General features: G+C 71.7%; 52 protein-coding genes, 1 tRNA gene and 1 riboswitch. Of the genes, 29 read left to right on the top strand and 24 right to left on the bottom strand.

The genetic code is table 11. The features are described 5' to 3' along the window. Nucleotides 1-148: 148 nt before the first annotated feature. From rsmA to AB0M93_RS35720, 6 genes are all read left to right on the top strand, one after another. Nucleotides 149-985, top strand: coding sequence for a 16S rRNA (adenine(1518)-N(6)/adenine(1519)-N(6))-dimethyltransferase RsmA (gene rsmA, locus AB0M93_RS35745; RefSeq protein WP_364282200.1), 837 nt, complete (start codon nucleotides 149-151; stop codon nucleotides 983-985). Between the two features lie 125 nt (nucleotides 986-1,110). Next, a riboswitch (SAM riboswitch) is annotated at nucleotides 1,111-1,201 on the top strand. A gap of 206 nt (nucleotides 1,202-1,407) precedes the next feature. Next, nucleotides 1,408-2,421, top strand: a complete 1,014-nt coding sequence (locus AB0M93_RS35740) for an ATP-binding cassette domain-containing protein (protein ID WP_364282197.1) — start codon at nucleotides 1,408-1,410, stop codon at nucleotides 2,419-2,421. A gap of 70 nt (nucleotides 2,422-2,491) precedes the next feature. Further along, the gene (locus AB0M93_RS35735; RefSeq protein WP_364282194.1) at nucleotides 2,492-3,454 is read left to right on the top strand and encodes a 4-(cytidine 5'-diphospho)-2-C-methyl-D-erythritol kinase; all 963 of its coding nucleotides are present in this window, start codon (nucleotides 2,492-2,494) and stop codon (nucleotides 3,452-3,454) included. Then, nucleotides 3,451-3,858 carry an ASCH domain-containing protein gene (locus AB0M93_RS35730; protein ID WP_364282191.1) on the top strand — a complete coding sequence of 136 codons (408 nt, stop codon included), beginning with the start codon at nucleotides 3,451-3,453 and terminating at the stop codon, nucleotides 3,856-3,858. Before AB0M93_RS35735 ends, AB0M93_RS35730 begins: the two co-directional genes overlap by 4 nt. 4 nt (nucleotides 3,859-3,862) lie before the next feature. Continuing rightward, nucleotides 3,863-5,629, top strand: coding sequence for an ABC-F family ATP-binding cassette domain-containing protein (locus AB0M93_RS35725; RefSeq protein ID WP_364282188.1), 1,767 nt, complete (start codon nucleotides 3,863-3,865; stop codon nucleotides 5,627-5,629). Between the two features lie 56 nt (nucleotides 5,630-5,685). Beyond that, nucleotides 5,686-7,374: a fatty acyl-AMP ligase gene (locus AB0M93_RS35720; protein ID WP_364282185.1), complete on the top strand. Its 1,689-nt coding sequence runs from the start codon at nucleotides 5,686-5,688 to the stop codon at nucleotides 7,372-7,374. A 97-nt stretch (nucleotides 7,375-7,471) separates the two neighbouring features. On the opposite strand, the gene AB0M93_RS35715 is transcribed toward AB0M93_RS35720, so the two are convergent. From AB0M93_RS35715 to AB0M93_RS35700, 4 genes are all read right to left on the bottom strand, one after another. After that, entirely contained in the window at nucleotides 7,472-7,828 is a 357-nt protein-coding gene (locus AB0M93_RS35715; RefSeq protein ID WP_364282182.1) for a DivIVA domain-containing protein, read from the bottom strand. Between the two features lie 204 nt (nucleotides 7,829-8,032). Continuing rightward, on the bottom strand, nucleotides 8,033-8,353 hold the full coding sequence (locus tag AB0M93_RS35710) for a DivIVA domain-containing protein (protein ID WP_364282179.1): 321 nt from the start codon (nucleotides 8,351-8,353) through the stop codon (nucleotides 8,033-8,035). A 19-nt stretch (nucleotides 8,354-8,372) separates the two neighbouring features. Next, nucleotides 8,373-8,966, bottom strand: coding sequence for an aminoacyl-tRNA hydrolase (gene pth, locus AB0M93_RS35705; protein WP_364282175.1), 594 nt, complete (start codon nucleotides 8,964-8,966; stop codon nucleotides 8,373-8,375). A 9-nt stretch (nucleotides 8,967-8,975) separates the two neighbouring features. After that, entirely contained in the window at nucleotides 8,976-9,575 is a 600-nt protein-coding gene (locus AB0M93_RS35700; protein WP_043789454.1) for a 50S ribosomal protein L25/general stress protein Ctc, read from the bottom strand. Between the two features lie 330 nt (nucleotides 9,576-9,905). On the opposite strand from AB0M93_RS35700, the gene AB0M93_RS35695 reads away from it, so the two are divergent. Together AB0M93_RS35695 and AB0M93_RS35690 are read left to right on the top strand one after the other, a co-directional pair. After that, complete coding sequence (locus AB0M93_RS35695; protein ID WP_364282172.1) at nucleotides 9,906-11,024, top strand: hypothetical protein; 1,119 nt, start codon at nucleotides 9,906-9,908, stop codon at nucleotides 11,022-11,024. Nucleotides 11,025-11,122: 98 nt separating this feature from the next. Beyond that, entirely contained in the window at nucleotides 11,123-11,764 is a 642-nt protein-coding gene (locus AB0M93_RS35690) for an NAD(P)H-binding protein (RefSeq protein WP_364282169.1), read from the top strand. Here the strand turns inward: AB0M93_RS35690 and AB0M93_RS35685 are convergent. The 5 genes from AB0M93_RS35685 to AB0M93_RS35665 all read right to left on the bottom strand — a co-directional run bounded on the left by AB0M93_RS35685 (nucleotide 11,758) and on the right by AB0M93_RS35665 (nucleotide 17,125). After that, entirely contained in the window at nucleotides 11,758-12,690 is a 933-nt protein-coding gene (locus AB0M93_RS35685; RefSeq protein ID WP_364282167.1) for a TIGR03621 family F420-dependent LLM class oxidoreductase, read from the bottom strand. The two genes, AB0M93_RS35690 and AB0M93_RS35685, sit on opposite strands and share 7 nt — an antisense overlap. Nucleotides 12,691-12,766: 76 nt before the next feature. After that, a complete protein-coding gene (locus tag AB0M93_RS35680; RefSeq protein ID WP_364282164.1) occupies nucleotides 12,767-13,747 on the bottom strand; it encodes a ribose-phosphate diphosphokinase in 981 nt (326 codons plus the stop codon). Further along, nucleotides 13,744-15,216, bottom strand: a complete 1,473-nt coding sequence (gene glmU, locus AB0M93_RS35675; RefSeq protein WP_364282162.1) for a bifunctional UDP-N-acetylglucosamine diphosphorylase/glucosamine-1-phosphate N-acetyltransferase GlmU — start codon at nucleotides 15,214-15,216, stop codon at nucleotides 13,744-13,746. Before glmU ends, AB0M93_RS35680 begins: the two co-directional genes overlap by 4 nt. A 48-nt stretch (nucleotides 15,217-15,264) precedes the next feature. Beyond that, a complete protein-coding gene (locus AB0M93_RS35670) occupies nucleotides 15,265-17,019 on the bottom strand; it encodes a GGDEF domain-containing protein (protein ID WP_364282159.1) in 1,755 nt (584 codons plus the stop codon). A 34-nt stretch (nucleotides 17,020-17,053) separates the two neighbouring features. Then, a tRNA-Gln gene (locus tag AB0M93_RS35665) sits at nucleotides 17,054-17,125 on the bottom strand. 206 nt (nucleotides 17,126-17,331) lie between these two features. Between AB0M93_RS35665 and AB0M93_RS35660 the strand changes: the two genes are divergently transcribed. Together AB0M93_RS35660 and AB0M93_RS35655 are read left to right on the top strand one after the other, a co-directional pair. Beyond that, nucleotides 17,332-18,297, top strand: coding sequence for an acyl-CoA desaturase (locus AB0M93_RS35660; RefSeq protein WP_364282156.1), 966 nt, complete (start codon nucleotides 17,332-17,334; stop codon nucleotides 18,295-18,297). Between the two features lie 95 nt (nucleotides 18,298-18,392). After that, nucleotides 18,393-18,986 (top strand): TetR/AcrR family transcriptional regulator, encoded by a 594-nt coding sequence (locus AB0M93_RS35655; RefSeq protein WP_364282527.1) that lies wholly within the window; start codon nucleotides 18,393-18,395, stop codon nucleotides 18,984-18,986. A gap of 137 nt (nucleotides 18,987-19,123) precedes the next feature. Here the strand turns inward: AB0M93_RS35655 and AB0M93_RS35650 are convergent, their stop codons facing one another. The 3 genes from AB0M93_RS35650 to AB0M93_RS35640 all read right to left on the bottom strand — a co-directional run bounded on the left by AB0M93_RS35650 (nucleotide 19,124) and on the right by AB0M93_RS35640 (nucleotide 20,397). Continuing rightward, entirely contained in the window at nucleotides 19,124-19,390 is a 267-nt protein-coding gene (locus tag AB0M93_RS35650) for a hypothetical protein (protein ID WP_364282524.1), read from the bottom strand. Nucleotides 19,391-19,504: 114 nt separating this feature from the next. Next, nucleotides 19,505-19,897: an NUDIX domain-containing protein gene (locus AB0M93_RS35645; RefSeq protein ID WP_364282153.1), complete on the bottom strand. Its 393-nt coding sequence runs from the start codon at nucleotides 19,895-19,897 to the stop codon at nucleotides 19,505-19,507. Continuing rightward, entirely contained in the window at nucleotides 19,894-20,397 is a 504-nt protein-coding gene (locus tag AB0M93_RS35640) for an isochorismatase family protein (protein WP_364282150.1), read from the bottom strand. The genes AB0M93_RS35645 and AB0M93_RS35640 overlap by 4 nt, the downstream gene beginning before the upstream one ends. A 31-nt stretch (nucleotides 20,398-20,428) precedes the next feature. Here AB0M93_RS35640 and AB0M93_RS35635 point away from each other — a divergent pair, with 31 nt between their 5' ends. Continuing rightward, nucleotides 20,429-21,157, top strand: coding sequence for an SDR family oxidoreductase (locus AB0M93_RS35635; protein WP_364282147.1), 729 nt, complete (start codon nucleotides 20,429-20,431; stop codon nucleotides 21,155-21,157). A gap of 215 nt (nucleotides 21,158-21,372) precedes the next feature. Here AB0M93_RS35635 and AB0M93_RS35630 read toward each other — a convergent pair whose 3' ends face one another. From AB0M93_RS35630 to AB0M93_RS35620, 3 genes are read right to left on the bottom strand one after another with little or no spacing between them, the layout of a single operon-like run. Continuing rightward, the gene (locus tag AB0M93_RS35630) at nucleotides 21,373-22,554 is read right to left on the bottom strand and encodes a PQQ-dependent sugar dehydrogenase (protein WP_364282144.1); all 1,182 of its coding nucleotides are present in this window, start codon (nucleotides 22,552-22,554) and stop codon (nucleotides 21,373-21,375) included. Nucleotides 22,555-22,612: 58 nt separating this feature from the next. Then, nucleotides 22,613-23,269 carry a response regulator transcription factor gene (locus AB0M93_RS35625; protein ID WP_364282142.1) on the bottom strand — a complete coding sequence of 219 codons (657 nt, stop codon included), beginning with the start codon at nucleotides 23,267-23,269 and terminating at the stop codon, nucleotides 22,613-22,615. Beyond that, nucleotides 23,266-24,384 (bottom strand): histidine kinase, encoded by a 1,119-nt coding sequence (locus AB0M93_RS35620; protein ID WP_364282139.1) that lies wholly within the window; start codon nucleotides 24,382-24,384, stop codon nucleotides 23,266-23,268. The genes AB0M93_RS35625 and AB0M93_RS35620 overlap by 4 nt, the downstream gene beginning before the upstream one ends. Before the next feature lie 132 nt (nucleotides 24,385-24,516). Here AB0M93_RS35620 and AB0M93_RS35615 point away from each other — a divergent pair, with 132 nt between their 5' ends. Next, nucleotides 24,517-25,113 (top strand): methyltransferase domain-containing protein, encoded by a 597-nt coding sequence (locus tag AB0M93_RS35615; RefSeq protein WP_364282137.1) that lies wholly within the window; start codon nucleotides 24,517-24,519, stop codon nucleotides 25,111-25,113. Continuing rightward, nucleotides 25,085-25,594, top strand: coding sequence for a DedA family protein (locus AB0M93_RS35610; protein ID WP_364282134.1), 510 nt, complete (start codon nucleotides 25,085-25,087; stop codon nucleotides 25,592-25,594). The genes AB0M93_RS35615 and AB0M93_RS35610 overlap by 29 nt, the downstream gene beginning before the upstream one ends. Before the next feature lie 15 nt (nucleotides 25,595-25,609). Here AB0M93_RS35610 and AB0M93_RS35605 read toward each other — a convergent pair whose 3' ends face one another. Further along, a complete protein-coding gene (locus tag AB0M93_RS35605) occupies nucleotides 25,610-26,380 on the bottom strand; it encodes a helix-turn-helix transcriptional regulator (protein ID WP_364282132.1) in 771 nt (256 codons plus the stop codon). A 74-nt stretch (nucleotides 26,381-26,454) separates the two neighbouring features. Between AB0M93_RS35605 and AB0M93_RS35600 the strand changes: the two genes are divergently transcribed. Together AB0M93_RS35600 and mfd are read left to right on the top strand one after the other, a co-directional pair. After that, a complete protein-coding gene (locus tag AB0M93_RS35600; RefSeq protein WP_364282129.1) occupies nucleotides 26,455-27,378 on the top strand; it encodes an LLM class flavin-dependent oxidoreductase in 924 nt (307 codons plus the stop codon). A gap of 224 nt (nucleotides 27,379-27,602) precedes the next feature. Continuing rightward, nucleotides 27,603-31,157 (top strand): transcription-repair coupling factor, encoded by a 3,555-nt coding sequence (gene mfd, locus AB0M93_RS35595; RefSeq protein ID WP_364282522.1) that lies wholly within the window; start codon nucleotides 27,603-27,605, stop codon nucleotides 31,155-31,157. A gap of 137 nt (nucleotides 31,158-31,294) precedes the next feature. Here the strand turns inward: mfd and AB0M93_RS35590 are convergent, their stop codons facing one another. Continuing rightward, nucleotides 31,295-31,702, bottom strand: coding sequence for a hypothetical protein (locus AB0M93_RS35590; RefSeq protein WP_364282127.1), 408 nt, complete (start codon nucleotides 31,700-31,702; stop codon nucleotides 31,295-31,297). Between the two features lie 76 nt (nucleotides 31,703-31,778). Between AB0M93_RS35590 and AB0M93_RS35585 the strand changes: the two genes are divergently transcribed. From AB0M93_RS35585 to AB0M93_RS35555, 7 genes are read left to right on the top strand one after another with little or no spacing between them, the layout of a single operon-like run. Continuing rightward, the gene (locus AB0M93_RS35585) at nucleotides 31,779-32,840 is read left to right on the top strand and encodes a SurA N-terminal domain-containing protein (RefSeq protein ID WP_364282124.1); all 1,062 of its coding nucleotides are present in this window, start codon (nucleotides 31,779-31,781) and stop codon (nucleotides 32,838-32,840) included. After that, nucleotides 32,837-33,769, top strand: a complete 933-nt coding sequence (locus tag AB0M93_RS35580; protein ID WP_364282121.1) for a MazG family protein — start codon at nucleotides 32,837-32,839, stop codon at nucleotides 33,767-33,769. Before AB0M93_RS35585 ends, AB0M93_RS35580 begins: the two co-directional genes overlap by 4 nt. Before the next feature lie 54 nt (nucleotides 33,770-33,823). Next, a complete protein-coding gene (locus AB0M93_RS35575) occupies nucleotides 33,824-34,381 on the top strand; it encodes a sigma-70 family RNA polymerase sigma factor (RefSeq protein ID WP_364282118.1) in 558 nt (185 codons plus the stop codon). Then, nucleotides 34,378-35,172, top strand: a complete 795-nt coding sequence (locus AB0M93_RS35570; RefSeq protein ID WP_364282115.1) for a zf-HC2 domain-containing protein — start codon at nucleotides 34,378-34,380, stop codon at nucleotides 35,170-35,172. Before AB0M93_RS35575 ends, AB0M93_RS35570 begins: the two co-directional genes overlap by 4 nt. Nucleotides 35,173-35,191: 19 nt before the next feature. After that, the gene (locus AB0M93_RS35565) at nucleotides 35,192-35,995 is read left to right on the top strand and encodes an ABC transporter ATP-binding protein (protein WP_364282113.1); all 804 of its coding nucleotides are present in this window, start codon (nucleotides 35,192-35,194) and stop codon (nucleotides 35,993-35,995) included. Then, nucleotides 35,992-37,350, top strand: coding sequence for a hypothetical protein (locus AB0M93_RS35560; protein WP_364282110.1), 1,359 nt, complete (start codon nucleotides 35,992-35,994; stop codon nucleotides 37,348-37,350). The genes AB0M93_RS35565 and AB0M93_RS35560 overlap by 4 nt, the downstream gene beginning before the upstream one ends. Then, the gene (locus tag AB0M93_RS35555) at nucleotides 37,347-37,913 is read left to right on the top strand and encodes a hypothetical protein (protein ID WP_364282107.1); all 567 of its coding nucleotides are present in this window, start codon (nucleotides 37,347-37,349) and stop codon (nucleotides 37,911-37,913) included. Before AB0M93_RS35560 ends, AB0M93_RS35555 begins: the two co-directional genes overlap by 4 nt. Nucleotides 37,914-37,924: 11 nt before the next feature. Here AB0M93_RS35555 and AB0M93_RS35550 read toward each other — a convergent pair whose 3' ends face one another. The 6 genes from AB0M93_RS35550 to efeU form a co-directional block, all read right to left on the bottom strand. After that, entirely contained in the window at nucleotides 37,925-38,359 is a 435-nt protein-coding gene (locus tag AB0M93_RS35550; RefSeq protein ID WP_364282105.1) for a PPOX class F420-dependent oxidoreductase, read from the bottom strand. 17 nt (nucleotides 38,360-38,376) lie between these two features. Continuing rightward, complete coding sequence (locus AB0M93_RS35545; RefSeq protein ID WP_364282102.1) at nucleotides 38,377-39,519, bottom strand: GDSL-type esterase/lipase family protein; 1,143 nt, start codon at nucleotides 39,517-39,519, stop codon at nucleotides 38,377-38,379. Further along, nucleotides 39,516-40,085, bottom strand: coding sequence for a WHG domain-containing protein (locus AB0M93_RS35540; protein WP_364282099.1), 570 nt, complete (start codon nucleotides 40,083-40,085; stop codon nucleotides 39,516-39,518). Before AB0M93_RS35540 ends, AB0M93_RS35545 begins: the two co-directional genes overlap by 4 nt. Before the next feature lie 62 nt (nucleotides 40,086-40,147). Beyond that, a complete protein-coding gene (gene efeB / locus AB0M93_RS35535) occupies nucleotides 40,148-41,422 on the bottom strand; it encodes an iron uptake transporter deferrochelatase/peroxidase subunit (RefSeq protein ID WP_364282096.1) in 1,275 nt (424 codons plus the stop codon). After that, nucleotides 41,419-42,564, bottom strand: coding sequence for an iron uptake system protein EfeO (efeO, locus tag AB0M93_RS35530; protein ID WP_364282093.1), 1,146 nt, complete (start codon nucleotides 42,562-42,564; stop codon nucleotides 41,419-41,421). The genes efeB and efeO overlap by 4 nt, the downstream gene beginning before the upstream one ends. Further along, entirely contained in the window at nucleotides 42,561-43,406 is an 846-nt protein-coding gene (gene efeU, locus AB0M93_RS35525) for an iron uptake transporter permease EfeU (RefSeq protein ID WP_364282090.1), read from the bottom strand. The genes efeO and efeU overlap by 4 nt, the downstream gene beginning before the upstream one ends. Nucleotides 43,407-43,773: 367 nt before the next feature. Between efeU and AB0M93_RS35520 the strand changes: the two genes are divergently transcribed. After that, the gene (locus tag AB0M93_RS35520; protein ID WP_364282520.1) at nucleotides 43,774-44,520 is read left to right on the top strand and encodes a murein transglycosylase; all 747 of its coding nucleotides are present in this window, start codon (nucleotides 43,774-43,776) and stop codon (nucleotides 44,518-44,520) included. Nucleotides 44,521-44,746: 226 nt separating this feature from the next. Here the strand turns inward: AB0M93_RS35520 and AB0M93_RS35515 are convergent, their stop codons facing one another. Then, on the bottom strand, nucleotides 44,747-45,151 hold the full coding sequence (locus tag AB0M93_RS35515; RefSeq protein WP_364282087.1) for a tetratricopeptide repeat protein: 405 nt from the start codon (nucleotides 45,149-45,151) through the stop codon (nucleotides 44,747-44,749). A 72-nt stretch (nucleotides 45,152-45,223) separates the two neighbouring features. On the opposite strand from AB0M93_RS35515, the gene AB0M93_RS35510 reads away from it, so the two are divergent. From AB0M93_RS35510 to AB0M93_RS35485, 6 genes are all read left to right on the top strand, one after another. Next, nucleotides 45,224-45,685, top strand: coding sequence for a VOC family protein (locus AB0M93_RS35510; RefSeq protein WP_364282085.1), 462 nt, complete (start codon nucleotides 45,224-45,226; stop codon nucleotides 45,683-45,685). Between the two features lie 99 nt (nucleotides 45,686-45,784). Then, nucleotides 45,785-47,071, top strand: coding sequence for a phosphopyruvate hydratase (gene eno, locus AB0M93_RS35505; protein ID WP_364282082.1), 1,287 nt, complete (start codon nucleotides 45,785-45,787; stop codon nucleotides 47,069-47,071). Between the two features lie 251 nt (nucleotides 47,072-47,322). Further along, the gene (locus AB0M93_RS35500) at nucleotides 47,323-47,685 is read left to right on the top strand and encodes a septum formation initiator family protein (protein WP_364282517.1); all 363 of its coding nucleotides are present in this window, start codon (nucleotides 47,323-47,325) and stop codon (nucleotides 47,683-47,685) included. 28 nt (nucleotides 47,686-47,713) lie between these two features. After that, the gene (locus AB0M93_RS35495; protein ID WP_364282079.1) at nucleotides 47,714-48,223 is read left to right on the top strand and encodes a DUF501 domain-containing protein; all 510 of its coding nucleotides are present in this window, start codon (nucleotides 47,714-47,716) and stop codon (nucleotides 48,221-48,223) included. 142 nt (nucleotides 48,224-48,365) lie between these two features. Further along, complete coding sequence (locus AB0M93_RS35490) at nucleotides 48,366-49,538, top strand: lytic murein transglycosylase (RefSeq protein WP_364282076.1); 1,173 nt, start codon at nucleotides 48,366-48,368, stop codon at nucleotides 49,536-49,538. A gap of 27 nt (nucleotides 49,539-49,565) precedes the next feature. Beyond that, on the top strand, nucleotides 49,566-50,519 hold the full coding sequence (locus AB0M93_RS35485; protein ID WP_364282073.1) for a Ppx/GppA phosphatase family protein: 954 nt from the start codon (nucleotides 49,566-49,568) through the stop codon (nucleotides 50,517-50,519). Nucleotides 50,520-50,663 lie beyond the last annotated feature (144 nt).

The following is a 50,663-nucleotide window of genomic DNA, read 5'->3' as shown; positions in this document are numbered from 1 at the left end:
CCCGCCACCCGGGGGGGGGGGGGCCGTTCGTGGATGGTTGTTCTCGCGCGGCTTTTTTGTTTTTTTTGGCGTTTTATCCCGCGCTTAACAACCCACGACTCCTTGCACCGAGCGGACCGGGGCTGAGCACGATGGGTAGGCTTCTCCGGTGGTTGAACTGCTGGGACCTGCCGAGATCCGCGGGCTGGCGGCCGAACTCGACGTGCGGCCGACGAAGAAGCTCGGGCAGAACTTCGTGCACGATCCCAACACCGTCCGCCGGATCGTCGAGCTCGCCGGTGTCACGGCGGACGACGTCGTGCTCGAGGTCGGGCCCGGGCTCGGGTCGCTGACGCTCGGGCTGCTCGCCACCGGCGCCCGCGTCGTCGCGGTCGAGATCGATCCCAAGCTCGCCGAACGGCTGCCGAAGACCGTCGCCGAACGCGGGCCCGAGGCCGCCGGAAACCTCACCGTCGTCGGGGCCGACGCCATGCGCGTCACCCGGGAAGAGCTGGGCGAGCCGACCGCGCTCGTCGCCAACCTGCCCTACAACGTCGCCGTGCCGGTCGTACTGCACCTGCTCGCCGAAGTCCCGTCGCTGAAGAGCGGGCTCGTCATGGTGCAGACCGAGGTCGCCGACCGGATGGCCGCCGGCCCCGGCAGCCGGATCTACGGCGTGCCGAGCGTCAAGCTCGCCTGGTACGGCTCCGCGCGCAAGGTCGCCGCCGTGCCACGCTCGGTGTTCTGGCCCGTGCCCAACGTCGATTCCGCGCTCGTCGCGTTCGAACGCGGCGACACGACGGCGTCCGCGGACCGGGACCGGCTCTTCGGCCTGGTGGACGCCGCCTTCTCACAACGCAGGAAGACCCTCCGCGCCGCGCTCGCGGGCTGGGCGGGCTCGGCCGAGCGGGCCGGCGAGCTGCTCACGGCCGCCGGGATCGACCCGAAGACCCGTGGTGAACAGCTCGACGTGCACGACTTCGCCCGGATCGCCGCCGCGCGTTAGCAATCCACAGTGGAAGCGTGAAAATACGCCCGCGCCGCCCGTGATCCCGTCATTCGGACACCGCCACTCGTGTGATCTGGGCCAACAGGCTTGCGTTCGCTCCTCGGGATCGGTTTTACTCAGTACGTCCATCCCGAGCGACTGAGAGACCTGGCTCGCCGAAGTCGCAGCAACCACCCTCCACAGGGCAGGTGCTACCGCCAGGACCGATGGAGGCCGTTTTCGATGAAGAGGGTAGCTCGCCCCCTGCTCCTGACCAGGCGTCGCGTAGTCGACGAAGGCCGCCGCTCCGTGACCGCATGTCGACGCTCCCGCTGAGCTAGTCACCACCGGTCCACCTCTTCACGCACCGTCCGAACAGGACGGACTTCGCTTGCGGCCGGGCGCACCCGCGCGGGTGTGCCCCGTTTTCTGGAGCCTTCGTGATCACCGTCGAAAATCTGTCCAAATCCTTTGCCACCAACGGAAACTCGGTCGTCGCCCTGCGGGACGTGAGCGTCGACGTCCAGGCCGGCTCGCTGTTCGGCGTGGTCGGTCCCGCCGGGTCCGGCAAGTCCGTCCTCGCCCGGTGCATCGCGCTGCAGGAGCGGCCGGACCGCGGGGTCGTGCGCCTCGACGGCCTCAACACCGGCACCCTCGACGGCCGCCGGCTCCGCGAAATCCGCCGTCAGCTCGGGATCGTCTCGACGAAGCCGGAGCTGATCGCCGAGCGCACCATCGCCGGCAACATCGCGTCCCCGCTCGAGCAGCTCGGCGTCGACGGCCCGCAGCGCCGCAGCCGGGTCGGCTCGCTGCTCGACCTCGTCGGCCTGACCCCGCGCGCGGCACAGCGCCCCGGCGAGCTGTCCGCCGGTCAGCTTCGCCGCGTCGCGGTCGCGAAGGCCCTCGCGGCGGCCCCCGCCGTGCTGCTCGCCGACGACCCGACCGCGGGCGTCGACCCGGAAGAGGCGGGGGCTGTGCTCACGGTCCTCGACCGGGCCCGGTCCGAACTGGGTGTCACGGTCGTCGTCACGACGCCGGACGCGGGTGTGGTCCGCCGGGTCTGCGACGACGTCGCGGTGCTGGAGGACGGCACGGTCATCGAGCGCGGCTCGGTGCTCGACCTGATCTCCGACCCCACCAGCCGCACCGCGCAGGCGCTGCTGCCGGCCATCGAGACGACCCGCTCGCAGTCGGCGCGCTACGACCGCTCGGCCGACGTCGTGCTGGTCGGCTTCGCCTCGGTCGGCGCGCTGCTGCCCGAGGCCGCGGGCCGGTTCGACGTCGAGTTCGCCACCATCGGCGGCGGCCTGACCCGCATCGGCGACACGCCGGTCGGCCGGTTCCGCCTCGGTGTCCGCGGCGAGCGGGCCGACGCGGCGCTGGCGTGGGTCGCCGAGCGCGGCGGCCACGTGACGCACACCGCGCGCGGTCCGCAGGGTGTCGCGGCCGCCTGACCCCGGGCACTGCAACGCCCCGATGCGCACGTCGCATCGGGGCGTTTCCGCGGGCACGTAGGCTGGTCGGGTGCTCGCCGTAGTTCCGCCCCCAGTCACCGTCCGGGTCCCGGCCAAGGTCAACCTGCACCTTTCGGTCGACGACCTGCGCGAAGACGGTTACCACGAGCTGGTCACCGTGTTCCAGGCGCTGTCGCTGACCGACGAGGTGACCGTCGCGGTCACCGAAGAGCCCGGCATCGAGGTCTACGGCGAGGGGGAGGGTTCGGTCCCGACCGGCCCCGAGAACCTGGCCTGGCGGGCCGTCGAAGCGCTGGCCGCGCACGTCGGCCGCACCGGCGACCCGAAGGTCCGGGTGGTGCTGCGCAAGGGCATCCCGGTCGCCGGCGGCATGGCGGGCGGCAGCGCCGACGCGGCGGCGACGCTCGTCGGGCTGGCGAGCCTGTGGAACCTCGACGTCACCCGCGACGAGCTGGCCGAGATCGCCGCCGGGCTGGGCAGCGACGTCCCGTTCGCGCTCTACGGCGGCACGGCGCTGGGCACCGGCCGCGGCGAGCAGCTGGTCCCGGTGCTCTCGCGGCACACGTTCCACTGGGTGCTCGCCTTCGCCTCCGAAGGGCTGTCGACGCCGAAGGTGTTCGGCGAACTGGATCGCCTGCGCGCGGCGGGCAACCCGCCCCGGATCGGGTCGCACACGCCGGTCGTCGAGGCGCTGGCCTCCGGCGATCCGCGCCAGCTGGCCCTGCTGCTGGGCAACGACCTGCAGGCGGCGGCGGTCTCGCTGCGGCCCGACCTGCGCCGCACGCTCCGGGCGGGCGTGAACGCGGGCGCCCTCGCGGGCACGGTGTCCGGTTCCGGCCCGACGTGCGCGTTCCTCTGCGAAGACGCGCGGTCCGCGGTGGAGGTGGCGGCCGAGCTGTCGGGTGCCGGCGTGTGCCGGACGGTCCGCGTGGCCCACGGCCCGGTCCCCGGCGCGCGTGTGGTCGGCGGCGACGACGCGAACCGGCCGACGCCGCCGCGGGTGCACGCATGAAGCACGCCGAGTTCGCCTTCCCCGGCCCGCTGCGCGACAAGCTGGTCGCGGCGATCCTGCGCGGGGAGAAGACGTCGACCACCGGCCTGGTCGCCGAATACGAGAAGTACGGCGAAGAGCTGCCCGTCGTCGGCGAGCGCGAGCTGATGATCGACTCGGCCGGCGTGGGGGTCGCGGTGCTCGAGACCACCGAGGTGCGCGTGATTCCTCTGTCCGAAGTGGACTTGCAGCACGCGCTCGACGAGGGCGAAGGATTCACCAGCGTCGCCGAATGGCGCGCCGACCACACGGACTACTGGCAGAGCGCGGAAATGCGTGCGGCCATGGAAGATCCGGAGTTCACCGTGGACGACACGACCATGGTCGTGGCGACGCGGTTCATCATTGCGGAAAGGATCGGCTGAACGGATGGCCAACCTGGTCAATCTCGAGTCGGTGAGCAAGTCCTACGGGGTGCGCCCGCTCCTGGATGGCGTGTCGCTGGGTGTCGCTGCCGGGCAGCGCATCGGCGTCGTCGGCCTCAACGGCGGTGGCAAGACCACTCTGCTGGAAGTCCTTTCCGGACTCGCCGAGCCGGATTCCGGGCGGGTGAGCCATGTCGGCGGCCTGCGGATGGCCGTCGTCACCCAGCGGACGGAGCTGCCGGACGGCAGCAGTGTCGGCGAGGTCGTGCTCGAACGCTACGGCGCCGAGCACGAATGGGCGGCGGACGCGCGCGTACGGTCCATTGTGGACGGTCTGGGCATCACCGCGATCGGGCTCGACACGCCGACCGCGAACCTCTCCGGTGGCGAGCGGCGCCGGGTTTCGCTGGCGGCCGCGCTGACCGGTGAGCTCGACCTCATCGTGCTCGACGAACCGACCAACCACTTGGACGTCGAAGGTGTCCAGTGGCTCGCCGACCACCTGCTGACCCGGCGGATCGCGGTCGTGGTCGTCACGCACGACCGGTGGTTCCTCGACACCGTCGCGACCCTGACGTGGGAGGTCGCGAACGGCCGCGTCGAGCAGTACGAAGGTGGTTACGCCGACTGGATCTTCGCGCGCGCCGAGCGGGCGCGCCTGGCGGCGACGGCCGAGGAGAAGCGGCAGAACCTGGCCCGCAAGGAGCTGGCGTGGCTGCGCCGCGGCCCGCAGGCGCGTTCGTCGAAGCCGCGCTACCGGATCGAGGCGGCCGAAGCGCTGATCGCCGACGTCCCGCCGCCGCGTGACTCCGTCGAGCTGCAGGCGTTCGCGAAGCGGCGGCTCGGCAAGACCGTGCTGGAGCTGGAAGACACGACCTACCAGGTCGGCGAGCGGACGCTGCTCGACCACGTCACCTGGCGGATCGGCCCGGGCGACCGGATCGGCCTGGTCGGGGTGAACGGTTCGGGCAAGACGTCGCTGCTCAAGCTTCTCGGCGGCGACGTCGAGGGTTCGACCGGCCGCCGGATCGAGGGCAAGACGGTCGCGCTCGCGCACCTGCGCCAGGAGCTCGACGACCTGCCCGGCGACCTGCGCGTGCTGCAGGCGATCGAGCAGGTGGCCGGGCGCGTGGTGTTCGGCAAGCAGGAGATGACGGCGTCGCAGCTGGGCGAGAAGCTCGGCTTCCCGCAGGCCCGGCAGTGGACGCCGGTCGCGGACCTCTCCGGCGGCGAGCGGCGCCGGCTCCAGCTGTGCCGGCTGCTGATGGCCGAGCCGAACGTGCTGCTGCTCGACGAGCCGACGAACGACCTGGACATCGACACGCTGCAGCAGCTGGAGGACCTCCTCGACGGCTGGCCGGGCACGATGGTCGTGGTGTCCCACGACCGCTACCTGGTGGAGCGCGTGTGCGACACGATCGTCGCCCTGTTCGGCGACGGCCGGATCACCCACCTCCCGGGCGGCATCGAGGAGTACCTGAACCGCCGCGCGCTGGCCAAGGAACCCGCGGCCGCGACGGCCCCGACGGCGGCGAAGGCCGAAGCCAAGAAGTCGGCGGCGGACCTGCGCGCGGCCCAGAAGGACCTCGGCCGCCTGGAGCGCAAGCTCGACCAGCTGCACGCCAAGGAGGAGAAGCTCCACGGGGCCCTGCTGGCGGCGGCGACGGACCCGGCGAAGCTGATGGAGCTGAACGCGGAGCTCAAGGGCGTCCAGGGCGAGATCGAGGACGTCGAGAGCCGCTGGCTGGAGACCTCCGAACTGCTGGAGTGACCCGGTTTCCGCTTTTGCGCGGCGGACGTTGACACCGAGACAGTAATGTTCCCGCCATGAGCAGGTTCGTGGACACGCTCGTCGCCACCGCGACGCAGCGGGGGCAGCAGCGCGGCATGGTCACCGGGGAGCCGAAGGAGCCGATGCGGCGGACCTGGGCCGAGGTGCACACCGAAGCCCGGCGGATCGCCGGTGGCCTGGTGGCCGGCGGGTTCGAACGCGGGGGTGCCGTGGCCGTGCTGGCCGCCGCGCCGGTGCTGATCGCGCCCACCGTGCAGGCCGTCTGGCTGGCCGGTGGCAGCGTCACCATGCTGCACCAGCCGACCCCGCGCACCGATCTCGCCGAATGGGCCGAAGACACTGTGCGGGTGCTCGGGATGATCGGCTCCGACCTCGTGCTGCTGGGCGAACCCTTCGACCAGCTGGCGCCCGTCCTGGAGCAGAAGGGCATCGGGTTCAAGCTCATCACCGAGCTGGCCGCGGCCGAGCCGCTCGCCGACGTCGTCGTCACCGACGAGGGCGACACCGCGCTGCTGCAGCTCACCAGCGGGTCGACCGCCGACCCGAAGGCCGTGCGGATCACCTACGGGAACCTGTACTCCAACGTCAAGGCCATGGTCGAGCGCGCCGAGTTCGACTTCGACACCGACGTGATGGTGTCGTGGCTGCCGACGTTCCACGACATGGGCATGGTCGGCTTCCTGACCGTGCCGATGACCTTCGGCGTCGAGCTGGTCAAGATCACGCCGGTCGAGTTCCTCTCCGGGCCGTTGATCTGGCCGGAGCTCATCACGAAGTACCACGGCACCACGACGGCGGCGCCGAACTTCGCCTACGCCATCGTCGGGCGGCGGATGGCCCGCGTCGACGAGGACGACGCCTACGACCTCTCGAAGCTGCGCATCGCGCTGAACGGCGCCGAGCCCATCGACGAGACCGCCGTCCAGACCTTTGTGGACGCCGGCGCGCGGTTCAAGATGCCCGCGGAGTGCGTCTTCCCGGCCTACGGCATGGCCGAGGCGACGCTCGCGGTGTCGTTCGCGCCGCTGTTCACCGGCCTCACCCTCGACGTCGTCGAAGCCGACGCGCTGGAGGCGGAAAACCGCGCGGTGCCGGTGCCCGAGGGCGACCCGCGGCGCGGCACCGACGGCGTCCGGTCGTTCGCGCTGCTCGGCCGGCCGCTGGACGGGCTGGAGGCGGAGATCGTCGACGAGACGGGTGCGCGGCTCGGCGAGCGCCAGGTCGGCGAGATCCGGCTGCGCGGCGAGGCCGTGACGCCCGGCTACCTGACCATGGACGGCCCGGTCGCCACGCAGGACGAGGCCGGGTGGCTGAACACCGGCGACCTCGGCTACCTGGTCGACGGCCAGCTCGTCATCTGCGGCCGCCGCAAGGACGTCATCATCATGGGCGGCCGCAACCTGTACCCGACCGACATCGAGCGTGCGGCGATGTCGGTCGAAGGCGTCCGCGCGGGCAACGCGGTGGCGGTCCGGCTGGACGCGGGCAGCCGCCGCGAGCGGTTCGCGGTGGTCGTCGAATCGAAGCTGGCGGGTGACGCCGAGGCGGAGAAGAACCTGATCAAGCAGGTGTCGGCCCGGGTCCGCGACGCGGTGGACATGCGGCCGTACGCGGTGGTGGTGCTCCCGGCGGGCAGCCTCCCGAAGACACCGTCGGGCAAGGTCAAGCGCGCGGCGACGGCGCAGCAGTTCGCGGACCGGATCAAGAAGAACGCCGACGCCTGACCCGGGGCACTTTCACGTGAAAGCGCCCACCTGACCCGGGGCACTTTCACGTGAAAGCGCCCACCTGGACCGGGCACTTTCACGTGAAAGTGCCCGGCTAGCGTTGCTGGACGCGGACTGCGCGGAGCGTGGGCGGGTCGGCGCGCTCGGCGGTGGCTTCGGGGGCCGTGCGGGCGCCCGGGAGGTCGGGGGCCTGGCCGGTGCGGGCGGCGAGCTGGTCCTCCACCGCGTCGAGGAACTCGTCGACTTCGCGCTCGTCGTAGCCGCGCTTGCCGATCAGCGGCTTCGAGAACATGACGTGGTGCACTTCGGCGGCGGTCAGGTCGTCCTCCTCGGCGAGCGTCTTGGCGATCCGCCGGACGAACTCGTCGACCTCGTGCTTCGCGTAACCGCGACGGCCGATCGGGGCGTTACCGAAGGTGACCTCGGCGAGGTCTTCGGCGGTGAACGACATGGAACTCTCCGATTCCGGGGTAGGGCGGGTGCGAACTCCCGTACACCGTCCTAACCCCTGAACAGGTTCCCCCGGAAGGGGAGACCCGCAAGCTCACCCCGAAGGGCGGCACGCGCCCGCCTTCGGGTGAAGCAGCGCTACCGTGCGGGGTGTGTCCGGGTTCACACCGTGACGTCCGAATCTGGAACCTCGCAAAAGAGCGCGTCAGCCGCGCCCGAACCACTTCCGCGGCCCCTGGGGGCGCTCCTCCTGGGCCGGCACCGCCGGCGGCGGGTTCCGCAGCGCCACGAGCGCCGCCTCGGCCTCGTCGAGGAACAGGTCGACCTGGGCCTGGTCGTAGCTGCGCATGCCGACCGGCATGATCGTGAACTCGACGTAGTGGATGTCGTCGGGGGTGAGGATGTTCCGCCCGGCCAGCGCCTCCGCGATGAGGTCGAGGAACGCGTCCACCTCGTCCTCGTTGTAGCCGCGACGGCCGAACCGGGGCTTGCCGAAGGCGATCGCCCGGACTTCCTCGGGGGTCATGGCTTCACCTCCACCCATGTCAGCCCGCGTGGAAGGCGTTCTGCGCGGCCGCGAGGCCGGTGCTCACCAGCGCCTCGGTCGCGTCCGCGCAGCGGTCCACCTCGAACGGGAGTTCCTTGCGCTCGACCGTCGAAAAGTCCTTCAGCACGAAGTCCGCCGGGTCCTGCCGGCCGGGCGGGCGGCCGATGCCGAACCGCACCCGGTAGTAGTCGCGGGTGCCCAGCGACTTCGTGATCGAGCGGAGGCCGTTGTGGCCGTTGTCGCCGCCGCCGAACTTCAGCTTCAGCGCGCCGAAATCGACGTCGAGCTCGTCGTGCACCACCACGACGGCGGACGGCTCGACCTTGTAGAACTTCGCCGCGCCGGCCACCGGCCCGCCGGAGAGGTTCATGTACGAGCGCGGCTTCACCAGCACCACGCGGCGGCCGCCCAGCCGGCCCTCGAGGACCTCGCCGCCGGTCTTGTGCGACTTGAACTTGCCGCCGACCCGGGCGGCGAGCTCGTCCAGCACCATGAACCCGACATTGTGCCGGTTCCCGGCGTACTGGGGTCCGGGATTGCCGAGGCCGGCGAGCAGTACCAGCTCGCCGGCCCCGGGCACATCTTCGGTCATGCGGTGATGTTATTCGGCGGCTTCGGCCGACTCTTCGCCAGCTTCGGCCTCGTCGTCGCTCTCTTCACGCTGCGGCTCGTTGACGGCCACGACGAGCGACTCGGGGTCGGTGACCAGCGTGGCGCCCTGGGGCAGCTCGACCTGGCCGGCCAGCACCTGGGAACCGATCTCGAGGCCCTCGATCGAGACCTCGAACTGCTCCGGGATGTGCAGCGCCTCGACCTCGACCTGCAGGGTGTCGACGTCCTGGTTGACCAGGCCGCCCGGGCCGGGGTTGCCGGTCACGACGACGGGGACGTCGACGACGATCTTCTCGCCGCGCTTCACGACCAGCAGGTCGACGTGCTCGATGTAGTTCTTCAGCGGGTGGACCACGATGGTCTTGGTCAGGGCCAGCTCGACCGAGCCCTCCAGGTCCAGCGTGATGACGGCGTTCGAGCCGTTCTCGCGCACGACGCGGGCGAACTCGATCGCGGGCAGCGCGAAGTGCCGCGGGTCCGACCCGTGGCCGTAGAGGACGGCGGGGATCTTGCCGGCGCGACGCGTGCGGCGCGCGGCGCCCTTGCCGAACTCGGTGCGCGGCTCGACGGACAGACGTACCTCGGACACGGTGTGGCACTCCTTCAAATCAAGACAGCATGCTGCGGCGGGGGAAGCCGTTTGCTTTGTTCAAGGAAGTTTCGGCGGCGAGTTTCCGGGCGTGCACGACGACGGGGGCTACTCGAGCCGCCGCGTCGATCACGCCGGGCACCCCGCGTAAGGGCCCCGCCTCGCCGAGACAACCTCAAGAGTGTAAACCAACCTCATCACGGTGGGTTGCGGCGGGTGCCCGGCCCAGGCTAGAACCCTCCTGGACCCCGGTACGTGACGACACAAATCCGGTGGCGGGACGACGCCGGCCGAGGTGTGCTTCGGGTAGCGGGAAAGCAGGGGGCGTTGATGCGGGCTCGACGGAGCAAGGTGGCAGCCGCGGTGCTGCTGCTGGGCGGATTGCTGGCCGGCTGCCAGGTGGCGGTCGCCGGTACCGCCGGCGTCTCCGCGGCCGACCAGGCGACGGCGGACCGGCGCGCCGACCAGCGTGCCGCGGTCGACGCCGCCCTGACCGCGCTGGGCCAGGCGCCCGCGGTGGCGCTGAAGGCCACGGTCAAGGGCGCCGACCAGCAGTTCCGGATCACCCGCGGCGGCTACGCCGTCGGCGCGCTGCCGCTGGAGGGCCGCGTCGTGCAGGTGACGGCCGCCGCCGGCCAGTTCTACCTGCAGGCCGACGCCGACTACTGGAAGGCGCACGCGATCGACGAGGGCACGCAGTTCGGCACGAGCTGGGTGCGTTCGCTCGGCTCCGAACTGCCCTTCGACCCGGCGGCCCGGTTCGCCCCGCCGGCGCTCGCCGAGGGGCTGCGCAAGGCGCTGGCCGGGCTCGACCGGCTGAGCGAGCCGGTGCGGGCGAAGCTCCCGGACGGCACCGAGGTCTACCAGCTCGGCGCGGCGCCGAGCGTCCTGCGCGTCACGACGGCCAAGCCGAACCGCGTGGTCAGCTTCGCCCCGGCGCTGCTCGACCCGCAGAACGGGCCGAAGTACGGCACCGAGTTCCAGGTCGCTCCGCTCGCCGGGGACGCGCTGAAGGCGTTCCACACCGACCTCGACAACACCGTCGGCGGCCTCGGCCAGCCGTTCGAAGGGCTGGTGCAGGCGAGCGCCGTCGTCACCGACGACAACCTCGACTGCAAGGACTTCGTCGGTTCCTGCACGACGACGGTCGACATCTCCAACAGCGTGGTCGGCTCACCGGCCTCGGGCGAGAAGAGCGTCGTGCACATCACGCTTTCGGTCGAGGTCAGCGCCGAGGCGCTCGGCGCGCAGACCTGCACGGCGGCCGGGGACGCGGAGCCGTACAAGACGATCAAGCTGTCCTGCTCGGTGAAGTTCAAGCTGCCCAACCGCACGGCCAGCTACCAGGTGCTGTCCAAGCCGACCGCGACCGCGGAGGTCCGCGCGGGCCTCGACGTGAACGCCGTCAAGCAGAAGGTCGCCGCGGAGTTCGCGGGCCTCGGCGGCTGACCTGGACACCTACCCCCAGGTGTGTTGCTCCCGTTGAAGTAGGTGATCTTCCGTTCCTAGCATCGGCTGCGCACAGCCGAGACGAACGGAGAAGCGACATGGCCAAGCTGGTGGTTTTCGGGGGGACCGGGTACGCCGGGGGCAAGATCGGCGCCGAAGCGGTGCGGCGCGGGCACGAGGTGATCGGCGTCGCGCGGAACGCCGGCACGGCGCCCGAGGGCGTCGACGAGCGGCAGGGCTCGCTGCACGACGAGGAGTTCGTGGCCGGCTTGGCGAAGGACGCCGACGTGTTCGTGGTCGCCACCCCGGCGCGCGCGATCGACGGCAAGAAGCTGATCGACGCCGTGCCGTCGCTGGCCCGGATCGCGCGCGAGAACGGCGTCCGGCTGTCGTTCGTGGGCGGCGCGGCGAGCCTGCTGGTCGCCGAGGGCGGCCCGCGGCTGTTCGACACCCCGGAGTTCCCCGCCGAGTACAAGGACGAGGCCGGCAGCCACGCCGAGGTGCTCGCCCTGCTGCGCGAGCAGCCCGAGGACCTCGACTGGTTCTACGTCAGCCCCGCCGCCGAGTTCGGTGCCTGGACGCCGGGCGAGCGCACCGGGAAGTTCCGCCTCGGCGGGGACGTCCTGGTGACCGACGAAAACGGCAAGTCGCACATCGGCGGCGACGACTTCGCGATCGCCTACGTCGACGAGATCGAGCAGCCGAAGCACCGCCGCGCGCGCTTCACGGTCGCTTACTGACGGCTTTTGGGGGTCCGGGTGGCGAAGCCCCCGGCCCGAGGCGGAGCCTCGGTTGAGCGCTGAAGTTCGCGGATGACCGGCGCGAACGCTTCGAGCGCGGGCTCGAACACGGTGATGTACGAGAAGCCGTAGCGTTCCCGCCGGGCCACCAGCTGCCCGGCGATCTCCTCGACCGTGCCCAGCAGCAGCTGCGGCGCGTCGAGGAGCTCGCGGGCGTCGGCGACGGTGCTGCGTTCGGTCAGCTCGTGCCAGTGCGCCGCGGCCTGCTCCCGGTCGTCGGTGATTTCGACGAGCTGGACCAGCATGTTGTACTCGACCTCGCGTGCCCCGGCGCGAGCCCGGAAGTACGCGACGCGCTCGTCCACCGCTTCGGCGTTGTCGAGCTTGAAGGTGCCCGGCGGCTTGCCGGGCTGCTGCCGGAGCCCCGCGAAGCCGACGACGTCCGCGTGCTCCGCGGCGAGGCCGAGCACGCCGTCGCTGTTGCCCGCGATGAGCAGGCGCGGCATCGGGAGACCCTCGTCCTCGAAGTGTTTCCGCAGGTAGCCGAGGCTTTCCTCGAGGTAGCCGATCCGTTCCGACGCCGGTTGCCACGGCAGCCCGGCGGCGTCGAACTCGGCCTTCATGTGCCCGGCGCCGAGGCCCAGATCCAGCCGCCCGTCGAGCAGCGCGGCTGTCGTGGACGCTTCGCGCGCGAAGAGCGCGAGGTTGTAGAAGGGCACGTTGGAGACGAGAGGACCCAGCCGCACCCGCTCGGTGACGGCCGCCGCCATGGCCAGCACCGGGAACGGCGCGAACCGGCCGGTGCCCAGGTGGTCGGGCACGGTGATGACGTCGTAGCCGAGTTCCTCGGCGCGCCGGCACTTCGCGATCCACTCGTCGCGGCTGCCGGTTTCGCGGAGGCTGACGCCGAACTTGAAGTTCCCCATCCCGGCACGCTAGCGCCGGAAACCTCCGCCGGGCGCGAAGTTCGCGCCCGGCGGACGGACTCCGGCATTCGAAGCGTCAGGCGTTGCCGTCGAAGAGCGACGTCACCGAGCCGTCCTCGAAGACCTGCTGGATGGCCTCCGCCAGCATCGGGGCGATCGACAGCACCGTCAGCCGCTCGAACCGCTTCTCCTCCGGGATCGGCAGCGAGTTCGTCACGATGATCTCGCGCGCCTTGCACTGCGAGAGCCGCTCGGTCGCCGGGTCCGACAGGATGCCGTGCGTGGTCGCGATGACGACGTCGGCCGCGCCCTCGTCGATCAGGGCCTCGGTGGCCTTCACGATCGTGCCGCCGGTGTCGATCATGTCGTCGATCAGCACGCAGAGCTTGCCCTCGACCTTGCCGACCACGCGGTTGGCGACGGCCTGGTTCGGCTTGTCCGGGTCGCGCGTCTTGTGGATGAACGCGATCGGCCGGTCGCCCAGCGTCTGCGCCCACTTCTCGGCCAGCCGCACGCGGCCCGAGTCCGGCGAGACGACCGTGATGTCGGCGTCGCCGTAGGTCTTCTTGATGTGCTCGGCCAGCACGGTCTGCGCCATCAGGTGGTCGACCGGGCCGTCGAAGAAGCCCTGGATCTGCGCGGTGTGCAGGTCGACGGTCATGATCCGGTCGGCGCCCGCGGTCTTGAACAGGTCCGCGATCAGCCGCGCCGAGATCGGCTCGCGGCCCTTGTGCTTCTTGTCCTGGCGCGCGTACGGGTAGAACGGCATCACCACGGTGATCCGCTTCGCGCTCGCCCGCTTGAGCGCGTCCACCATGATCAGCTGCTCCATCACGTACTCGTTGATGGGCGTGGTGTGCGCCTGGATGACGAAGGCGTCGGTGCCGCGGACGGACTCTTCGAACCGGACGAACAGCTCGCCGTTGGCGAACGTGTGCGCCGTCTGCGGGGTGATCGTCACGTTGAGGTGCTGGGCCACCTCTTCGGCGAGCTCCTTGTGCGCGCGTCCGGAGAAGAGCATCAGGTTCTTCTTCGGCGTGCCTTGCTTCGGACTCATGCTGGCGACTCCCCGTCGGTTCCTGCTGCTGAATCGGCGTCGAGGGCGGCCTGGGCCGCCTCCGCCGCGGGCGTACCCGGCCTGCGCCGGATCGCCCAGCCTTCGATGTTGCGCTGCGGCGGCGCCGACACCGCGAGTGTGCCCGGCGGGACGTCTTCGCGGATCACGGCACCTGCCCCACTGTAAGCGCCGTCACCGATGTGCACCGGGGCGACGAAGGTGTTGTCCGCGCCCAACCGGACATACGACCCGATAACGGTCCGGTGCTTGTTCACGCCGTCGTAGTTCACGAAGACGCTGGAACAGCCGATGTTGCTGTGCTCACCGATCGTGGCGTCACCCACGTAGGTCAGGTGGGGCACCTTCGTGCCCGCGCCGATCTCCGCCGCCTTCGTCTCGACGAACGCGCCCAGCTTCGCCTTGACGCCCAGCTTCGTGCCCGGCCGCAGGTAGGTGAACGGACCGACGTTGACGCCGTCGCCGAGCTCCGAGTCCGAGCCGTGCACCCGGACCACCGACGCGCCCGCGCCGATCGTGACGTCCGTGAGCGTGCTGTCCGGCCCGACCGTGCTGCCCTCGCCGACCGACGTCGAGCCCTTGAGCTGCACGCCGGGCTGGATGACGACGTCGCGGGAGAGCGTCACGCCGGCGTCGATCCAGGTCGTGGCCGGGTCGACGACGGTGACGCCCTCGCGCTGCCAGCGCTGCACGATCCGGCGGTTGAGCTCGGCGCCCAGCGCCGAGAGCTGCACCCGGTCGTTGACGCCCTCGGTCAGCCACGGGTCGTCGACGACCAGCGCGCCGACGTGCAGCCCGTCGCCGTTCGCGATGCCCAGCACGTCGGTGAGGTAGAGCTCGCCCTGCGCGTTGTCGGTCGAGAGGCGCGAAAGCCCGTCGCGCAGCACGGCGGCGTCGAAGGCGTAGACGCCCGAGTTGATCTCGGTGATCTCCGCCTGCTCCGGGGTGGCGTCCTTGTGCTCGACGATGCCGGTGACCTTGCCCGCCGCGTCGCGCACGATCCGGCCGTAGCCGCTCGGGTCGGCGACCACCGAGGTGAGCACGGTGACGGCGTTCTTCGCCTCGGTGTGCTCGTCGAGCAGCGCGCCGAGGGTGGCGGTGTCGAGCAGCGGGACGTCGCCGTAGCTGACGAGCACGGTGCCGGTGAGGTCGGCGGGCAGGGTCGCGAGCGCGCAGGACACGGCGTGGCCGGTGCCCTTCTGCTGGTCCTGCACCGCGGTGCCGACGCTGCGGCCGAGGGCGGTCGCGACCGCGCTCAGGTGTCCGCCGACCTGCTCGCGGCCATGCCCGACGACCACGACGAGGTGCTCGGGGTTCAGCCCGGCGGCGGCCCGGACGGCGTGCTCGACCAGGGGCCGCCCGGCGATCGGGTGCAGCACCTTGGGCGTCGCGGAACGCATGCGGGTGCCTTCACCCGCGGCCAGGATCAACGTGCTCAGCGGGCCGGTCAACGGCGCTCCCAACGGTTACCAAAAGATGGCTTCTGTCGGGCACCGATCCTAACCGTGCTCTTCGGCGTCCCACGCGGGGTCGGTGGGAGGCGCCTCGCTCGCCCATGCGGCTGCCGGGTCGGCGGCCATCGAGTTCGCCGACGCCACCTGGTTGCCGCCGCCGCGTTTCGCCTGGTACATGGCCGCGTCCGCGCGGGCGAGGACCTGTTCGCCGCGCTCCTGCGGCCGCAACGAGACGAGCCCGATCGACAGCGTGACGCCGTGCGAGAGGTGGTGCGGCAGGTTCGCGACGGACTTCACCGCGCGCCCGAGCGCCATCTTCGCCGCGGACGCCGGCGTGCCCGGGAGCAGGACGATGAACTCGTCGCCGCCGTAGCGCGCCACGAGGTCGTCGCCGCGCAGTGCGTCACGAAGGGTGCTCGCGACGACACGCAGCACGTTGTCGCCTTCGGCGTGCGACTGCTTGTCGTTGACGCCCTTGAAGCCGTCCAGGTCGACCAGCGCGACCGCCAGCGGCTGCGCGTCGGCCGAGGAAGCGAGCTGACGCAGCTTCTCGTCCAGCGCGCGCCGGTTCGGCAGGCCGGTGAGCGGGTCCTGCAGTGCCTGCTGGGTGATTGCGCCGTGCTCGGCCGACAGCCGTTCGTGCTCGCGGCGGGCGTTCAGGGTGGCGATCTGCGACTCGCGCAGGCTCCACATCTCCGATTCGAGGCGCCGCGCGTAGTCGATCAGCGACTCGCTCGCGCCGGACGCGTAGTCCGGGCTCGTGTCGAGCCGAGCCAGCTCGCGGGCGATGTTCAGCCGCATCGACGGCTGGGAGGTGTCGTCCGAGATGGACTGGCGGGTCTCCCGCAGCACCGACAGGGCCTCCTCGCGGCGGCCCTCCTTGTCCAGGCAGCGGGCCAGCGCGATCGCGACGATCTCGCGGTCGTGCCCGAACGCGCGCTCGGTGTAGAGCTTCTTCAGCCGCTCGATGTGCTCGGCGCCCGGCTGGTTCAGCGCCGGCGCCGCGGCCAGCACGCCGACCTGGTCGATCGCCGCGACGTTCGCCTTGCGCGGGAACAGCGACTCGGCGAACGGGCCTTCGGCGGCCGCCCCCATCGACGCCGCGGTGCGGAACTTCTCGGCGCTCTCGTCGTACTCGTCGATGCGCTCCAGCCGCAGGCCCCAGCCCAGCAGCATCTTGATCCGGTTGATCAGCTGCAGGGCGATGTCGTGCGGGCTCGCGCTCTCGCGGATCGCCGCCGCGGCCCGGCCGATCACCTCCTCGGCCGCTTCGTAGACGCCGAGCTGGTTGAGCACCAGCCAGCAGTCGATCAGCGTCGAAGAGAGCAGCCGGTTCCAGGCGCGCAGGCCGACCTGCCGGTCCGGGATGGCGGAGTCGTCCAGGATGGCCAGCGCCCGGGCGATCTCGGTGAGCGCGGCATCCTCCTGCGCGGCGGCCACCAGCCGGCGCCCGCGCAGCGCGTGCGCGTCGGCGCGCAGCAGGGCGATGCCGTGGCGCCGGGTGTGCGCGAGCATCTCGTCGAGCCGGGGCTCGGCCTCCGCGGCCAGGCCCTTGGTGGCCAGGCGGGCGAGGGCGGACGAGCGCAGCAGCTGGGCCACGAGCAGGGGCTCGCCGCGCCGCTGGGTCTCGTCGAGCAGCTCGTCCATCATCGCGACGATCTCGAGCTGCTGGGTGTATTCGTGCCGCTGGACGGCGGCACCCAGCTCGCGCGCGCGTCCGACGAGCCAGGCGTCGGACATCTCGGCCAGCGCGGGCCGCCTGGCCGTGACCGGGTCGGTCGCCTCTTCGGTCAGCGCCAACCTCCCGTGTCGTGGGTGTCCGGTCCTTCTGCTGCTCCGCCGCCAGGATTCGAACCTGAACTGTCAGAACCAAAATCTGAAGTGCTGCCGATTACACTACGGCGGATCGATCCTGGTCAGGATAGCGACGATCGGGTGTCGTCCGCGCGGGGGATGCGTTACGCGCCCGTCTGCCGGGTACCCCGGTTCCGAACGACCGGTGTGAGTTCGGGCTCTCCCCAGCCGCCCGAACCTCCTGTACCGTAACTTACGGCATCGTAGGTTAGGGCGCCCTTGGCAGAAGGCGTGCCCGTGTAGGAAGAAGTGAAGCGTATGACGGCCACGCTCGACCGTTCTCAGCCCACCGGAGAACCTACGGCCCCCAAGGGCCCCAAACCAGTCACCGAAGGCACGCGAGGCATGGGCGTGCAGCTGTCGGTCTACTTCGGCGTGATCGCCCCGCTGGTGGCCCTGCTGGTCGCGGTGCCGTTCGCCTGGGGCTGGGGACTGAGCTGGGTCGACGTCGGCATCTTCGTGGCCTTCTACGCGATCAGCGGGCTCGGCATCACGGTGTCGTACCACCGCTACTTCACGCACGGTTCGTTCAAGGCCAAGCAGTGGCTGCGCGTGTTCATGGCCATCGCGGGCAGCATCGCCCTGCAGGGCCCGGTGATCACCTGGGTCGCCGACCACCGCCGTCACCACGCGTTCTCCGACCGCGACGGCGACCCGCACTCGCCGTGGGCGTTCGGCACCTCGCCGTGGGCCATCGCCAAGGGCTTCTGGCACGCGCACATGGGCTGGCTGTTCGAGCGCGACCAGACCAACGCCGAGCGCTTCGCGCCGGACCTGGTGAAGGACCCGGCGATCAAGAAGGTCGACGACCTGTTCTGGCTGTGGGCCCTGGTCAGCCTGCTGCTGCCGGCGCTGCTCGGCGGCCTGATTTCGTGGTCGCTGTGGGGCGCGGTGACGGCGTTCTTCTGGGCCGGGCTGGTCCGCATCTGCGTGCTGCACCACGTGACCTGGTCGGTCAACTCGATCTGCCACATGATCGGCGAGCGCCCGTTCGCCGCCCGCGACAAGTCGGCGAACTTCTGGCCGCTGGCGATCTTCTCGTTCGGCGAGTCGTGGCACAACCTCCACCACGCCGACCCGACGTCCGCGCGGCACGGCGTCAAGCGCGGCCAGATCGACATCTCCGCGCGGCTGATCTGGATCTTCGAGAAGTTCGGCTGGGTGCACGACGTGCGCTGGCCGACGCCGCAGCGCCTGGCCCGTATCGCCACGGAAAAGGGCTAGTCAACTAGGCTGCCCCGATGGCGGGGAGACGACGTTCGAAGCGTGAGCAGCAGGTCACCGGGGCACGTCCGGCCGCCCCGGTGACCCGCGTCCGGATGACCGGCACCGAGCGGCGTCAGCAACTGCTGAACGTCGCACGGGCCCTCTTCGCCGAGAAGGGCTTCGACGGGACGTCGATCGAGGAGATCGCCCACCGCGCCAACGTGTCGAAACCCGTGGTGTACGAGCACTTCGGCGGCAAAGAGGGCATCTACGCGGTGGTCGTCGACCGCGAAACGCAGCTGCTGCTCGAACGGATGGTCTCCACTCTGCACGGCGGCCACCCGCGCGCGATGCTGGAGCAGGCGGCGACGGCGCTGCTGTCCTACGTCGAGGATTCCCACGACGGCTTCCGCATCCTGGTCCGCGACTCCCCGGTGGCGAGCTCCACGGGAACGTTTTCCACGGTGCTGAACGACATCGCGAGCCAGGTGGAGCACATCCTGGCCCAGCAGTTCGCCGCCCGCGGCTACGACGAGAAGCTGGCGGCGCTGTACGCGCAGGCACTGGTGGGAATGGTCGCACTGACCGGCCAGTGGTGGCTGGACGCGCGCAAGCCGAAGCGCGACGAGGTGGCCGCGCACCTGGTCAACCTGGCCTGGAACGGGCTGTCCCACCTGGAGCACAAACCGAAGCTGCGGCTGGGTTGACGCCGCGGCGCCGGCGGCCGTCGCCGCGGGCGATGTTGCTGCACGGGATACGCCCGGGGGCGACGGTCGCCTGCACGCGGGGGCCGGCCCGGGGCGGGAGTTGTACTACAGCGTGGGGTTTTCGCGGGACGCGCCGCTCATCGCAGCTGCCCCGCGTCGCGAAGGTGGTCGAAGATGAGCTGGTCCACCGCGGAAACCCGGCCGCGGTCGGCGTACCCGAGCCAGGCGATCTCGCCGATCTCGCTGCTCGCCTTCAGCGTCCCGCGGTAGCCGGCGGTGTAGCAGGTCATCCGCACCAGCGTGCCCGCGGCGTGACCGTGTGCCTGCGCCTCGAAGGTGCCCGCCGCGGCGATCGAGTCTTCGGTGATCTCGACGTCGAGCTCTTCGCGGATCTCGCGGACCAGCGTTTCGGTGTCGGTTTCGCCCGGCTCGCGCTTGCCGCCGGGCAGGTAGTAGACGTCCTTGCCGCGTGCTGAGGATCCGGCCGTCCACGACGTGGATCCAGGCGATCTTGTCGATCACCGCAGCCGTCCCGCGTCGTGCAGGTGGTTGAAAACCAGCTGCGCCACCAGAGAAACCCGGTCCCGGTCCGCGTAGCCGAGCCAGGCGATCTCCTCGATCTCCGCGCAGGCCCGCGGCTCTCCGCGGAACTGCGCCGAGTAGGCCGTCGTGCGCACGACCGTCCCCGCCGCGTGGCCGTGCGCCTGGCCCTCGAACGTCCCCGCCGGCGTGATGGACCCCGGGACGATCTCGACGCCCAGTTCCTCGCGGATCTCGCGGACCAGTGTTTCAGCGTCGGTTTCGCCCGGCTCGCGCTTGCCGCCGGGCAGGTAGAACCGGTCCTTGCCGCGTGAGCGCGCGGCCAGGACGCGGCCGTCCACGACGTGGAGCCAGGCGATCTTGTCGATCACGCCAGCGCCGCCACGGCCTCGTCCGTCGTCACGACCGTGCCCAGCCGCGGGAAGATCTTCGTGATCGCGTTCTCGTGCGAGATTTCGGCCAGTGCGGTCATCGCGTCGGACACCGCGACCGTGTCGTAGCCGTGGTCCGAAGCCGCGCGCAGGGTCGACTCGACGCCGAACTCCGTCGCGATGCCGCCGAACACCACCGTGCGGACCCCCGCTCCGCGCAGGTACTCGTCGAGGTCCGTGCCGGCGAATCCGCCGATCGTGTACTTCGTGACGACCTTGTCGTCGCCGGTCTCGAAGACCACCTCGTTGCCCGGCGGGTTGTCCGGCCGCGAGACCCGCACGACCACCACCGGTGCGCCGGCAGCGTGGAACGCCGCCCGCAGGCGCAGGGCGTTCGCGACGACTTCTTCGCCGGTGTACGGCGTGGTCGGCAACGCCACGATCCGCGCCTGCAGGTCGATCAGCACGAGCGCGGAGGTGGCCGGGTCGATCTTGCTCATCCCCCGATCCTAGGCACTAGGCTCGGGGAGCATGGGGAACAACAGGGAAATCCTGGTGACGGGCGGCGGCACCGGCATCGGCTACGCCGTGGCGGCGGCGTTCGCCGAAGCGGGCGAGCGCGTCACGATCACCGGGCGCCGTGAGCAAGTGCTGACCGAAGCTGCGACGCTGACGGGCGCGCGGCCCGTCGTGTTCGACGCCGCCGACCCGGTGGCCGTCGAGGCCGCACTGGCGGAGTTGCCGGACCGCATCGACGTGCTCGTCAACAACGCCGGTGGCAACACGGACTTCCTCGACGGCGGCGCCGAGGAGGGGCTGGCCGGCTTCGCGGCCGCGTTCGAGCGGAACCTCCGGTCCAATGTGGTCAGTGCCGCGCTGGTGACGCACGCGCTGCGCGACCGGTTCGCCGACGGGGCGCGGATCATCACCATCGGCTCGATCGCGGCGCACACCGGCGCCGGGTCCTACGGTGCCGCGAAGGCCGCCGTCGAAGCGTGGAACGTCAGTGTGGCCAGGGAGTTCGGGCCGCGCGGGATCACCGCGAACGTCGTCGCGCCGGGGCTGATCGGGGACACCGAATTCTTCCACGGGCAGCTGAGCGACCGCCGTCGCGAGTGGCTGATCGGCAACACGATGAACAAGCGGCCCGGCACGCCGGAAGACGTCGTCGCCGTGGTGACGTTCTTGGCGAGCCCCGCCGCCGGGCACGTCACCGGGCAGGTGGTGCACGTCAACGGCGGGGCTCACCTGGGCAAATAGCACCCTCCGGGTACACGCTGGATGCCGGTCTCCGGGCGCCAGGTCGGCGATGGCGCCCGGAGACCGGCGCGGTGCTGCCGCGGGAACGCTTTCTTCGGACCGCGTCCAACACGCGTCGGGGGCGGGCGAAAAACTCCTGGTTCACACCATGTTCCGCGATCCGCCACCCGCGCGGAAGTGTCCACGGCACCTCCGCGGCCGTGCTTTTCTCATGGTCAGGCGGGCGTGACCTTCAGCAGCTTGTCGTCCGTCCCGTCCGACGTGGTCACGTACAGCGCGCCGTCCGGGCCGCTGCGGACCGCGCGCAGGCGGCCGAACTTGTCGTCGAACTCCGGCGGCAGCGTGACGTCGAGGACCTTGCCCGCCGGGTCCAGGTGGTACAGCAGCAGTTTCTGCCCCTTGAGCGCCACCACGACGAGCGCGCCGTCGTTCTTGCCCCACTGTGCGCCGGTCAGGAACGCGTCGCCGCTGATCGCCTCGGTGATCTTCCCGGACGTCCACAGTGGACTCACCGCGTCCGGGAACCGCTTGAGGTCGGTCATCGGCACGCTCTCGTCGTAACTGGAGTCGGTGCCGCCCTTCGACGGGTCCCAGCCGTAGTTGGCGCCCGGCTTCAGCAGGTTGACCTCGTCGTCGAACGTCGGCCCGTGCTCGGCGGTGATCACCTGGCCGCTGCCCGGCCGGATCGCCACCCCCTGGACGTTGCGGTGGCCGTAGGTGTAGATCAGCCGTTCGTGTGGATCCGATGAGGTGATGAACGGGTTGTCCGGCAACGGCTTCCCGGTCTTCGCGTCCAGCCGCAGCACCTTGCCGCCGAGGGAGTGGCGGTCCTGCGAGACCGTCGACTTCGCCGTGTCGCCGGTGCCGACCAGCAGCGCACCGTCCGGGGCGAACGTCGGGCGGCAGCCGGAGTGGCGGCCGCTGGGGTTCACCGGCAGCCCGGTCAGCAGGTCCTTGACCTTGGTCGCGCTCGTCCCGTCGTCGGCGAGCCGCCAGGTGACCAGCCGGATGTCGACGGCCTTGCCGCCTTCCTGGTGGTCCTGGCAGGTGATGAACTCGCGGCTGGTGCTGAAGTCGGGGCTGATGACCATGCCGAGCAGGCCGCCTTCGCCCTGCACGAGGACGTCGGAGAAGTCGGCGCGCACCTCGGTGGCCTTGGCGCCGCGGACCAGGGCGAGCTTGCCGGGCCGCTGCGGCACGAGGATGCCGCCGTCCGGCAGGAAGCCGACGTCCCAGCCGTGCTCCAGCCCGGCGGTCACCGTCTCGACCTTGAACTTCCCGCTCGCCGCGGCCGGGGTGGCCGCGGGCGGGACGCTCTGCACGGGCTCGCTCGCCGCCCCCGAGCAGCCCAGGACCAGCAGGGACACCACACCCATGAGACCCAGCGCACGCCGCATACGGCCCATCCTGCCAGCAACCGGTGAAATCGCCGTTCGACGCCGCGCCGGTGAAAGCTCAGGAACCAGGTCGCACCAGCCCGGACTCGTAGGCGAAGACCACCGCGTGCACCCGGTCGCGCAGCCGCAGCTTGCCGAGGATCCGCCCCACGTGCGTCTTCACCGTGGTCTCGCCGATGTACAGCTTCGCCGCGATCTCGCTGTTGGACAGCCCGCGCGCGAGCAGGCCGAGGACGTCTTTCTCGCGTTCGGTCAGTGCCCCGAGCTTCGCGACGTCCACGGGGTCGCGGTCGTCGGCGAGGTACCGGTCGAGCAGCCGCCGGGTGACCGACGGCGAGACCATGGAGTCGCCCCGCAGCACGCCCCGGATCGCGACGAGCATCTCTTCCGACGGCGCGTCCTTCACCAGGAACCCGCTGGCCCCGCCCCGCAAGGCGGCGTAGGCGTACTCGTCGAGGTCGAAGGTCGTGATGATGAGGACGCGCACGTCCGGCAGCTCGGCGCAGATCCGCGCCGTGGCGGTGACGCCGTCGAGCACCGGCATCCGGACGTCCATCAGCACCAGGTCGGGCCGCAGTTCGCGGGCCAGTGCGATGGCCTCCGCGCCGTTGGCCGCTTCGCCCGCGACGACGAGGTCGTCCTGGCTTTCGACGATCATCCGCAGGCCGACGCGGACCAGCTGCTGGTCGTCGCAGAGCAGGATCCGGGTGGTCACGGCCCCACCACCAGGGTCGCGCACACGCGGTACCCGCCGTCCGGAAGCGGGCCGGTCGTCAGCTCGCCGTGGTACATGTCGACGCGCTGGCGCATCCCCGCCAGTCCGCGGCCGGACGAGGGCAGGGCCGGAGCCGGCGGGGCGTGGCCGCCCGTGTTCGTCACCTCGATCCGGACCTCCGGCGGTGCGAAGGCGACGCCGACGCGGCCGGTCGCGTCGGCGGGAGCGTGCTTGATCATGTTGGTCAGTGCCTCCTGGACGATCCGGTACGCCTGCAGCGCGGCACTGGCCGGCAGGGCGCCCGGATCGCCGGTCACGTCGAGCGCGACGTCGCGCCCGGACTGGTCGACGAGCTCGCGCAGTTCGGCGAGCGTCGGCTGGGGACTGCGGGCCGCCTGGCCGGCGTGCAGGACTTCGAGGAGCCGCCGCAGCTCGGCCAGCGCGTCCCGGCCGGTGTGGACGATCGTGTCGAGCGTGCGGTCGACCGCACCGGGATCGCGGTGCTGAGCGAGCTTCGCGCCCTCGGCGTTCAGCACGATCACGCTCATGCTGTGCGCCAGGACGTCGTGCAGCTCGCGCGCGATCCGGGCGCGTTCTTCGGCGACCGCCGCCCGGCCCTGGGCGGCGTCGCGTCTCTCCTCCTCGGCGGTGAGCTCCTCCTGCTTGCGGAAGAACTCCCCGAGCGCCCAGGCCGCGATGTGCAGCGGCAGGATGCCGAGCACGGTGAAGGTCGGGTTGATCGAATCCGGGACGTAGAGGGCGACCCACTGGACGCCGAGCACGACGATCGCCACGGCGATCACCGCGGCGAACCGCCGGTCCCGCCGCTTGACGAGGTTGAACAGCACGACCGCCATCGCCAGTTCGGTGCGGCCGCGGTCGTAGGCCCAGACGTCGTTGAAGTACACCGCCGCCGCCCCGGCGATGGTCAGCACCGCGACCGTGCGCGGGAACCGGCGCCGCACCAGCAGCGGGAGCAGGAACAGCATCGGGAACGCCCGGGTCGTCCACGGCTCTTCGCCGGACCAGCCGGGCGCGAGGAAGACGAACACGCCGTACAGCGGCAAGTCCACTGTCCAGCCGTGCCGGCGCACCCACCTCACGAGTCGTTCCACGGATCCGAACGTACTGCCGGGACCCCGGCCGGGGCGTCCTTCCTTCGGACCGGTCTCGTCCTCCTTCGGGAGGACACGGCCGGTCGGGCCGGCGGATTCGCGGCCACCCCGGCCGTTCTTAGCGTCGGGACCATGTCGATCACCAGGGAATTCCTTCGCCACCCGGTCCTGACGGGCGCGATCGCGCCGAGCTCACCGCGGCTGGCCGAAGAGATGACGGCGGGCCTCGGCCTGGAACGCGCGGCGCGCGTCGCCGAGCTCGGGCCGGGCACCGGCGTGTTCACCGAAGCGGTCCTTACACTCCTTCGCCCCGAAGCGCGTCTGACCGCCATAGAGATCAACCCGCGATTCGCGGCGTCCTTGAGCGAGCGCTTCCCGCAGGTCGACGTCGTCACGGGCTCGGCGGAACACCTGGCCCTCGACGACGTCGACGTCGTCGTCTCCGGTCTGCCGTGGACGGCCATGACGGCGGCCCGGCAGCGGCGCATCCTCGACGCGGTCACCGCGGCGCTGGCCCCGAACGGCCGGTTCACGACGTTCGCGTACGCCCACGCGGCTTGGACCCCGCCCGCACGCCGCTTCGCCGCGTCGCTGCGAAGCCGGTTCGCGGTCGTGGAGCGCACTTCGGTGGTCTGGGGCAACCTGCCGCCCGCGTTCGTCTACCGCGCGGCGCTGCCGGTCGCGGTGGGAAGGGCGCGGCGTGGACAGCCTGCTGCGGCCTCTGCTTGACGCGCCCCCGGCGGTCGTCTACCTGGTCTGCGCCCTGGTGATCACGGCGGAAACCGCGCTGCTGCCGGGAATCGTGCTGCCGACGTTGTCGACCCTGCTGCTGATGGGGTTCCTCGCCGAGCGGGGGACGCTCCACCTCGGGCTCGCTTGGGCGGTGGCCGTCGCCGCGGCCGTCCTCGGCGACCAGCTCGCGTACTTCGAGGGACGCCACTGGGGGCCCCGGCTGCGGAGTTCCCGGCTGGCGCGCCGCATCGGCGAGGACCGCTGGGACCGCGCGGAAGCGGCGGTCGCGCGCCACGGCGTCCCGGCGGTGATCGCGGGCAGGTGCCTGGCGGGCGTCCGGACGCTGGTGCCGCGCGTCGCGGGCTCGGCGGCGATGCCGTACCGCCGGTTCGCGGCGGGCAGCCTGGCCGCGGCGACGCTGTGGGCGAGCGCGGAACTGCTGGTGGGGCACACAACAGCGCTGGTCACCTCGTCGTGAGTGGTAAAGCGCGTTCTAACGCGCCTTACCACTCACGAGCCGTTCCGCGGTCTCGGCGTCCGCGGGCAGGAACGTCTCCAGCTTGAGTTCCGACACCGTCACGTCCGCCGCGGTCGCGAAGGTCGTGATCGCGGTGATCAGGCGCAGCTCTCCGACGGACGTCGACAGCCGGACCGGCACCGCGAACCCCAGGTGCTCCGGGCCCGGCGGCGACGGCGGTGGCAGGTACCCCTCCAGCTCGGCGAGCTGCGCCGCGAGCCGCTCGTCCGGGGTGCGGGCGAGGTCGTTGCGGAGGCGTTCGAGGATGTGCCGCGCCCAGTCGTCGAGGTTGTGCACCCGCGGCGCCATCCCGCGCGGGTGCAGCGCGAGGCGCAGCGTGTCGACCGGTTCGCGCAGCAGTTCGGGTGCGACACCTTCGGTGAGCAGCTTGAACCCGTCGTTCGCGGCGACCAGCACGCCGTACCGGTCGACGACGATCGCCGGGTACGGGCGGTGGCCGTCGAGCAGCCGCCGCAGGCCGTCGAGGACCGGCCGGATCGCCGGGTCGCCGAGTCGCGTTTCGGGGTACGTCGGCGCGTAGCCGGCGGCGTGCAGCAGGCCGTTGCGCTCGCGCAGGGGCAGCTCCAGCGACTCGGCGACGCGCAGGACCATGCCGCGCCCGGGCACCGAACGCCCGCTCTCCATGAAGCTCACGTGCCGCTGCGTCGTACCGGCGCGCAACGCCAGGTCGAGCTGGCTGAGCCGCCGGCGGGTGCGCCAGTCCTTGAGCGCCGTTCCGAAGTCCACGGGTCCATCCTGCTCGGCCGGTCCATTCCCCGCGGGGAATTGAGCGCATACCCGGGTTCGGCGACGCTGCGGCCATGACGAACTACGGCCTGGTCGTCCCGACCTACCAGCCCATCCTCGACGCCGGGCGGACCGCGCCCGAGCTGGTCGGCACCGCCGTCTCCGCCGAGGAGCTCGGCCTCGATTCGGTCTGGGTCGGCGACACCCTCGCGCGGGCGCCGCTGGACGCGCTCACGGTCCTGGCCGCCTTCGCCGCCCGGACCTCCCGGGTGACGCTGGGGACGGCGGCGCTGCTCCCCGCCCTGCGGAACCCCATCCTGACGGCCAACCAGCTGCTTTCCCTGGACCTGCTCAGTTCCGGCCGCCTCACGGTGGCGGTCGGCGCCGGGTTCGCCGGCCGCAGCGAGCCGGAGTTCGCGTTCGCGGACGTCCCGTGGGAGCGCCGCCGAGCCCGCCTGGACGACATCGTGGCCCTGTGGCGCGCGATCTGGAGCGGCGCGTCCTCCTTCCACGGCGCTCTGCTGCACTACGACTCGCTGCCGGTGTTCCCCGCACCGGCCCGCCCGGGCGGCCCACCGGTGTGGCTGGCGGCGTACACACCGGGCGCGCTGGAACGAGCCGGCCGGCTGTACGACGGCTGGCTGCCCTACCCACCGGCCCCGGCGGACTACGGCAAGGGCCTCGCCCGGATCCGGTCGACGGCGGTCCGCCCGGTGACCCCGGCGCTGTTCGCGACGGTCCTGGTGGAGGACGACGCCGACCGCGGACGGGAACTGCTGGAGGAGTACTGCCGGCGCAACTACGGCCGCCCGGCGGCGTTGATCCAGGGGATCCAGATGCAGGTGACCGGGAGCGCCGCGGAGGTGGCGGCGCAGCTGCGCGAGTACGAAGGGGTGGAGCACTTCCTGCTGCGCATCGCGAGCACCGACCCGAAGGTGTTCGACGAGCAGCTGCCGCGGGTGGCGGAGGTGGTGAACCTGCTGCGCCACCAGCCGTGACCGGGCCGGGCAGAGCTCGTCCGGCGGGGCACCGGCCCGGCGGTCGGGCCGAAGAAATGTTCACCCGGCCGGTCGGCCTCCACCAGCGGAACTCCGGCGTCGATACGCCATGACCATCCGTCCCGGCCTGCGCACGGCCGAGCCGTGACCCTGTCCCGCGACCAGCCGTGACCGGAAACTTGTCGGGGGTGGCACGTAGGCTGGGGGCCGTGACCGACGCTCCACTGTCCGGACTCCTCACCGCCATCCTTCCCGACCCGGCCCTGCGCGGCGTGGTCGAGCGGGCCGGCGCGCCGTTGCTCGAGCTGCAGGGCCCGATCGCCGCGCGGCAGCTCGTCGCCGCGGCCCTGGCGGCCGATGACGGTGCCGGCAAGCCCGTGCTCGCCGTCACCGCCACCGGCCGTGAGGCCGACGAGCTGACCGCGTCGCTCGGCGCGCTGCTCGGCCGCGGTGCCGTCGCCGACTTCCCGAGCTGGGAAACCCTGCCGCACGAACGCCTGTCCCCGCGTGCGGACACCGTCGGGCGCCGGCTCGAGGTGCTGCACCGGCTGAAGACCGGTGACGACGGCCTGCGCGTGGTCGTCGCCACCGTCCGCAGCCTGATCCAGCCCATGGCGCCCGGCCTGGGGTCCCTGGCCCCGGTCGACCTCGTCGTCGGCGAGGAACAGAGCTTCGAAGGCCTCCTCGAACGGCTCGTCGAGCTGGCCTACACCCGCGTCGACATGGTCGAGAAGCGCGGGGAGTTCGCCGTCCGCGGCGGCATCCTCGACCTCTTCGGGCCCACCGCGCAGCACCCCGTCCGGGTGGAGTTCTGGGGCGACGAGGTCAGCGAGATCCGCGCGTTCGCCGTCTCCGACCAGCGGTCGCTGCCCGGGGAGATCCCGCGGGTCACCGCGCCGCCGTGCCGTGAGCTGCTGCTCACCCAGCCGGTCAAGGAGAAGGCCGCGGAGCTGGCGAAGACGTACGAAGCCGACGCGCACCTGGCCGAGATGCTCACCAAGCTCGCCGACGGCATCCCGGTCGAGGGCATGGAGGCGCTCATCCCGGTGCTCTGCGAAGGCGAGCTGGAGCTGCTCACCGACGCGATGCCGGTGGGCACCCACGTGCTGCTCACCGACCCGGAGAAGATCCGCGCCCGCGCCGCCGACCTCGTCCGCACCGGCCAGGAGTTCCTCGAAGCGTCCTGGACGACGGCCGCAGCGGGCGGCCAGGCCCCGATCGACCTCGGCGCGTCGGCCTACCGCGGGCTCGACGAGATCGCGTCGCACGCGCAGGACACCAAGCGCGCCTGGTGGACGCTCACCCAGCTGACCAGCGAAGACCCCGACGTCTACCGCGTCTCGGTCGAGGCCGCGCCCGCCTACCGCGGCGAGCTCGAGCGCGCGACGGCAGACCTGCGCGCGCACATCGCGTCGGGCGGCACGGCGGTGCTCGTCGTCGCCGGGCACGGCACCGCGGCTCGCGCGGTCGAGCAGTTCTCGGCCGCCGACGTCCCGGCCTCCTTGGCGGGCGACGGCCTGAAGGGCGCGCCGGCGCCGGGCGTCGTCACGGTCACCTGCGGCGGCCTGACCGACGGCTTCATCTCGCCGGAGCGCGCGCTGGTCGTGCTCACCGAGGCGGACCTGACCGGCCGCGGCTCGGGCGCCGGAACGTCCACAAAGGACCTCACCACCAAGATGCCGTCCCGGCGGCGCAACGCGGTCGACCCGCTGGCGCTCAAGGCCGGCGACTACGTCGTGCACGAGCAGCACGGCATCGGCCGGTTCGTCGAGATGGTCCAGCGGACGGTCGCCGGCGCCACCCGCGAGTACCTGCTGCTGGAGTACGGCTCGTCCAAGCGCGGGCACCCCGGCGACCGGCTGTTCGTGCCGACCGACCAGCTCGACGAGGTGTCCAAGTACGTCGGCGGCGAGCTGCCGACGCTGAACAAGCTCGGCGGATCCGACTGGAAGAACACCAAGGCCAGGGCCAAGAAGGCGGTCAAGGAGATCGCCGCCGAGCTGGTGCAGCTCTACGCCGCGCGCCAAGCCGCGCCCGGGCACGCGTTCGGCCCGGACACGCCGTGGCAGGGCGAGCTGGAGGACGCCTTCCCGTTCACCGAGACCAACGATCAGCTCGCGGCGATCGACGAGGTCAAGGCCGACATGGAACGCGGCGTCCCGATGGACCGCGTCATCTGCGGTGACGTCGGCTACGGCAAGACGGAGATCGCCGTCCGCGCCGCGTTCAAGGCGGTGCAGGACGGCAAGCAGGTCGCGGTGCTGGTGCCGACGACGCTGCTCGCCCAGCAGCACCTGAACACCTTCCACGAGCGCATGCGCTCGTTCCCGGTGACGATCAAGGGCCTGTCCCGGTTCACGAACAAGACCGAGTCGGACATCATCCTGGAACAGCTCGCGAGCGGCGAGGTCGACATCGTCATCGGCACGCACCGGCTGCTGCAGACGGGCATCCGCTACAAGGACCTCGGCCTCGTGATCGTCGACGAGGAGCAGCGCTTCGGCGTCGAGCACAAGGAGCACATCAAGGCGCTGCGCACGCACGTCGACGTGCTCACCATGTCGGCGACGCCGATCCCGCGCACCCTGGAGATGTCGCTGGCCGGCATCCGCGAGATGTCCACGATCCTCACCCCGCCCGAGGACCGGCACCCGATCCTGACCTACGTCGGCGCGTACGACGACAAGCAGGTCGGCGCGGCCATCCGGCGTGAACTGCTGCGCGACGGCCAGGTCTTCTACGTCCACAACCGCGTCTCCTCGATCGAGAAGGCGGCGCGGCACATCCGGGAACTGGTCCCGGAGGCGCGGGTCGTCACCGCGCACGGCCAGATGAACGAGGACAAGCTCGAAAAGATCATCCAGGGCTTCTGGGAGAACGAGTACGACGTCCTGGTCTGCACCACGATCGTCGAGACCGGGCTCGATATCTCCAACGCCAACACCCTGCTGGTCGAGCGCGGTGACCTGCTGGGGCTGGCCCAGCTGCACCAGCTGCGCGGACGCGTCGGGCGAGGCCGCGACCGCGGGTACGCGTACTTCCTGTACCCGCCGGAGGCCCCGCTGACGGAGACCGCGCACGACCGCCTGGCGACGATCGCCCAGAACACCGAGCTCGGCGCGGGCATGGCGGTCGCGATGAAGGACCTGGAGATCCGCGGCGCGGGCAACATCCTGGGCGCGGAGCAGTCGGGCCACATCGCGGGCGTCGGCTTCGACCTGTACGTGCGGTTGGTCGGCGAAGCGGTCGACGCGTTCCGGCGGCACGCGGGCGCGGAGCCGACGGAGGACGAGGAGCTCGCGGAAGTCCGCGTCGACCTCCCGATCGACGCCCACATCCCGCACGACTACGTGCCGGGCGAGCGGCTGCGCCTGGAGGCGTACCGCAAGATCGCGGCGGCACCGGACACCGAGGGCCTGGACGCGGTCCGCGAAGAGCTGATCGACCGGTACGGCCAGCCGCCGGCACCGGTGAACAGGCTGCTGGCGGTGGCGAAGTTCCGGCACACGTGCCGCGAGGCGGGCGTGACGGAGGTGGCGGTCCAGGGCAACACGATCCGGTTCGCGCCGCTGCCGTTGCTGGACTCGCAGATGGTGCGGCTGAAGCGGCTGTACCCGACGGCGATGTATAAGGCGGTGACGAACACGGTTTCGGTCCCGAAGCCGACGGAGGGCCCGGCGGGCGGCCGGATCGGCGCGCCGACGCTGCGGGACGAAGAGCTCCTGAACTGGTGCACAAAGCTGCTCACGCAGCTGACGAAGAAGCCGGCGGCGGTGTAAGGCGGGTGGACGCCCGGCGCCACATCGGGGGATTTTCCGTTGTGGCGCCGTGGTTTCCGGTTGCGGAGTCCTGATCCGGGACACCAAGAACCGTCAAGGCGGCATCCTCACCGCCGCCACCCCGGAGTGGCGCGAGCTCAGCAAACCTCGCTGAACATCGGCGGCATGGCCTCCGCCAACCCCATCCGCACCGACTCGACGGGCACCGGAACCGCCCCTGCCCCCGCCATCGGCAGCGGCCGGGGCTTCCGGGGCATCCGCGACCCCGAGCCCCCGCCCCTTCCCGGGTACACCAGCAACCCGCGCGCCGGGTCCGGGACCGCGTCGAGCGCTGCCGTCACCACCGGCAACGCGCGAAACGCGTCTCGGCGCTCCTCGGTCGCGAACTCGATCTCCAGCACCACGCCCCAGCGGTGCTCGTGCCAAACCCACTGCTCGGCGCCGTTCGTCAGCGCCGCTTCGGTGAGGGCGTCCCCTTGAGCCAGGCGCCACTGCGAAGCCGAATGCTCCCCGTCAAACACCTCGATGGTCAGCCAATGGTCCATAAGTCGACATTACCGCCGTCGCGACCTCATGGGTGTTGCGTTTCGGGGGCGATGGTGTGAGAGGGTATGCGCTGTGATGCGGATCATCGGGCGCCCTCGCGCGCTGGTCGGGGTCGTTGCCGGTGCTCTTCTCCTCGCCGGGTGCGGCTCGGGGCCCAGCCAGGTCGGTGCCGCCGCCGTCATCGGTGACCACTCGATCTCCATCGACCGGGTGCAGGAACTGATCAACAAGGCCGTCCGCGAACAGCCGTACGCGCAGAAGCTCGCCAACGAGCACAAGCTCGACCTGGTCGGGCGGGCCGTCGTGAGCCAGCTGGTGCTGCACGAGCTCGTCACCAAGGCCGCCGAAAAGCAGGGCATCACGCCCAACTACGCCCAGATCGACGCCCAGCTGGCGAAGGATCCCCTGAACGGGCCGGTTCCCGCCGACGCGAGCAACGAGACCCAGGCGGTCAGCCAGGTCGTCGCCCGCACGCGCGACCACCGCGAGGAACTGACCGACACCTTCCTCGCCCAGGCGCTGGCCGACAAGACCGTGCCGAACGCGTCGGTCACCTTCGACTACACCTCCGTCGGCCTCGTCCCGGACGCCGCCACCGGCGCCGCAACGCAGGGCGCCGACGCGAAGAAGGCCGCCTTCGACCTCGCCCGGCAGTTCGCCGCCGACCCGGCGGCCTCGGGCAAGCGGATCGGCGCCGACGTCCAGTACCTCGCCGCGTTGCGGCAGCGGGCGACCCAGACGGGCGAGAGCCCCGAATCGGTTCCGCCGTTCGCCGGGGTCGGCGAGGCGCTGCCGGCGGCCCAGGCCGGTGCGCTGGCCGCCGGGCCGCTCTTCGGATCGCCCGTCGGCTCGGCCGTGGTCTTCCCGTTCCCCGGCAACCAGGGCGCCTGGTTCGTCGGCGTGATCCGGCAGCGCACGGACAAGCCCGTCGCCACCGAGCAGGCGCCGGACCTCGACGCCACCACGAAGACCGCGGCCGGCATGCGGCAGGCGCAGCCGCTGTTCGACGAACTCGGCGTGCGCGTCAACAAGCGGTACGGCGTGTGGGACGTCGTGGCCATGACCGTCGTGCCGAACGAGGACGCCGCGCAGGGCATCGTGCTGTCCCCGGGTGGTTCCGGTCGTACCCAGCAGTGAGCACGGGTGTCGTCGTGGTCGTCCGCGGGACGACGCTGCCGGGTGCGGCGCTCAAGATCCTGCGTGATTCCCGCGCCGTCTACGCGGCCACGGACGTCGATCCGGCCGCGTTCGGCGTCCCGGCGGTCACTGAGGCGCCGTCCCTGGTCGACGTCGTGCTGCTCGCCGGGTCCCGGGACGAGCCCGCGGCCGCGCTGCTGATCGCGACCGGCGCCGAAGTCATCGAGACGCCGGTGCCGCCCCTGGTCGAGGCCGCCGACGTGATGGACCGGCTCCGCTCGCCGGGCGGCTGCCCGTGGGACGCCGTGCAGACGCACGATTCGCTGCGGCAGTACCTGGTCGAGGAGACCTACGAGCTGCTCGACGCCATCGAGGAAGGCGACCGCGAGGCGCTGCGCGAAGAGCTCGGCGACGTCCTGCTGCAGGTGCTCTTCCACGCGCGCGTCGCGGCCGAGGACCCCACCGACCCGTTCGGCATCGACGACGTCGCCGCGGCGCTGGTCGCGAAGCTGGTCGGCCGGCACCCGAACGTCTTCGCCGGCGACGGCCAGGTGCACACGGTCGAGCACCAGAACGTCAAGTGGGAAGAGCTGAAGCAGCACGAGAAGCAACGCCGGTCCATTGTGGACGGCGTGGCGCTCGGCCAGCCCGCCGTCGCGCTGGCGGGCAAGCTGGGGCAGCGCTCCGGGCGCGCGGGCATCCCGCTCGACCTCTTCCCCGAAGGGACCGCGGCCGCCGCGCAGCTGTTCCGCATCGCGGCCACGGCGCGCCGCGCGGGTGCCGACCCCGAGGTCGAGCTGCGGGCGCTGGCGAAGCAGTTCGCGAAGGACATCCGGGCCGCCGAACAGGCCGCCCGCGACGCCGGGCTCGAGCCGACGACCCTGGAGGCCGACGGCTGGCGGAAGTTCTGGCCGACGCGTCCGATGTGACGCAGCTCACCACCGGGTGAGAACCGTTCCCCGGCATCCGGCGTCTTGCCCGGTGTGAGACAGCCACCCCCGGAGGACGCCGACGAGGAGCACCTCGTCCGGCGCACGGCCCGGGGCGACCGCGCGGCGTTCGAAGAGCTCTACCGCCGCACGTCGCCCTGGCTCGCCGTGCGCCTGCGCCGCCGGTGCGCGGACGAGCAGATCGTCGCGGAAGTCATGCAGGAGACGTACCTGGCCGTCTGGCGGGCCGCCGGCTCGTTCGCCGGTGCGGCCACGGGCGGCAGCGCGGTCGGCTGGCTGTGGACGATCGCCGCCCGCCGGCTGGTCGACGCGTTCCGGCGCCGGGCGCACCACGCGCAGCCGCCGCCGGAGGTGGTGCTCGACGTCGCGCCGGTGGCGGGCGCCGAAGACGAGTTGCTGGCGACCACGATCGGCGACGAGGTGGGGGTCGCCCTGCGCGACCTCGCCCCGGAGCTGCGGGCGGTGCTGCAGGCGATGGTGCTCGACGGGCTGACCGTCCGCGAAACCGCCGTCCTGCTGGGGCTGCCGGAAGGAACCGTCAAGACCCGCGCGCGGCGGGCGCGGATCGCGATGCGGGAGGCACTGTCATGACCCATGCGCCGGACCGGCTCATCGCCGCGTACGTGGCGGGTGACGACCTCCCGGGCGACGAGCTGTGGGGCCTCGAAGCCCACCTCGAGAAGTGCGCGCGGTGCCGGGCGCGGCTGGCCGGGATGGCGCCCGTCCAGCCGCTGGTGGACGTCGTCTGGTCGCGGATCTCGGCCGAGCTGCCGTCGTCCCCGCTCCACACGCCGCCGCGCCGCCGGCGTCACCTGCTCGCCGCCTGGATGACACCGGCGATGGCGCCGTGGCTGGCGATGATCGTGGCGGTCACCGGAGCCGCGGTGCTGCTCGACCAGGTGTGGCGCGCGGCGCTCGACGTCACGACGGTGCAGCTGTTCGCCCCGGTGCTGCCGGTGCTGGGGGTCGCGGCGTCGTGGGCGCGGGGGCTCGACCCGGCCTACGAGGTCGTCACCGCGACCCCGCGGGCCGGGCTCTACCTGGTCGTCCGGCGGACGGCGGTGGTGCTCGCCGTCGTCCTGCCGGTGCTCGCGGTGGCGGGGTGGCTGACCGGCACCGCGCCGGCCCTCTGGCTGCTGCCGAGCCTGGCCTTCACCACCGGCACGCTCGCGCTCGGCGGCCTGACCGGGGTGACCCGGGCGGCGTACGCGCTGATCGCGGTGTGGCTGGCGGTCATCGTGCTGCCGTCGTTCGCCCACCTGGGGCAGGCGGTCGCGCTCGGCACCGGCGCACTGCCGGTGTGGGCGGGGATCTTCGCGGCGACCACGGCGGTCGTCGTCCTGCGCGGGCCGGCGTTCACCCGGCTCGGCGCGAACAACTGAGTTCGTGAGGGAGGAAAGCATGCGGGCAGTGGGAGCGGCCGAGGTCGCACCGGCGGCCTACGCCTGGGAAATCCAGGCGGAGGGGCTGAAGGTGCGGGTGGGGCGGCGGAAGATGGCCGTGGACGGGCTGGACCTGTCCCTCGGCAAGGGGGTGCACGGGCTGCTGGGCCCGAACGGCGCGGGCAAGACGACGCTGATCCGGGCGCTGGCGACGGTGCTCCGGCCCGCTTCGGGGCGCCTGACGCTGCTCGGCGCCCCGGCCGGCGGTCAGGCCGGCCGCCGTGAGCTGCGCCGCCGGATCGGCTACCTGCCGCAGAACTTCGGGTACTACAAGAGGTTCACGGTCCGCGAGTTCGTCGAATACCTGGCGTGGCTGAAGGAGATGTCCAAAGAGGACATCCCGGGGGCGGTCCAGCGGGCGGTGGAGCGGGTGGGCCTGGCCGACCGCGCGGACGACCGCCTGAAGACGCTGTCCGGCGGGATGATCCGCCGGGTGGGCATCGCCCAGGCGATCGTGAACGACCCGGACATCCTCCTGCTCGACGAGCCGACGGCGGGCCTCGACCCGGCCCAGCGGGTCCGGTTCCGCGAGCTGGTCCAGCAACTGGGCCGCGACTCGTGCGTGCTGATCTCGACGCACCTGGTCGAAGACGTGGCCACGGCGTGCACGGACGTGGTGCTGTTCGCCGAGGGCAAGCTGGTCTTCAAGGGCACCCCGGCCGAGCTGGCCGAGGCGGGCACCACCGAAGACGTGGGCGACAGCCCGATCGAGCGGGGCTACTCGGCCCTGCTGAACCACGAGCCGGGCCGGGGGGCGTGGTGATCTTCCGCATCGAACTCCGGCGCTCCATCGCGCCCTGGGCCGGGCTCGCCCTGTTCCTCTTCGCGCTCGGCTTCCTCTTCCTCCTCTCCGGGCCCTGGTGGAAGGTGCCGGCGCCGTGGACCGCGCACACCACCACGACCGCGCTCTGGGTGCGGTTCCTCCTGCAGTTCCTCTGGCCCGTCGTGGTCGGGGCCGGGGCGATCCAGGGCATGCGCGACAGCCGCTCCGGCATGACCGAGCTGCTCGCCACCACGCCGCGGCCGCCGTGGCACCGCGCGATCCGGCTCGCCGCCGCCCTCGGCACGCTCACCGGGCTGGCCTACCTGCTCGTCTTCGGGGCCGGCGTCGTCGAAGTCTTCGCCCACGGCGGGTTCTTCTCCTTCGCGTTCGTGCCCGTGCTGCTCGTCGGCGTGCTCGGCGTCGTCGCCGGGGGCTGGGCCGGGCTGGCCGTCGGACGGCTGGTCCCACACCCGCTGACCGCGCCCGGGCTCGCCGTGCTGGCCCTCGTCGGGACCACCCTCTGCTGGATGTCGCTCGAACCCGACCTGGACGCCGTCCTGCCGCGCCGGCTCGGTCCGCTCGCGCCCGCGCTCGCCGAGCCGCGGGGGTCCGTGGTGACCACGACCGCGTCGCTCGACGCCGGGCAGGCCGTGTGGTTCGGCGGCCTCGCCGTCACCGCGTTCCTGCTGCTGTCGGCCGGTTCCACCCGGGCACGGCTGCTGGGCCTGCTGCCGCTCGTCGCCGGGGCTGCCGTCGCCCTGCCGCTGTTCCCCGCCGTTCCCGAAGCCGCTTTCACCACCGACAGCCACGCCGCCCGGAAGGTCTGCGACGGGCCCGTCTGCCTGGCGGAACTCCACCACGACCGGCTGGCCGCCGTCGCCGGACCGGCCCGCGAAGCGCTCGCCATGCTCGCGAAGCTGCCCGGGGCGCCGACGCGGGTCGAGGAGCAGGTCGCACCCGACTCGGTCAGCGAGCCCGCCCCGCGCGACCCGGACGTCGTCTACCTCGACTTCCAGCGCAACGACGGGCTGCGCACGGCGGACGCCGCCGATCTGCGTGCCGCGGTGCTCGCCGGCGCCGGGGTGCCGTCGTGCGTGCGGCCGAGCTCCGCCGACCTGTCCGATCTGGGCGGCCGGATGATCGCGGCCGCGTACTTCACCGGGGAGCTGAAACCGCTGCCCGAGTACGGCCGCCACTGGTTCCAGACCCAGTCCGGCCCGATCGACCGAGCCTGGGCGCAGTTCCGCGCCCTGCCCGCGGACGTCCGGTTCGCGCGGATCGTCGCGCTGCGGCAGGTCCTGCTGACCTGCCACGGCGATCCGCTCGACACGCTCGTGCCCGGAGCCCTCCGATGAGGTGGGTGACGCTGTACGCCCGCTCGCGACAGGTGCCGGCCGCCTTCGCCGCCCTGCTGGTCGTGACGGCCACAGTGTGGTTCCCGGGGCGGGACGCCTGGAACGCGGTCCTGGCCTCCTTGGCCCTGACCGCCGGCGTCGCGGTGACGGCGACCGGGCTCAGCGGCCAGGACGCCGACCTCGACCGGGCGGCCGCGCTGCCGTGGCCGGTCCGGCGGTTCGCGCACCTGGCGCTGCTCGGCGTCGTGGCCGGCGCGCTGGTGCTGGGTGTGCAGGAGCTGGGCCCGTCGCAGGTCGCCCTGGCGGTCGTGGTGCGCGACGCCGCCGGCCTGGCGGGCCTGGCGGGGCTCGCCGTCACGGCCGCCGGCGGGCACTTCGGCTGGACGCTCCCGCTGGCCTGGTGCGCGATCAGCCCGTTCGTCCCGAACGACACGTCGACGTCGAGCCGCGTCGCGGCGTGGCTGCTGCAGCCGCCGGGAACGGCGGCCGCCACCTGGACCGCGGTGGTCCTGGCGGTGACGGGCGCGGTGGCCTACACCGCCTGGGGCGGCCGCCGGGGGTGAGCCAGGCCGGGTCAGACGTTGCGGATGTTCATCACGATCTCGTAGGGCTCCTTGTCCCAGTCCTCCACGCCGAAGGCGAAGATGCGCTCCGGGCGGATCCGGATCATCGCGTCGTCGAAGTGGCCTTCCGGGAGATGGGGGAGGTGCCGCTCCGGGAAGTCGACGCCCACCAGGGCCTCGGCGTGGCCCCGGATCTCCAGGCAGCGGACCCGCCACGGGTCCGTCGAGGGCAGGTCGTCGACGACGAAGGCCACCCGGTTGTTCGTCGCCAGATTCCGGAACTTCTTGCTGCTGCGCATCCGGTGGCCGGTGACGTCGATGCTCTTCTCGTCCGGGTTGTACCGGAAGCCGACCGGGTTCACCTGGAGGGTCCCGTCCGGCTGCTGGGTCGCCAGGCGGCCCAGCGGCTGCGCGGCGAGGTAGGCGATCTCTGCATCGGTAAACATTCACGAAGTGTCGAACTTCAAGTTCCCTTGAAGTCAAGCACCTGCGCGGCGAACCGCGCGCCGATCCGGCGGTGGGCCGCGGGAGACGGGTGGAGGTCGTCCGGCAGCGGGAGTTCCGCGAAGTCCGCCTCGCCGTACAGCGCGCGGCCGTCGAGGTAGCTCAGGTGCGGGTCCGAGGTCTGCCGCTGCGCCACGATCCGGGCCAGCTCCGCCCGGATCACCTCCAGCGTCAGCTTGCCCGCCGCGCGCTCGGCCGGGTCACCGGTCGCCCGGAACCGGACCTCGCCACGGGCCAAGGCCGCGTGGTCGAAGTCGCCCGGCCCGGGCGTCTGCTCGTGGATCGGGCAGTACAGGGGCGAGACGACCACGAGCGGGGTGTCCGGGTGACCGTCGCGGATCGTGTCGAGGAACCCGTGCACCGCGGGCCCGAACGCGCGCAGCCGCATCAGGTCGGCGTTGACCACGTTGATGCCGAGCTTGACGCTGACCAGGTCGGCTGGCGTGTCGCGCAGGGCCCGCGCGGTGAACGGGTCGAGCAGCGCGCTGCCGCTGAAGCCGAGGTTCACCAGGTCGACGCCGGCCGCGGTGGCGGCGAGCGCGGGCCACGTCGTGGCGGGGCTCGCCGCGTTCGAGCCGTGGCTGATCGAGCTGCCGTGGTGCAGCCACACCCGGCCCGCGGGCACGGCCTCGACCGGCGCGTCGGTGCGCAGGGCGATGAGCTCGGTGAGCTCGTTGTGCGGCAACCAGAGCTCGACGTCCTTGGGCTGCCCGCCCAGCCCCGCGAACCGGACGACACCGGGAGAACCCGTGGTGAGCGAGGACGCGCCGGTCGCCAAGTCGACGTTCAGCGTGTTGCCGCCGTCCACGCTCGCCTGAGCGGCCAATGAGCCGTCGATCACCAGGTCGTACACGCCGTCCGGTCGCGGCGGGAGGCCGGCGTGCACCTGCTTGGTCCGCAGCGTTTCCAGCTCGACGACGTCCGCCCGGGTCCGGAACCGCAGCCGCACTCCCGCGGGCTGCGCCTCGATCATGGCGAGCCGCGGGTCGCTGTTCTGCGCCCGCGCGCGAGCCGGGAGCCGGTGGGGCACCAGGCCGCGTCCGGTGCGTTCGAGTTCGAGGGCACCGCGGACGAGGTCGGCGGTCAGGGGGATGTCGATCACGAGCGTGGCCAATCCTGCAGAAGGGAATCGAGGGCGGCGAGGATGCGGACCCAGCTCTCGGCCGCCGCGGGGGAGCTGTGGTCGAACCCGCCCTGGGTCTCGAGGCTGACGAACCCATGGAAGACGCTGCCCAGCAGCCGCACGGCGTGCGTCTCGTCCGGGCCCGTCAGGTCGTAGCCGCGAAGGATCGCGCGCATCATCTCGGCGTGCCGGGGACCGGCGCTCGCGGCGGCGGTTTCCGGATCGAGCCGCAGCTGCGCGGCGGCGTACCGGCCGGGGTGCTCGCGGGCGTAGTCGCGGTAGACGTCGGCGAAGGCGACGAGCGCGTCTCGCCCGGCCCGCCCCGCGAGCGCCGCGGCGGCCCGGTCGGCGAGCTCGTCCAGTGCCAGCAGGGCGACCTTCGTCCGCAGGTCGTGCGCGTTCTTGACGTGCGAATACAGGCTGGCGACCTGGACGCCGAGCCGCCGGGCCAGCTCCGACGGCGTCAGCCTGTCGAAGCCCGCCTCGTCGGCCAGCTCCGCGCCGGCACGCACGACGCGTTCCGTCGTCAATCCTGCTCGGACCATCAACCTTCTCCCGTTCGCCTAAAGCCAGGTTAGATCAACCTAAAGGCTTTAGGCAAGCGGGGTCAGGAGAACAGGGCGTCCGCCCAGCTCGACTGGCGGGTCACGCCCGGCGGGACCGCGAAGTGCGCGGAGCCGGTGTGCTGGACGTACTCCATCATCGCGTCCTTCGACGACAGCGCCTGCTGCATCGGCACGTACTGCTTGCGGGTGTCGCGGTTGAACGCCAGGAAGAACAGCCCCGCTTCCAGGTGCCCGACGCCGTCGGAACCGTCGACGAAGTTGTAGCCGCGGCGCAGGATCCGGACGCCGTTGAGCGCCTGGTGCGAGGCCAGCCGGACGTGCGAGTCCGCCGGGATCAGCTTCTCGCCGCCCGCCCCGCCGACGTCCAGGTCGAGCTCGTCGAACTCCGCGGTCTGGCCCAGCGGGGCGCCGGAGCCCTTCGTGCGGCCGATGATCTTCTCCTGGCCGTCGAGGGTCTCGCGGTCCCACGTCTCGATGTGCATCCGGATCCGGCGCGCCACCAGGTAGGAGCCGCCCGCCATCCACGCCTGCCCGTCGCCGGCCTCGGCCCAGACCTGGTCGCGCAGGAAGTCGGTGTCCTCGGACTTGATGTTGTTCGTGCCGTCCTTGAACCCGAACAGGTTCCGCGGCGTCTGCTGCGCCCGCGACGTCGACGAGCTGCGCCCGAAGCCGAGCTGCGACCAGCGGACCTCGGTGACGCCGAAGCCGAGGCGCACCAGGTTGCGGACCGCGTGCACCGCCACCTGCGGGTCGTCCGCGCAGGCCTGGATGCACAGGTCGCCGCCGCTGCGGGCCGGGTCGAGCTTGTCCTTCGGGAACAGCGGCAGGTCGATCAGCTGCGGCGGGCGCTTGCCCGCCAGGCCGAACCGGCCGTCGAACAGCGACGGCCCGAACCCGATGGTCAGCGTCAGGTTCGACGGCGGCAGGTCGAGCGCCTCGCCGGTGTCGCCCGGCGGGGCGAACGCGCCGCTGCCGACCGCGCCGTTCGCGACGACTTCCTGGCCCGCCGTCATCCGGCGGGCCGCGTCGGTCCACGTCTTGAGCAGCTGACGCAGCTTTTCGCGGTCCTTCGTCGTGACGTCGAGGGCCGCGAAGTGCAGGTTGGCCTGCGCCGGCGTGACGATGCCGGCCTGGTGCTCGCCGTGGAAGTCGACGGTGTTCGTCGACGCCTCGGCGCTGCCGCTCGTCGCCTTGTCGATCCCGATGCCGGCGGCGGCCCCCGCCCCGGCGAGCGCGACCCCCGCGCCGGCCAGGCCGAAGAGCTTCCGCCGCGAGACGCGCGTGCCCTCCGCTTGAATGCCCTCTGTCGACGTCACTTCGAGACAACCTCCGCAACCTTGCTCAGCGGTTCGCCCAGCGCGTCGACGGCCGAGGCGAACTCCTTGACCTGGTCCTGGGAAAGGTCGGTGTAGAGCTTGAAGCCGTCGCCGGCGCGCTGCTTGTCGAGCAGGCCCTGGACGTTCGCGAACTCCTTGTCCAAAGTGGACACCAGGGCCGGGTCCTTCGCCTGCAGCACCGGCCGCAGCGAGGTGATCGCGCCCTTCGAACCGTCCACGTTGGCCTGGAAGTCCCAGAGGTCGGTGTGCGAGAAGGCTTCTTCCTCGCCGGTGATCTTGCCGGTGGCGACCTCGTCGAGCAGGCCCTTGGCGCCGTTCGCGAGATCCAGAGCGGACAGTTCGAGGGTCTTGGTCTTGGCGACCAGGTCCTTGACGTCGGTCACCAGCTTGTCGGCGATCTGAGCGCTGTCGGGCTGCAGACCCGTCTTGAACAGGTCCTTCTCCAGCCGGTGGAAGCCGGTGAACTGCTGGTTCGGCTCGAGGTCGGCCTCGCGGACGTCGATGGCCGGGTCGAGGTCGCCGAACTTCTCGGCGACCGGCTCGATCCGCTCGTAGTAGACGCGGGTGCGCGCGTACGCGGCCTTCGCCTCGTCGACCTTGCCGGCCTTCACGAGGTCGGCGAACTTCGCCGTCTCGTCCTGCAGCGCGGTGGTGTTGTTCGCGATGTAGTCCGCGTAGCTCTTGGTGGCCTGCGCCTTCTGGGCGTTGCTGTCGTTCTGCTTGGCGGCGCCGCCGGTGACGGTGAAGTCGCCGCGGATGCCGGTGCCGGCCATGCCCGGCTTGCACGCGGTCTGGTACTTGCCGGCGTCGGCGACCTCGACGATCAGCCGCCGGTTCAGCCCGGGGGCGATGTTCTCGACCTCGCCCATGATCCGGTCGCCCTCGGCGTAGAGGTAGAACTCGGTGACCTTGGTGCCCTTGTTGGTGATCTCGAAGGTCACGTTGCCGGCGTTGGCCGTGGTGGCGGAGACCTCGCACGCGGTGTCGGACGCCGAGACCTTGATCGGGCCGCCGTCCGCCGCGGTACCCGCGGAGTCGCTCTTGCTGTCGCACGCGGCCAGCGTCACCAGCATGGCGGCGCCGGCCAGTACGGCCAGCGAGGGGGTCTTGCGCACGGTCACTCCTTCGAGGCGGCCGCGACGGCGGGCGCCGGCACGGTCTTCTTGCTGGGCTTGAGGAAGAGGGGCAGCACGACGGCGACGTAGGCGACCCAGGCGACCGCCTGCAGCACGGTCGTCTGCTGCGAGTAGTTGAAGATGCCCTTGAGCAGGGCGCCGTACCAGGACGTCTCGGGCAGCGCGCTCGACGCGTCGAACGCCAGCGTGTGGATGCCCGGCAGGAACGCGGCCTCCTGCAGGTCGTGGAGGCCGTAGCCGAGCACGCCCGCGGCGACGAAGACCAGCAGGACGCCGGTGATCGTGAAGAACTTGCCCAGGTTGAACCGGACGGCGCCCTTGTAGAGCAGCCAGGCGAGCACGACGGCGGCGGCGATGCCGATGGCGAAGCCGATCAGCGGCTGCACGGTGTCCGACTGCGCCGCCTGGACGGTCGAGTAGAAGAACACCGCGGTCTCGAGCCCTTCGCGCCCGACCGCGAGGAACGACAGCAGCAGCACGGCCGCGGGGCCGACGTCCAGCGCGTCGTCCATCTTCCCGCGCAGCTCGGCGGCGATGCTCTTCGACGCCTTGCGCATCCAGAAGATCATCGCGGTGACGAACCCGACGGCGACGATCGACAGGCTGCCGCCGAGCAGCTCCTGGTGCTCGAAGGTCAGCTGGTGGGTCGTGAAGGTGAGGACCGCGCCGACGGCGACCGACAGCAGCACCGCGGCGCCGACACCCGGCCAGACCCAGCGCAGCGCGTGGCGCCGCTCGGTCTTCACCAGGAAGGCCACCAGGATGCTGACGACCAGCGCGGCTTCCAGGCCTTCGCGCAGCCCGATCAGCGCGCTCGAGAACAACACCGGTCCGCCTCCCTGAGTTCTGCTTCCGTGATGGTTTTAGGTAAGGCTCACCTGTAAGTCCAGTGCGCGCCCGCCCGCCCGAGGCGGAGGAAACGGTCAAAAGGGACTACGGCTGGAAGTTAGGTTAGGGTAACCGCAGGTCAGGGGGCTGCGCGTCGACTCGATAACGAAATTTGTGATGTCGCTGGCAGCGGGGCGGTTTTTACCTTCCGCTTGCCTGGTCAGCCAGCCGGGGTACCCCTCTTGAGTGGCTCCGTAACCTGTTCGAGTGGCCGATACCGCTCAGCCGACCGTCACGCCTCCGTCGCCGCCCCCGGGCGGGCCGCCCAGGCGGTACCTCGGCCGGATCGCCCTCGCGCTGGGACTGGTGGTCACGGGCGTGGTCCTGCTGGTGACCATCGGTGTCCGGAACCCCGGCGCGCCGACCGCGTCACCGGCGGTGCAGCCGGCGCTCGCCATCCCCGAACAGCGTCCGCAGCCCGGCGCCGAAGCGCCGCGGGCCGGGCTCGCCGCGCCGGTCGACCGGCCGCAGGTGTCCGACCGGGCCGAGCTCGACGCGTGGGCCGCGCGCGTCGCGGACAAGACGCACCTCCCGGTGCGCGTGCTGTCGGCGTACGGCCGGGCGGAGATGTGGATGCAGCGCCAGAAGCCGACCTGCCACCTCTCGTGGGCGACGCTCGCGGGCATCGGCCGGGTGGAGACCGGGCGCGGGGAGTTCGACCTCGCGGCGATCGGCGCGGACGGGCGCGTGGCGAAGCCGGTGGTCGGGCCGCCGCTCGACGGCTCGCCGGGCGTTCCGGCGGTGCACGACAGCGACGGCGGCAAGCTCGACGGCGACAAGTCGTGGGACCACGCGATCGGCCCGATGCAGTTCCTGCCGTCGACGTGGAAGAAGTACCAGGAGCGCGCGAACGGCGACGGCGGCACCCCGGACCCGCAGAACATCGACGACTCGGCGTTCACGGCCGCCCGCTACCTGTGTTCCGGCGGCGACGACCTCGGCACGCCGGCCGGCTGGTGGCGGGCGATCCTGTTCTACAACCAGGCCGTGGCGTACGGCCAGGACGTCTTCAGTGCGGCGGACGCCTACGCGGAGGCGAGCGTCGCGCCCTGAGGGTCAGAGCTCGCGGTCGGCGACGAACGGCGTGACGGCCATCAGGACCAGCAGCAGCAAGCCGGCGTAGGCGCCCAGCGTGACGAAGATCGACATTTCCGGTTCCTCCCTGATTTCGCGTCTGGAACCAGCTTCGCCGCACGAGGGGGTGCCGGACATCGGCCGACGGGCCCGCTTCGGCCGGCCGAAAGGCTGAGGTGACCCGGGCCGTTCGGCCCTGGCCGCGTCAGGTCTCGCGCAGCGCGATGCGGGCCTTGACCTCGTTGATCGCCTCGAGGTACTCCGGCACCGGGTTCATCGCCGACGCCATCCGCATCTGCGCCAGCGCCTCGACGAACCGGCCGAGCCGCTGCAGCGTGCGGCCCAGGATGAATCGCGCGTAGTGGTCCGTCGGGTCCAGCTCCAGCACCCGGGTGAACGCCTCCTCGGCGCGCCGCAACTGGGCGGAGTGGAAGTACGCGCGCCCGGCCAGCAGGTGCACCGACGGTTTGTCCGTCTCGGATTCCAGCAGGGGCTGCAGCGCCTTCAGCGCGTCGAGCGGACGACGGCGGCCGACCAGGTCTTCGGCCTGGCGGAAGGCATGGAACCGCGACTCCTCGGGAGGCTGCGAAGCAGCTGCGGCGTCCGTCATGGTCACCCCCACGTTACCCCCGGGGAGGGGGATGCACACGCCTCCGAACGGGACGTGATGGACTGTGCCGCCATGAGCAGCCCGTACCGGGGCCTGGCGCCCTACCTGTACTACGCCGACGCCACCGAGGCGCTCGCCTGGCTGACCAGGGTCTTCGGCTTCACCGAAGAGGTCCGGTTCTGCGACGGCGCCGGCGAGGTGTTCCAGGCGACGCTGTGCGCGGGCGGAGCGCGGATCCAGATCGCCGGTGTCGGGGCGGACTACTGGCAGGCCAAGGGGGTCGACGGCCCGGTCGGCCAGCTCAACATCGTCTACGTCGACGACGTCGACGGGCACTACGAGCGGATCTCCGCCGCGCTCGGGGACGAGTGCGAACTCGACCCGCCGCAGGACCAGCCCTACGGCGCCCGGGTGTACACCGTCGCCGATCTCGGCGGCAACAGCTGGACGTTCTGGCAGCAGACTTCGGAGACCGTCGAGCTGCCGCCCGGCTGGCAGGAGGTCCGCGCGGGCGGTGAGTCCTCCAACGGGTGAACTGCGGTGAAGGCTAGGCTGGGCGCGAAACCACCGCCGACGTTCTCTTCCCCGCGGAGGCGGAATTCACCACAGGCACGACGCACCGAGGAGCATGGCGTGGCTCTCATCGAGCAGGTAGGCGCGCGCGAGATTCTGGACTCGCGCGGCAACCCGACGGTCGAGGTGGAGGTGGCTCTCGACGACGGCACCCTGGCGCGGGCCGCGGTCCCGTCGGGGGCGTCGACCGGTGAGCACGAGGCGGTCGAGCTGCGGGACGGCGACACCGGCCGCTACAACGGCAAGGGCGTCGAGCGCGCGGTCGCCGCGGTGCTCGACGAGATCGGCCCGGAGATGGTCGGCATCGAGGCCGTCGACCAGCGGATCGTCGACCAGAAGCTGGTCGACCTCGACGGCACGCCGGCGAAGTCCCGCCTCGGCGCGAACGCCATCCTCGGCGTCTCGCTGGCCGTCGCGAAGGCCGCCGCGGAGTCGGCCGAGCTGGAGCTGTTCCGCTACCTGGGCGGCCCGAACGCGCACGTGCTGCCGGTCCCGATGCTGAACATCCTCAACGGCGGTTCGCACGCGGACAGCAACGTCGACGTCCAGGAGTTCATGATCGCGCCGATCGGCGCGGAGACCTTCCGCGAGGCCCTGCGCTGGGGCGCCGAGGTCTACCACTCGCTGAAGTCGGTGCTCAAGGGCCGCGGCCTCTCGACCGGTCTCGGCGACGAAGGCGGCTTCGCGCCGAACCTGGCGAACAACCGCGAGGCGCTCGACCTGATCCTGCAGGCCATCGAGAAGGCCGGTTACACCCCGGGCCGCGATGTCGCGCTGGCCCTCGACGTCGCCGCGACGGAGTTCTTCGCCGACGGCGCGTACACCTTCGAAGGCAGCAAGCGGAGCGCGGAGCAGATGTCGGCCTACTACGCCGAACTGCTGCGCGACTACCCGCTCGTGTCCATCGAGGACCCGCTGAGCGAGGACGACTGGGACGGCTGGGTCACCCTGACCGCCGAGGTCGGCGAGAAGGTCCAGATCGTCGGCGACGACCTGTTCGTCACCAACCCGGACCGCCTGGAGGAGGGCATCACCCGCCGCGCCGCCAACGCGCTGCTGGTGAAGGTCAACCAGATCGGCACCCTGTCCGAGACGCTCGACGCGATCTCGCTGGCCACGTCGTTCGGCTACAAGTCGATGATGAGCCACCGCTCGGGCGAGACCGAGGACACGTTCATCGCGGACCTGGCGGTCGCCACCGGCGTCGGCCAGATCAAGACCGGTGCCCCGGCCCGCGGCGAGCGGATCGCCAAGTACAACCAGCTGCTGCGCATCGAGGAGACCCTCGGTGACGCCGCCCGGTACGCCGGCGAGCTGGCCTTCCCGCGGTTCAGCGCCGAGGGCTGACGCCGATGGCGGACCGGGGGAGGACACGCGGCCGCCGCGGCGGTGCCGGCGGGGCGTCGCGGGTCGGCGGCCCCACGCGGACCCGCCGCCCGGAGGCCGGGCGCGCGGGCAGCCCGGGTTCCCGGCCGCCCCGGACGGCGGACGGCGCGACGGCGGCGCGCCGCCGCACCAGCGACGCGGAGACCACCAGGGCCCGGCTGCGCCGGGGGCTGGCGGCGAAGCGTGCGTCGGGCGCGGCGAAGGTGCTCGGCATGTCCACCACCCGCCGTGCGGCGGTGGTGGCGATCGTGGTGTGCGCGCTGGCGTTCACCATCGCCGTGCCCCTGCGCACGTACCTCTCCCAGCGGACCGAGGTCCGCGAACAGCAGGCCCAGCAGGCTCAGCTGCAGCAGGAGGTCGCTCAGCTCCAAGGCCGCAAGGCGGAGCTGAGCGACCCCGCGCAGATCGAGGCCGAAGCCCGGCGGCGGCTGCGGTACGTCAAGCCGGGCGAGACGCCCTACATCGTCCAGCTGCCGGAGGACAAGGCACCGGACGCGGCCCCGCAGCCGGGACAGCAGCCGGTGGCGGGCAGCTCCTGGTACGAGAACCTCTGGAACCAGGTCTCTTCGGGCTGACCGAGGAGCACGCTCTAACCTGGAGGGCGTGAACAGCACGCAGCAGCACCGGTTCGAGCCCGTCACCGACGCCGACCGCGAGATCATCGCGGAGCAGCTCGGACGGCCGCCGCGGGCGCTGCGGGCCATCGCCGCGCGGTGCCCGAGCGGGCACCCCTCCGTCGTGCAGACCAGCCCGCGGCTGGAGAACGGCACCCCGTTCCCCACGCTCTACTACCTCACCTGCCCGAAGCTGAACTCGATGATCGGCACCATCGAGGCGTCCGGGATCATGAAGGAGATGACCGAGCGGCTCACCACCGATCCCGAACTCGCCGCGCAGTACCAGCGCACCCACGAGACCTACCTCGCCGAGCGCGACGCCATCGAGCCGCTCGGCCACCAGGTCACCGCGGGCGGCATGCCCGGCCGCGTCAAGTGCCTGCACGTGCACGTCGCGCACACCCTCGCCGTCGGGCCGGGCAGGAATCCGTTCGGTGACGAGACGCTGGCGCTGCTTAAGGCCAACGGGTGGCCTTCGGGAGACTGTGCCGCGTAACGATCGCGCGTTGTGAACAGATAACTGGTCTGGGTGAGCGAAAACCCCGATTCGGGTCTTTCGACGGGGTGAAACCTCGCCTCGGGTACGGCAGGCTGTGTCCCGAGGGTGGCGACCGATCCGGCCAGGAGGGCTCTGAGTCATGCGTGTGCGGCGGCTGCCAGACGCAGTCGGGAGTTACACCCGGAGGTTCGGGATCCGCCACCGCACCGCGTTCCCCCTGATCACCGGCATCATCGCGGTCGTCCCGGCGCTGGTCGCCGGCGGTGGCACCCTCGGCTGGCTCGGCGGCAGCGGTGACCACACCCGCGACGCCGCGCTCGGCCAGGGCTACGACCCCGGGCACGCCGCCATCCAGCAGATCGCCGTCGACGGGACCCTCCCCGGCGCACCCACCCCGCTGCCGCTCCCGGCCTACGAGCTCCCCGACGGCCCGCTCGGCATCCCGGCCACCGCGCTCAAGGCCTACCACAACGCCGCCGACATCCTCGGCCGCGAACAGCCCGCGTGCCACGTCGACTGGGCGCTGATCGCCAGCATCGGCCGGATCGAGTCCAACCACGCGCGCGGCGGGTACGTCGACGCGGCCGGGACCACCCTCGAGCCGATCCTCGGCCCGCAGCTCAACGGCCAGGGCGGGTTCGCCGCCATCCCCGACACCGACCAGGGCGCGCTCGACACGGACCCGGTGTGGGACCGCGCGGTCGGCCCGACCCAGTTCATCCCGGCGACCTGGAAGGCCTACGCCTCCGACGGCAACGGCGACGGCAAGGCCGACCCGAACAACATCTTCGACGCGGCGCTGGCCACCGGCCGCTACCTCTGCTCCGGCGGGTTCGACCTGGCGAACCCGGACCAGCTGCGCGGGGCGATCCACCGCTACAACAACTCCGACACCTACGTGAACACGGTGATCCTGTGGGCGGACGCCTACCGCAACGGGATCATGCAGGTGCCGGACAGCACGGTGCCGATCGGCGCGCCCAACGCCGCGGCCGCTCCGCCGCCGCCCGCCATCCCGCCGCCGGTCCCGACGACGACTTCTTCGGAGCCGCCGCCGACAACGACCGGCACTTCGAAGCCGCCGGTCACGTCGGAGCCGCCGTCGTGCACCAAACCGCCGACGACCACGACGGCCGTCCCGACGACGATCACGAGCTTCACGACCGTGCCGCCCCCGACCGACACCACTGGCGAGACCACCACCACACCGACGAAGACCACGCCGCCCGAACCGACGTGCGGGCAGATCGTCACGTCGGTGCCCACGTCGGTCGTCCTGGTCACGACCACGCCGCCGACGCCTACGAGCTGACGTACCCGGGCCGGTTAGGGTGATCGCATGCCTCGTGTTGCCGCGATCGACTGTGGGACCAACTCCATCCGCCTGCTCGTCGCCGAGCTGACACCCCGCCACGACGGCACGGTCGACCTGCGCGACCTGCACCGCGAGATGCGGATCGTCCGGCTCGGCCAGGGCGTCGACGCCACCGGCGAGCTGGCCCCCGAGGCGCTCGAACGCACCCGGGCCGCGCTGGCCGACTACACGGTCGCCGCGCGGCGCAAGGGCGTGGAGAAGGTGCGCATGGTGGCCACCTCCGCCACCCGCGACGCGAAGAACCGCGACGACTTCTTCCGCATGACGCGCGAGACCCTCGGCGTCGAGGCCGAAGTGATCAGCGGCGACGAAGAGGCGCGCCTGTCCTTCACCGGCGCGGTCGGGGAGCAGGACCCGGACGACGGCCCGTTCGTCGTCGTGGACGTCGGCGGTGGCTCGACCGAGCTGGTCCTCGGCACCTGGGACGGCCGGCAGGCCGAGGTGCTCGCGGCGAAGTCCGTCGACATCGGCTGCGTCCGCATCACCGAGCGCGCGCTGAAGAGCGACCCGCCGACCGCGGACGAGATCGCGGCGGCCCGCGACCTGGCGGGCAAGGTCCTCACCGAGGCGTTCGACGTCGTCGACGTGGCCCGGGCGAAGACGTGGGTGGGGGTCGCCGGCACGGTGACCACGCTGTCGGCGATCGCGCTGGGCCTGCCGGAGTACGACAGCGAGCGGGTGCACCTGTCCACATTGACCCCGGCGGACATCGACCGCCTCGCGACCGAACTGCTGCAGAGCGACCACGCCACCCGCGCGGCGAACCCGGTGATCCACCCGGGACGCGTCGACGTCATCGGCGGCGGCGCGGTAGTGGTCCAAACCATCGCGGAGCAGCTCGCGGCCCGCGGCGGACCGACCGAGCTGGTGGTCAGCGAGCACGACATCCTCGACGGTATCGCCCTCTCCCTCGCCTGACCCCGTGACTGAAGGGTCGACACGCGTGATCGAGCAGTCGACACGCGTGATTGAAGGGTCGACACGGCCAGCAAAGACGAGTAGACCTAACAAGATGAAAGGTGAGTCTTCAAACGACAGACGGTACAGCATCAAATCGCGAAC

It is taken from the genome of Amycolatopsis sp. NPDC051102, assembly GCF_040682815.1.
Taxonomy (GTDB): Bacteria; Actinomycetota; Actinomycetes; order Mycobacteriales; family Pseudonocardiaceae; genus Amycolatopsis.
The sequence above is the reverse complement of the archived record's forward strand: the minus strand, read 5'-3'. Positions and strand labels throughout refer to the sequence as shown.

Bases quoted from the DNA above. Each gene is read 5' to 3' on its own strand.
- AB0M93_RS35730 (WP_364282191.1), top strand. From the start codon at position 3,451: ATGAAGCACGCCGAGTTCGCCTTCCCCGGCCCGCTGCGCGACAAGCTG.
- AB0M93_RS35725 (WP_364282188.1), top strand. From the start codon at position 3,863: ATGGCCAACCTGGTCAATCTCGAGTCGGTGAGCAAGTCCTACGGGGTG.
- AB0M93_RS35720 (WP_364282185.1), top strand. From the start codon at position 5,686: ATGAGCAGGTTCGTGGACACGCTCGTCGCCACCGCGACGCAGCGGGGG.
- AB0M93_RS35715 (WP_364282182.1), bottom strand. From the start codon at position 7,828: ATGTCGTTCACCGCCGAAGACCTCGCCGAGGTCACCTTCGGTAACGCC.
- AB0M93_RS35710 (WP_364282179.1), bottom strand. From the start codon at position 8,353: ATGACCCCCGAGGAAGTCCGGGCGATCGCCTTCGGCAAGCCCCGGTTC.
- pth (WP_364282175.1), bottom strand. From the start codon at position 8,966: ATGACCGAAGATGTGCCCGGGGCCGGCGAGCTGGTACTGCTCGCCGGC.
- AB0M93_RS35695 (WP_364282172.1), top strand. From the start codon at position 9,906: ATGCGGGCTCGACGGAGCAAGGTGGCAGCCGCGGTGCTGCTGCTGGGC.
- AB0M93_RS35690 (WP_364282169.1), top strand. From the start codon at position 11,123: ATGGCCAAGCTGGTGGTTTTCGGGGGGACCGGGTACGCCGGGGGCAAG.
- AB0M93_RS35685 (WP_364282167.1), bottom strand. From the start codon at position 12,690: ATGGGGAACTTCAAGTTCGGCGTCAGCCTCCGCGAAACCGGCAGCCGC.
- AB0M93_RS35680 (WP_364282164.1), bottom strand. From the start codon at position 13,747: ATGAGTCCGAAGCAAGGCACGCCGAAGAAGAACCTGATGCTCTTCTCC.
- AB0M93_RS35660 (WP_364282156.1), top strand. From the start codon at position 17,332: ATGACGGCCACGCTCGACCGTTCTCAGCCCACCGGAGAACCTACGGCC.
- AB0M93_RS35655 (WP_364282527.1), top strand. From the start codon at position 18,393: ATGACCGGCACCGAGCGGCGTCAGCAACTGCTGAACGTCGCACGGGCC.
- AB0M93_RS35640 (WP_364282150.1), bottom strand. From the start codon at position 20,397: ATGAGCAAGATCGACCCGGCCACCTCCGCGCTCGTGCTGATCGACCTG.
- AB0M93_RS35635 (WP_364282147.1), top strand. From the start codon at position 20,429: ATGGGGAACAACAGGGAAATCCTGGTGACGGGCGGCGGCACCGGCATC.
- AB0M93_RS35630 (WP_364282144.1), bottom strand. From the start codon at position 22,554: ATGCGGCGTGCGCTGGGTCTCATGGGTGTGGTGTCCCTGCTGGTCCTG.
- AB0M93_RS35615 (WP_364282137.1), top strand. From the start codon at position 24,517: ATGTCGATCACCAGGGAATTCCTTCGCCACCCGGTCCTGACGGGCGCG.
- AB0M93_RS35600 (WP_364282129.1), top strand. From the start codon at position 26,455: ATGACGAACTACGGCCTGGTCGTCCCGACCTACCAGCCCATCCTCGAC.
- AB0M93_RS35590 (WP_364282127.1), bottom strand. From the start codon at position 31,702: ATGGACCATTGGCTGACCATCGAGGTGTTTGACGGGGAGCATTCGGCT.
- AB0M93_RS35585 (WP_364282124.1), top strand. From the start codon at position 31,779: ATGCGGATCATCGGGCGCCCTCGCGCGCTGGTCGGGGTCGTTGCCGGT.
- AB0M93_RS35570 (WP_364282115.1), top strand. From the start codon at position 34,378: ATGACCCATGCGCCGGACCGGCTCATCGCCGCGTACGTGGCGGGTGAC.
- AB0M93_RS35565 (WP_364282113.1), top strand. From the start codon at position 35,192: ATGCGGGCAGTGGGAGCGGCCGAGGTCGCACCGGCGGCCTACGCCTGG.
- AB0M93_RS35555 (WP_364282107.1), top strand. From the start codon at position 37,347: ATGAGGTGGGTGACGCTGTACGCCCGCTCGCGACAGGTGCCGGCCGCC.
- AB0M93_RS35550 (WP_364282105.1), bottom strand. From the start codon at position 38,359: ATGTTTACCGATGCAGAGATCGCCTACCTCGCCGCGCAGCCGCTGGGC.
- AB0M93_RS35540 (WP_364282099.1), bottom strand. From the start codon at position 40,085: ATGGTCCGAGCAGGATTGACGACGGAACGCGTCGTGCGTGCCGGCGCG.
- AB0M93_RS35515 (WP_364282087.1), bottom strand. From the start codon at position 45,151: ATGACGGACGCCGCAGCTGCTTCGCAGCCTCCCGAGGAGTCGCGGTTC.
- AB0M93_RS35510 (WP_364282085.1), top strand. From the start codon at position 45,224: ATGAGCAGCCCGTACCGGGGCCTGGCGCCCTACCTGTACTACGCCGAC.
- AB0M93_RS35500 (WP_364282517.1), top strand. From the start codon at position 47,323: ATGTCCACCACCCGCCGTGCGGCGGTGGTGGCGATCGTGGTGTGCGCG.
- AB0M93_RS35490 (WP_364282076.1), top strand. From the start codon at position 48,366: ATGCGTGTGCGGCGGCTGCCAGACGCAGTCGGGAGTTACACCCGGAGG.
- AB0M93_RS35485 (WP_364282073.1), top strand. From the start codon at position 49,566: ATGCCTCGTGTTGCCGCGATCGACTGTGGGACCAACTCCATCCGCCTG.